The 56,812-nt window shown below is 40.3% G+C and carries 59 protein-coding genes and 1 pseudogene (1 of these 60 cut by a window edge); 49 read left to right on the top strand and 11 right to left on the bottom strand.

The window, feature by feature from the left end:
• The 8 genes from M1R56_RS04445 to pyrE all read left to right on the top strand — a co-directional run.
• On the top strand, positions 1–706 hold a 706-nt coding region (locus M1R56_RS04445), incomplete at its 5' end, for an SIALI-17 repeat-containing surface protein (RefSeq protein WP_248034750.1).
• A 489-nt stretch (positions 707–1,195) separates the two neighbouring features.
• Positions 1,196–1,897 (top strand): ABC transporter ATP-binding protein, encoded by a 702-nt coding sequence (locus M1R56_RS04450; protein ID WP_248034751.1) that lies wholly within the window; start codon positions 1,196–1,198, stop codon positions 1,895–1,897.
• Between the two features lies 1 nt (position 1,898).
• The gene (locus M1R56_RS04455) at positions 1,899–4,604 is read left to right on the top strand and encodes an ABC transporter permease (RefSeq protein ID WP_248034752.1); all 2,706 of its coding nucleotides are present in this window, start codon (positions 1,899–1,901) and stop codon (positions 4,602–4,604) included.
• A 95-nt stretch (positions 4,605–4,699) separates the two neighbouring features.
• On the top strand, positions 4,700–6,052 hold the full coding sequence (gene murD, locus M1R56_RS04460; RefSeq protein ID WP_248034753.1) for a UDP-N-acetylmuramoyl-L-alanine--D-glutamate ligase: 1,353 nt from the start codon (positions 4,700–4,702) through the stop codon (positions 6,050–6,052).
• A gap of 1 nt (position 6,053) precedes the next feature.
• Complete coding sequence (locus M1R56_RS04465; RefSeq protein WP_248034754.1) at positions 6,054–7,112, top strand: UDP-N-acetylglucosamine--N-acetylmuramyl-(pentapeptide) pyrophosphoryl-undecaprenol N-acetylglucosamine transferase; 1,059 nt, start codon at positions 6,054–6,056, stop codon at positions 7,110–7,112.
• Between the two features lie 9 nt (positions 7,113–7,121).
• Positions 7,122–8,396, top strand: coding sequence for an FtsQ-type POTRA domain-containing protein (locus tag M1R56_RS04470; RefSeq protein WP_248034755.1), 1,275 nt, complete (start codon positions 7,122–7,124; stop codon positions 8,394–8,396).
• A 240-nt stretch (positions 8,397–8,636) separates the two neighbouring features.
• The gene (pyrF, locus tag M1R56_RS04475; RefSeq protein ID WP_248034756.1) at positions 8,637–9,332 is read left to right on the top strand and encodes an orotidine-5'-phosphate decarboxylase; all 696 of its coding nucleotides are present in this window, start codon (positions 8,637–8,639) and stop codon (positions 9,330–9,332) included.
• Between the two features lie 39 nt (positions 9,333–9,371).
• Complete coding sequence (gene pyrE, locus M1R56_RS04480) at positions 9,372–10,004, top strand: orotate phosphoribosyltransferase (RefSeq protein ID WP_248034757.1); 633 nt, start codon at positions 9,372–9,374, stop codon at positions 10,002–10,004.
• Positions 10,005–10,064: 60 nt separating this feature from the next.
• Here pyrE and M1R56_RS04485 read toward each other — a convergent pair whose 3' ends face one another.
• Genes M1R56_RS04485 through M1R56_RS04500 form a run of 4 tightly spaced genes read right to left on the bottom strand, consistent with a single transcriptional unit; the run spans position 10,065 to position 13,026 of the window.
• On the bottom strand, positions 10,065–10,931 hold the full coding sequence (locus M1R56_RS04485; RefSeq protein WP_248034758.1) for a cysteine ABC transporter substrate-binding protein: 867 nt from the start codon (positions 10,929–10,931) through the stop codon (positions 10,065–10,067).
• Positions 10,932–10,949: 18 nt separating this feature from the next.
• A complete protein-coding gene (locus M1R56_RS04490; protein WP_248034759.1) occupies positions 10,950–11,708 on the bottom strand; it encodes an amino acid ABC transporter ATP-binding protein in 759 nt (252 codons plus the stop codon).
• Complete coding sequence (locus tag M1R56_RS04495) at positions 11,709–12,386, bottom strand: amino acid ABC transporter permease (protein WP_248034760.1); 678 nt, start codon at positions 12,384–12,386, stop codon at positions 11,709–11,711.
• The gene (locus M1R56_RS04500; RefSeq protein ID WP_248034761.1) at positions 12,346–13,026 is read right to left on the bottom strand and encodes an amino acid ABC transporter permease; all 681 of its coding nucleotides are present in this window, start codon (positions 13,024–13,026) and stop codon (positions 12,346–12,348) included. The genes M1R56_RS04495 and M1R56_RS04500 overlap by 41 nt, the downstream gene beginning before the upstream one ends.
• Positions 13,027–13,231: 205 nt before the next feature.
• Here M1R56_RS04500 and M1R56_RS04505 point away from each other — a divergent pair, with 205 nt between their 5' ends.
• From M1R56_RS04505 to M1R56_RS04525, 5 genes are all read left to right on the top strand, one after another.
• On the top strand, positions 13,232–13,627 hold the full coding sequence (locus tag M1R56_RS04505) for a CopY/TcrY family copper transport repressor (RefSeq protein ID WP_075232217.1): 396 nt from the start codon (positions 13,232–13,234) through the stop codon (positions 13,625–13,627).
• Positions 13,628–13,637: 10 nt separating this feature from the next.
• The gene (locus M1R56_RS04510; RefSeq protein ID WP_075232216.1) at positions 13,638–14,009 is read left to right on the top strand and encodes a cupredoxin domain-containing protein; all 372 of its coding nucleotides are present in this window, start codon (positions 13,638–13,640) and stop codon (positions 14,007–14,009) included.
• A gap of 9 nt (positions 14,010–14,018) precedes the next feature.
• Positions 14,019–16,241 (top strand): heavy metal translocating P-type ATPase, encoded by a 2,223-nt coding sequence (locus tag M1R56_RS04515; RefSeq protein WP_075232215.1) that lies wholly within the window; start codon positions 14,019–14,021, stop codon positions 16,239–16,241.
• Between the two features lie 217 nt (positions 16,242–16,458).
• The gene (spxB, locus tag M1R56_RS04520; protein ID WP_248034762.1) at positions 16,459–18,234 is read left to right on the top strand and encodes a pyruvate oxidase; all 1,776 of its coding nucleotides are present in this window, start codon (positions 16,459–16,461) and stop codon (positions 18,232–18,234) included.
• Between the two features lie 109 nt (positions 18,235–18,343).
• On the top strand, positions 18,344–18,691 hold the full coding sequence (locus M1R56_RS04525) for a VOC family protein (RefSeq protein ID WP_248034763.1): 348 nt from the start codon (positions 18,344–18,346) through the stop codon (positions 18,689–18,691).
• A 177-nt stretch (positions 18,692–18,868) separates the two neighbouring features.
• On the opposite strand, the gene M1R56_RS04530 is transcribed toward M1R56_RS04525, so the two are convergent.
• Positions 18,869–19,213 carry a lipopolysaccharide assembly protein LapA domain-containing protein gene (locus tag M1R56_RS04530; RefSeq protein WP_049503129.1) on the bottom strand — a complete coding sequence of 115 codons (345 nt, stop codon included), beginning with the start codon at positions 19,211–19,213 and terminating at the stop codon, positions 18,869–18,871.
• A gap of 322 nt (positions 19,214–19,535) precedes the next feature.
• Between M1R56_RS04530 and M1R56_RS04535 the strand changes: the two genes are divergently transcribed.
• From M1R56_RS04535 to manA, 3 genes and pseudogenes are all read left to right on the top strand, one after another.
• A complete protein-coding gene (locus M1R56_RS04535; protein ID WP_025170330.1) occupies positions 19,536–19,796 on the top strand; it encodes a SemiSWEET family transporter in 261 nt (86 codons plus the stop codon).
• Between the two features lie 234 nt (positions 19,797–20,030).
• Positions 20,031–20,186 (top strand): annotated as a pseudogene (locus M1R56_RS04540) (family 1 glycosylhydrolase); the annotation flags it as partial.
• 120 nt (positions 20,187–20,306) lie between these two features.
• Positions 20,307–21,251, top strand: a complete 945-nt coding sequence (gene manA / locus M1R56_RS04545) for a mannose-6-phosphate isomerase, class I (RefSeq protein WP_248034764.1) — start codon at positions 20,307–20,309, stop codon at positions 21,249–21,251.
• Between the two features lie 39 nt (positions 21,252–21,290).
• Here manA and M1R56_RS04550 read toward each other — a convergent pair whose 3' ends face one another.
• Positions 21,291–22,634 carry a sodium-dependent transporter gene (locus tag M1R56_RS04550; RefSeq protein WP_248034765.1) on the bottom strand — a complete coding sequence of 448 codons (1,344 nt, stop codon included), beginning with the start codon at positions 22,632–22,634 and terminating at the stop codon, positions 21,291–21,293.
• Between the two features lie 231 nt (positions 22,635–22,865).
• Here M1R56_RS04550 and M1R56_RS04555 point away from each other — a divergent pair, with 231 nt between their 5' ends.
• Positions 22,866–23,606, top strand: coding sequence for a MerR family transcriptional regulator (locus M1R56_RS04555; RefSeq protein ID WP_153225293.1), 741 nt, complete (start codon positions 22,866–22,868; stop codon positions 23,604–23,606).
• Positions 23,607–23,713: 107 nt separating this feature from the next.
• Here M1R56_RS04555 and M1R56_RS04560 read toward each other — a convergent pair whose 3' ends face one another.
• From M1R56_RS04560 to M1R56_RS04575, 4 genes are read right to left on the bottom strand one after another with little or no spacing between them, the layout of a single operon-like run.
• Positions 23,714–24,169, bottom strand: a complete 456-nt coding sequence (locus M1R56_RS04560; protein ID WP_153225292.1) for an 8-oxo-dGTP diphosphatase — start codon at positions 24,167–24,169, stop codon at positions 23,714–23,716.
• A 10-nt stretch (positions 24,170–24,179) separates the two neighbouring features.
• Positions 24,180–24,701 (bottom strand): DUF1697 domain-containing protein, encoded by a 522-nt coding sequence (locus M1R56_RS04565; protein WP_248034766.1) that lies wholly within the window; start codon positions 24,699–24,701, stop codon positions 24,180–24,182.
• A gap of 50 nt (positions 24,702–24,751) precedes the next feature.
• Positions 24,752–25,918: an NAD(P)/FAD-dependent oxidoreductase gene (locus M1R56_RS04570; protein WP_248034767.1), complete on the bottom strand. Its 1,167-nt coding sequence runs from the start codon at positions 25,916–25,918 to the stop codon at positions 24,752–24,754.
• Between the two features lie 56 nt (positions 25,919–25,974).
• Positions 25,975–26,820, bottom strand: a complete 846-nt coding sequence (locus M1R56_RS04575) for a DegV family protein (RefSeq protein ID WP_248034768.1) — start codon at positions 26,818–26,820, stop codon at positions 25,975–25,977.
• A 124-nt stretch (positions 26,821–26,944) separates the two neighbouring features.
• Here M1R56_RS04575 and M1R56_RS04580 point away from each other — a divergent pair, with 124 nt between their 5' ends.
• The 23 genes from M1R56_RS04580 to M1R56_RS04690 all read left to right on the top strand — a co-directional run bounded on the left by M1R56_RS04580 (position 26,945) and on the right by M1R56_RS04690 (position 42,925).
• Positions 26,945–27,502, top strand: coding sequence for a TetR/AcrR family transcriptional regulator (locus M1R56_RS04580; RefSeq protein ID WP_000840874.1), 558 nt, complete (start codon positions 26,945–26,947; stop codon positions 27,500–27,502).
• Positions 27,503–27,520: 18 nt separating this feature from the next.
• Positions 27,521–27,988: a deaminase gene (locus M1R56_RS04585; protein ID WP_000136981.1), complete on the top strand. Its 468-nt coding sequence runs from the start codon at positions 27,521–27,523 to the stop codon at positions 27,986–27,988.
• An 87-nt stretch (positions 27,989–28,075) separates the two neighbouring features.
• Positions 28,076–28,705 carry a uracil phosphoribosyltransferase gene (gene upp, locus M1R56_RS04590; RefSeq protein ID WP_000517029.1) on the top strand — a complete coding sequence of 210 codons (630 nt, stop codon included), beginning with the start codon at positions 28,076–28,078 and terminating at the stop codon, positions 28,703–28,705.
• A 24-nt stretch (positions 28,706–28,729) separates the two neighbouring features.
• Positions 28,730–29,083, top strand: coding sequence for a DNA topoisomerase I (locus tag M1R56_RS04595; protein ID WP_075232209.1), 354 nt, complete (start codon positions 28,730–28,732; stop codon positions 29,081–29,083).
• 129 nt (positions 29,084–29,212) lie between these two features.
• Positions 29,213–29,803 carry an ATP-dependent Clp protease proteolytic subunit ClpP gene (gene clpP / locus M1R56_RS04600; protein ID WP_075232208.1) on the top strand — a complete coding sequence of 197 codons (591 nt, stop codon included), beginning with the start codon at positions 29,213–29,215 and terminating at the stop codon, positions 29,801–29,803.
• Positions 29,804–29,878: 75 nt separating this feature from the next.
• Positions 29,879–30,148, top strand: a complete 270-nt coding sequence (locus M1R56_RS04605) for a YlbG family protein (protein WP_049549362.1) — start codon at positions 29,879–29,881, stop codon at positions 30,146–30,148.
• 86 nt (positions 30,149–30,234) lie between these two features.
• The gene (locus tag M1R56_RS04610) at positions 30,235–31,392 is read left to right on the top strand and encodes an ABC transporter substrate-binding protein (protein ID WP_075232207.1); all 1,158 of its coding nucleotides are present in this window, start codon (positions 30,235–30,237) and stop codon (positions 31,390–31,392) included.
• 115 nt (positions 31,393–31,507) lie between these two features.
• Entirely contained in the window at positions 31,508–32,377 is an 870-nt protein-coding gene (locus M1R56_RS04615; protein WP_075232206.1) for a branched-chain amino acid ABC transporter permease, read from the top strand.
• A 3-nt stretch (positions 32,378–32,380) separates the two neighbouring features.
• Positions 32,381–33,337 carry a branched-chain amino acid ABC transporter permease gene (locus M1R56_RS04620; protein ID WP_075232205.1) on the top strand — a complete coding sequence of 319 codons (957 nt, stop codon included), beginning with the start codon at positions 32,381–32,383 and terminating at the stop codon, positions 33,335–33,337.
• Positions 33,337–34,101: an ABC transporter ATP-binding protein gene (locus M1R56_RS04625; RefSeq protein ID WP_075232204.1), complete on the top strand. Its 765-nt coding sequence runs from the start codon at positions 33,337–33,339 to the stop codon at positions 34,099–34,101. The genes M1R56_RS04620 and M1R56_RS04625 overlap by 1 nt, the downstream gene beginning before the upstream one ends.
• Positions 34,101–34,811, top strand: coding sequence for an ABC transporter ATP-binding protein (locus M1R56_RS04630; RefSeq protein WP_075232203.1), 711 nt, complete (start codon positions 34,101–34,103; stop codon positions 34,809–34,811). The genes M1R56_RS04625 and M1R56_RS04630 overlap by 1 nt, the downstream gene beginning before the upstream one ends.
• A gap of 301 nt (positions 34,812–35,112) precedes the next feature.
• The gene (locus tag M1R56_RS04635; protein ID WP_248034769.1) at positions 35,113–35,769 is read left to right on the top strand and encodes a CBS domain-containing protein; all 657 of its coding nucleotides are present in this window, start codon (positions 35,113–35,115) and stop codon (positions 35,767–35,769) included.
• 128 nt (positions 35,770–35,897) lie between these two features.
• Positions 35,898–36,188, top strand: coding sequence for a 30S ribosomal protein S6 (gene rpsF / locus M1R56_RS04640; RefSeq protein ID WP_001151784.1), 291 nt, complete (start codon positions 35,898–35,900; stop codon positions 36,186–36,188).
• Positions 36,189–36,199: 11 nt separating this feature from the next.
• The gene (gene ssbA, locus M1R56_RS04645) at positions 36,200–36,670 is read left to right on the top strand and encodes a single-stranded DNA-binding protein SsbA (protein WP_000609604.1); all 471 of its coding nucleotides are present in this window, start codon (positions 36,200–36,202) and stop codon (positions 36,668–36,670) included.
• A 32-nt stretch (positions 36,671–36,702) separates the two neighbouring features.
• Entirely contained in the window at positions 36,703–36,942 is a 240-nt protein-coding gene (gene rpsR / locus M1R56_RS04650; protein ID WP_000068664.1) for a 30S ribosomal protein S18, read from the top strand.
• Between the two features lie 334 nt (positions 36,943–37,276).
• On the top strand, positions 37,277–37,780 hold the full coding sequence (locus M1R56_RS04655; protein WP_248034770.1) for a GNAT family N-acetyltransferase: 504 nt from the start codon (positions 37,277–37,279) through the stop codon (positions 37,778–37,780).
• Between the two features lie 80 nt (positions 37,781–37,860).
• Positions 37,861–39,261: a bifunctional Cof-type HAD-IIB family hydrolase/peptidylprolyl isomerase gene (locus tag M1R56_RS04660; protein WP_248034771.1), complete on the top strand. Its 1,401-nt coding sequence runs from the start codon at positions 37,861–37,863 to the stop codon at positions 39,259–39,261.
• Between the two features lies 1 nt (position 39,262).
• A complete protein-coding gene (locus M1R56_RS04665) occupies positions 39,263–39,625 on the top strand; it encodes a S1 RNA-binding domain-containing protein (RefSeq protein ID WP_000689622.1) in 363 nt (120 codons plus the stop codon).
• Between the two features lie 49 nt (positions 39,626–39,674).
• The gene (locus M1R56_RS04670) at positions 39,675–40,421 is read left to right on the top strand and encodes a tRNA1(Val) (adenine(37)-N6)-methyltransferase (protein WP_248034772.1); all 747 of its coding nucleotides are present in this window, start codon (positions 39,675–39,677) and stop codon (positions 40,419–40,421) included.
• Positions 40,411–40,695 carry a GIY-YIG nuclease family protein gene (locus M1R56_RS04675; RefSeq protein ID WP_248034773.1) on the top strand — a complete coding sequence of 95 codons (285 nt, stop codon included), beginning with the start codon at positions 40,411–40,413 and terminating at the stop codon, positions 40,693–40,695. The genes M1R56_RS04670 and M1R56_RS04675 overlap by 11 nt, the downstream gene beginning before the upstream one ends.
• A gap of 84 nt (positions 40,696–40,779) precedes the next feature.
• Positions 40,780–41,715 (top strand): manganese-dependent inorganic pyrophosphatase, encoded by a 936-nt coding sequence (locus M1R56_RS04680; protein ID WP_248034774.1) that lies wholly within the window; start codon positions 40,780–40,782, stop codon positions 41,713–41,715.
• A gap of 63 nt (positions 41,716–41,778) precedes the next feature.
• Positions 41,779–42,291 (top strand): YiiX/YebB-like N1pC/P60 family cysteine hydrolase, encoded by a 513-nt coding sequence (locus M1R56_RS04685; protein ID WP_248034775.1) that lies wholly within the window; start codon positions 41,779–41,781, stop codon positions 42,289–42,291.
• Positions 42,275–42,925 (top strand): DUF1803 domain-containing protein, encoded by a 651-nt coding sequence (locus M1R56_RS04690; protein ID WP_248034776.1) that lies wholly within the window; start codon positions 42,275–42,277, stop codon positions 42,923–42,925. The genes M1R56_RS04685 and M1R56_RS04690 overlap by 17 nt, the downstream gene beginning before the upstream one ends.
• Before the next feature lie 33 nt (positions 42,926–42,958).
• On the opposite strand, the gene M1R56_RS04695 is transcribed toward M1R56_RS04690, so the two are convergent.
• Positions 42,959–44,404 carry a UDP-N-acetylmuramoyl-L-alanyl-D-glutamate--L-lysine ligase gene (locus M1R56_RS04695; RefSeq protein ID WP_248034777.1) on the bottom strand — a complete coding sequence of 482 codons (1,446 nt, stop codon included), beginning with the start codon at positions 44,402–44,404 and terminating at the stop codon, positions 42,959–42,961.
• Between the two features lie 105 nt (positions 44,405–44,509).
• Here M1R56_RS04695 and M1R56_RS04700 point away from each other — a divergent pair, with 105 nt between their 5' ends.
• The 9 genes from M1R56_RS04700 to M1R56_RS04740 all read left to right on the top strand — a co-directional run.
• Positions 44,510–46,132, top strand: a complete 1,623-nt coding sequence (locus tag M1R56_RS04700) for a polysaccharide biosynthesis protein (protein ID WP_248034778.1) — start codon at positions 44,510–44,512, stop codon at positions 46,130–46,132.
• A gap of 200 nt (positions 46,133–46,332) precedes the next feature.
• The gene (locus tag M1R56_RS04705; protein WP_248034779.1) at positions 46,333–48,291 is read left to right on the top strand and encodes a peptide ABC transporter substrate-binding protein; all 1,959 of its coding nucleotides are present in this window, start codon (positions 46,333–46,335) and stop codon (positions 48,289–48,291) included.
• 145 nt (positions 48,292–48,436) lie between these two features.
• A complete protein-coding gene (locus M1R56_RS04710; protein ID WP_004252395.1) occupies positions 48,437–49,531 on the top strand; it encodes a cystathionine gamma-synthase in 1,095 nt (364 codons plus the stop codon).
• Positions 49,532–49,535: 4 nt separating this feature from the next.
• Positions 49,536–50,702 carry a MalY/PatB family protein gene (locus M1R56_RS04715; RefSeq protein WP_248034780.1) on the top strand — a complete coding sequence of 389 codons (1,167 nt, stop codon included), beginning with the start codon at positions 49,536–49,538 and terminating at the stop codon, positions 50,700–50,702.
• Positions 50,703–50,793: 91 nt separating this feature from the next.
• Positions 50,794–53,880: a DEAD/DEAH box helicase gene (locus M1R56_RS04720; RefSeq protein WP_248034781.1), complete on the top strand. Its 3,087-nt coding sequence runs from the start codon at positions 50,794–50,796 to the stop codon at positions 53,878–53,880.
• A gap of 58 nt (positions 53,881–53,938) precedes the next feature.
• The gene (locus M1R56_RS04725; protein ID WP_075232189.1) at positions 53,939–54,535 is read left to right on the top strand and encodes a cystathionine gamma-synthase; all 597 of its coding nucleotides are present in this window, start codon (positions 53,939–53,941) and stop codon (positions 54,533–54,535) included.
• A gap of 11 nt (positions 54,536–54,546) precedes the next feature.
• Positions 54,547–55,881 carry a UDP-N-acetylmuramate--L-alanine ligase gene (gene murC / locus M1R56_RS04730; RefSeq protein ID WP_075232188.1) on the top strand — a complete coding sequence of 445 codons (1,335 nt, stop codon included), beginning with the start codon at positions 54,547–54,549 and terminating at the stop codon, positions 55,879–55,881.
• Between the two features lie 8 nt (positions 55,882–55,889).
• Positions 55,890–56,405: a GNAT family N-acetyltransferase gene (locus tag M1R56_RS04735; protein WP_075232187.1), complete on the top strand. Its 516-nt coding sequence runs from the start codon at positions 55,890–55,892 to the stop codon at positions 56,403–56,405.
• Positions 56,402–56,812, top strand: partial view of a GNAT family N-acetyltransferase gene (locus M1R56_RS04740; RefSeq protein WP_075232186.1) — the 5' portion only. Its footprint extends 84 nt past the window's final position; only the first 411 of its 495 coding nucleotides appear in the window; its start codon is at positions 56,402–56,404; its stop codon lies beyond the right edge, outside the window. The genes M1R56_RS04735 and M1R56_RS04740 overlap by 4 nt, the downstream gene beginning before the upstream one ends.

The raw sequence follows: 56,812 nt of genomic DNA on the forward strand, positions 1-56,812 counted from the left end.
TGATGAAGCAGCACCAGTAGTAGAAGTCCCAGAATTCAAGGGTGGCGTTAACGCAGTCGAAGCAGCTGTTCATGAAGCTCCAGAATACACTGAAGCTATTGGCACAGCAGGCGATGAAGCAGCACCAGTAGTGGAAATCCCAGAATACACAGGCAGTGTGAATGGAGCAGAAGCAGCTGTTCATGAAGTTCCAGAATACACTGAAGCTATTGGTACAGCAGGTGATGAAGCAGCACCAGTAGTAGAAGTCCCAGAATTCAAGGGTGGCGTTAACGCAGTCGAAGCAGCTGTTCATGAAGTTCCAGAATACACAGGAGCTATTGGTACAGTAGGCGATGAAGCAGCACCAGTAGTGGAAATCCCAGAATACACAGGTGGTGTGAATGGAGCAGAAGCAACTGTTCATGAAGTACCTGAGTTCACTGGTGGCGTTCCTGGTGGAAAAGGGACTATTCATCAAGTTCCAGAATTCACAGGTGGTGTCAATGGAGCAGAAGGAGCAATCCATGAGGTTCCAGAATACAAAGATGAGCAGTCTCTTGTAGCTCTTACTATGTCACAAGATAAGACTTACCAAGCACCTGCAAGTCATCAATACAAACTCCCAGAGACAGGCACTAAAGAAAATGCTGGCCTTGCAGCCGTAGGTCTTGTAGGAGCATTACTTGGTCTCTTTGCAATGGGAAAGAAAAAAGAAGACGAATAAGGTGATGTAAAATCATCCAAGTCATAGAGAGTGGGACAGAAATCGGTAATTCGTTAGAATTCGATTTCGTCGTCCCACCTCCGCACAGTTGAGTAGGGCTGTAAAAGCTGATGAAATCAGCGTAGTAGAGCCCACTCAACCACTGCGTCTTGCTCGACAATCCAAAGACAATTGAGAGGCTAGGACTTTTGTCCCAGCCTCGATTATAAAAAGCGGACAAAACTAGTTTTCTGATGAACAGAATCTGGTCTTGTTCGCTTTTTTGGCTCATGAATCAATTGCAAAAGAAGATAAGAGATGATTTTCTACAAAAAGCAAACAGCAAACTAGAGGAATTGCCTTAGAAACAAGGTAAGTAAGCCAATAAGACTTGTTTTCAGCGATTTTAAGGAGTCTTAAAATCACTCTAATGTATACAGGGATAAGCTTTCTTTCTCTCCTCAAAAGAGTTATAATAAAGATGAAAATAGGAGAAGAGGAGGAGATAGGATGGCTTATATTGAAATGAAAAATAGCTATAAGAGGTATCATACTGGTGATACAGAAATCGTAGCTAATCGAGATGTCAACTTCGAGATTGAAAAGGGAGAACTAGTCATTATCCTTGGGGCATCTGGTGCAGGGAAGTCAACCGTTTTAAATATTCTAGGTGGTATGGATACAAACGATGAAGGGCAAGTCTGGGTTGATGGGACTAATATTTCTGACTATACATCCCATCAGAGAACCAACTATCGTAGAGATGACGTTGGCTTTGTCTTTCAATTTTACAACTTGGTTTCTAACTTGACTGCTAAAGAAAATGTCGAGCTAGCTTCAGAAATTGTTGCCGATGCCTTGGATCCAGAACAGGTTCTCAAGGATGTAGGTTTAGGCCACCGTCTCAATAACTTTCCAGCCCAGTTGTCAGGTGGTGAGCAACAACGGGTCTCTATTGCACGAGCCGTTGCTAAAAATCCTAAAATTCTCCTTTGTGATGAACCAACGGGAGCTTTGGACTACCAGACTGGTAAGCAGGTTCTAAAGATTCTGCAAGATATGTCACGAAAGAAGGGTACCACTGTTATCATCGTGACCCATAATGCTTCGCTAGCTCCTATAGCTGATCGCGTGATTCAGATGCATGATGCCAGTGTCAAGAGTGTTGTCCTCAATCCTCAACCACAGGATATTGATGATTTGGAGTATTGAGATGAAAAGAAAGACATATTGGAAAGACCTGCTCCAGTCTTTCACAGGTTCAAAGGGACGGTTTTTATCCATCCTAACTCTGATGATGTTGGGTTCTTTAGCCGTGGTTGGTCTCAAAGTAGCCAGTCCCAATATGGAGCGAACAGCATGGGATTATATTCAAAAAGCCAATCTGGCTGATATTACTGTCATAGCAGATTATGGTCTAGATCAGGCAGACCAGGCAGAATTGCAAAATCTTACGGGAGCAGCCGTAGAGTTTGGTTATATGACGGATTTGACTCTAGAAGGTAGCCAAGATGCCATACGAATCTTTTCAAATACTGATAAGATTTCAAAATTTCAAGTAACGGAAGGTCGTTTGCCTGAAAAAGAAGATGAATTAGCCTTGGCGGACTTTTGGAAAGATCGCTATCAGATTGGTCAAGTCATTCATTTGAGTCAAAAGAAGGGCAGCAATTCTCAGTTGAAGCGAGATAGTTATACCATTACAGGCTTTGTCCACTCACCAGATATTTTTTCAAAATCAGATATGGGGAGTTCAGTCAGTGGTAATGGAAATCTAGCAGCTTACGCTGTCGTAACTGAAGAAAATTTTAAGAGCTCTGTATACACGATTGCCCGCTTGCGTTTTGCTAGTCTAACAGATGTCAATCCTTTCTCTAGTGATTACGAAAAAAAGCTAGAGGAAGAAGAGGAGACTTTAAAGGAACTAGTTGCTGATAATGGACAAGCGCGGCTAGAGAAAATGAAGAAGGATGCCCAAGAGTCCCTTGATGAGGGCAAGAAACAACTAGACGAGGCAGAGACCAACTTGACAGCTGGCAAGAAACGCCTACAAGAAATCGAAACGCGTCTACAAGCTCAAGAAAATCAAGTGAGCCAACTACCAGAACCACAAAAAAGTCAAGCATCTAGTCAGTTAGAAGAAGCAAAAAAGCAACTGAAGCAGGAACAGGAAAAGCTGAGCCAAGCCGAAACAGATCTTACTAACGAAAAGGCTAAATGGCAGACCAGTCAGGATGAAGTCAATGCTCTGACAGAGCCAAGCTATCATGTCTACAATCGAAAGAGTTCTCCAACTGGTCAAGGTTATCTCATGTATAGTAACTCGGCCATGAGTATTCGTGCCGTAGGGAATATTTTTCCAGTTGTTCTCTATGCCGTAGCAGCCATGGTTACCTTTACCACCATGACACGATTTGTAGACGAGGAAAGGACCAATGCTGGTATCTTTAAGGCTTTAGGCTACCATAGTAAGGATATCATTGCTAAGTTTGTGATTTACGGTCTAGTTGCTGGTACTCTTGGCACCCTTTTGGGAATTCTGATTGGTCATTATGTCTTAGCACCCACAATCTCGCATATCATCACTGAACGAATGATCGTTGGTGAGAGTCAGCAGTATTTCTATTGGACCTATAGTTGCTTAGCTCTGGGTCTAAGCTTAGTAGCTAGCGTTTTACCTGCCTACCTTGTATCTCGCAGAGAGTTGCATGAAGAAGCAGCGCAATTATTACTACCCAAGCCACCAGTCAAGGGCTCAAAGATTCTCTTGGAGCGCATCACCTTTATCTGGTCTCATTTGAGCTTTACCCAAAAAGTTACAGCTCGCAACATTTTCCGTTACAAACAACGCATGCTGATGACTATTTTTGGGGTCGCAGGTTCAGTAGCCCTCCTCTTTGCAGGGCTTGGTATCCAATCTTCTGTGGTAGGAGTTGCTGACAGGCAGTTTAAGGATTTGCAACAATACCAGATGGTTCTCTCTGTCAATTCTCGAGCTTCAGATTCTGATAAGGCAAAGCTAGAAGAAAAATTGCAGAGTGATGAAGTTGAAAACTATCGTTTAATTTCTTCCAAACAGGTTGAGGAAAAGTATGCTGGCAAGGCAGGTGTTCAAACCGTGACCATCATGGTAACGGATCAAGATGATCTGGCTCCCTTTGTCCTCCTAGAAAGAAATGGGGAAAAACTGAGCTTATCTAACGGACTTGTTCTAACTGAAAAATTAGCCCAGTTGGCAGGAGTTTCCCTTGGTGACAACTTTACAATAGATGGGAAAACCTTTAAGGTTGGAGCCATTACCGAGCACTACGTAGGCCATTTTGTTTATATGAATCAGGCGACCTATGAGGAGATATATGGTCAAACTCCTAAGATGAATACCTATCTAGTCCAACTCAAGGATAAAAGTGAAGGCAATACTGAAAGAGTCGCAGGAGAATTTATGGACCAGGCGGCTGTCAGTGGCCTCGTTCAAAACGCCTCCACCATTCAGCTCTTTGAAAGTTTTGCTAATTCTCTGAATCACACCATGGCGATTTTGGTGCTGGTATCGGTGCTACTAGCCATCGTGATTCTCTATAATTTGACCAATATCAATGTTGCTGAACGGATTCGGGAACTCTCAACCATCAAGGTTCTTGGTTTTCATAACAAAGAAGTGACCCTTTACATATATCGGGAAACCATCCTATTGTCACTAATTGGAATGATTGTAGGATTGGTATCAGGCTTTTATCTCCATCAATTTCTCATTCAGATGATCGCACCCGGTACCTTCCGTTTTCAACCCAAGGTCGGCTGGGAAGTTTATCTCATCCCAGTTCTAGCTGTCAGTGTCATTTTGACCATCCTAGGAGTTTTTGTCAATCATTATCTCCGAAAGGTGGATATGTTAGAAGCCCTCAAGTCTGTAGAATAATTGGTAGAGGACAAAAACAAATAAGAAAGCCCTTTGTGGCTTTTTTATTTTCATAAAAATGGTAAAATAGTAAGAGTAGAAATGGAGTTCTAGATATGAAACGAATTGATCAATTTGAAAATAAGAAAGTATTAGTCCTCGGTTTGGCTAAATCAGGTGAGTCTGCAGCTCGTCTTTTGGACAAGCTAGGTGCCATTGTGACAGTGAATGATGGCAAGCCTTTTGAGGAAAATCCAGCAGCTCAGAGCCTTTTAGAAGAGGGTATCAAGGTTGTCACTGGTGGACATCCTTTGGAATTGTTGGATGAAGATTTTGCACTTATGGTAAAGAATCCAGGGATTCCTTATAGCAATCCGATGATTGAAAAAGCTCTAGAAAAAGGCATTCCAGTCTTGACTGAGGTTGAGTTGGCTTATTTGGTTTCAGAGGCACCGATTGTTGGTATTACTGGTTCAAATGGTAAGACAACGACCACAACCATGATTGGTGAAGTTCTGACTGTTGCAGGCCAAAATGGACTTTTATCAGGGAACATCGGTTATCCTGCAAGCCAGGTAGCTCAGACTGCGACAGATAAGGCCACCCTTGTCATGGAACTTTCTTCTTTCCAATTAATGGGAATCCAGGAATTCCATCCTGAAATTGCTGTTATCACCAACCTGATGCCAACACATATTGACTATCACGGTTCTTTTGAAGCCTATGTGGCAGCTAAGTGGAATATTCAAAGCAATATGACAGCGGCTGATTACTTAGTATTGAACTTCAACCAGGAATTAGCTAAAGAGCTTGCTACAAAGACAAACGCGACTGTAGTACCATTCTCAACCCTTGAAAAGGTTGACGGTGCTTATCTTGAAGATGGTCTTCTCTACTTCCGTGGTGAAAAAGTCATGGCAGCTGATGAAATCGGAGTTCCTGGTAGCCACAATGTGGAAAATGCTCTTGCAACCATTGCTGTAGCTAAACTTCGTGGTGTGGACAATGAAATCATCAAGGAAACCTTGTCAGCCTTTGGTGGTGTGAAGCACCGTCTCCAATTCGTAGACCAAATCAATGGCGTTAAATTTTATAACGATAGTAAGTCAACCAATATCTTGGCAACTCAAAAAGCCTTGTCTGGATTTGACAACAGCAAGGTTATCTTGATTGCGGGTGGTTTAGACCGTGGCAATGAGTTTGACGAATTGGTTCCAGACATCACTGGACTGAAGAAAATGGTCATCCTCGGCCAGTCTGCAGAGCGTGTGAAACGTGCAGCGGATAAGGCTGGTGTTGCTTATGTCGATGCGACAGATATTGCTGATGCAACTCGGAAAGCTTACGAATTTGCAGAAGAGGGTGATGTAGTTCTCCTCAGTCCTGCTAACGCAAGTTGGGATATGTATGCCAACTTTGAAGTGCGTGGAAATCTGTTCATCAACACTGTAGCGGAGTTAAAAGAGTAATATGAAAAAGATAGTATTTACAGGTGGGGGAACGGTTGGACACGTCACCCTCAACCTTTTGTTAATGCCCAAGTTCATCGAAGATGGCTGGGAAGTCCACTATATTGGTGACAAAAATGGAATTGAGCACCATGAAATCCTCAAGTCAGGTCTAGATGTCACTTTCCATTCTATTGCAACAGGAAAACTACGTCGTTATTTCTCATGGCAAAATATGGTTGACGTCTTTAAGGTTGCGTTTGGAATCCTTCAATCGCTCTTTATCATGCTACGTGTTCGTCCACAGGCCCTCTTTTCTAAGGGAGGATTTGTATCTGTTCCGCCTGTTATCGCGGCACGAGTCTGCAGAGTACCAGTCTTTATCCATGAGTCTGACCTCTCCATGGGCTTGGCCAATAAAATCGCCTATAAGTTTGCGACCAAGATGTACTCTACTTTTGAACAAGCGTCTAGTCTCACTAAGGTAGAGCACGTTGGAGCTGTGACCAAGGTTTCTGGCCTAATTATGGAAGAACCTGAAGAAATGGTAGATATCCGAACTTACTTCGATAGTAAGTTACCAACCCTTCTCTTTGTAGGTGGTTCTGCTGGAGCGCGTGTCTTTAACCAATTAGTTACAGACCATAAGGAAGAGCTGACTAGTCGTTATAATATCATCAACCTAACAGGGGATGCTAGCTTAAATGAACTAAGTTCAAACCTCTACCGTGTTGACTATGTGACGGAACTCTATCAACCACTCATGAATCAGGCTGATGTGGTCATCACTCGTGGTGGTGCCAATACGATTTTTGAACTGTTGGCCATGGCTAAATTGCATATCATTGTCCCTCTAGGGCGTGAAGCTAGCCGTGGAGATCAGATTGAAAATGCAGCTTACTTTGTGAAAAAAGGCTATGCAGAGGAGTTGCAAGAGAGCGATTTGACCTTGTCTACTTTAGAAGAAAAAGTAAGCAAGCTTTTGAACCACAAAGAAGACTACCAGATCACGATGAAGAATTCTCATGAATTAAAATCTGTGGCGGATTTTTATGCGCTACTAAAAAAAGATCTATCATAAGGAAAATCGATGTCAAAGGATAAGAAACAAGAGCCAACTCAAGGCAAGGAATTGTCAGAGTGGCAAAAACGAAATCAAGAATATCTTCAAAAAAAAGCTGAAGAAGAGGCCCAACTAGCCAAAGAAAAGGCCCAAGCAGATACCAATAAAAAAGAAGTTGCAAAAACTCTGGAAGAAGAAACCACCTTATCAGAGTGGCAGAAGCAGAACCGTGAATATCTGCGCAAAAAGGCTGAAGAAGAGACAAAGGAAGAACAAGAGTCAGACTTATCTGAAGATACTGAGGCAGAAGAGACCTCAGATTCTAATCCTGAAGAGCAGAAGGAGAGTGCAGAAGACCAGTCCTCTCCTGAGAATGAGGAGGAAACTACTGAGACAGAACAAGTAGAAGAAGAGGACGAAACATCTGAAGAAACAAAAGTAGAAGAAAAGAGATCTAAGTCTAAGAAAAAGATTGCTAATCCTTCTATTCCAAGTGTTCATATCTGGCGTGCTGTTACGATTCTAATCCCAAGTTTGCTTGTCTTGATCTTTTCCATCTATCTTTTGACGCCATACTCAACTCTGAAAAACATACAGGTTACTGGTACGGTAGAGACCAATGCAGACCAAATCAAAGAGGCTTCAGGGATTCGTGATAGTGACTATACCTTTAGTCTACTTCTCAATAAAGACAAACATGCTGAGATGATTAAGTCCAATCACTGGATTGAATCTGCTAGCATTCACTATCAATTTCCGACCAATTTCACCATCCAGGTCAAGGAATACGGGATTGTAGCCTATTATGTTTCTGGAGAGGACCATTATCCGATTCTTTCTAGTGGGACGGTGGAAACTAGTCCAGTTAGCCTAGTCAGTCTTCCAGAAACCTATCTATCTGTTCTCTTCAACGATGAACAGCAAGTCAAAACCTTGATTGAACAACTGGCTGAAATCAGCCCAGAGATTAAGCAAGCGATCAAAACGATTGAATTGGCTCCAACTAGTGTAACTAGTGATATGCTTAAGATTACCATGTATGATACGGATGAAGTTTTGGTTCCTCTATCAGAACTAGGTAAAAAATTGCCTTACTACAGTAAGATTAAACCTCAATTGACAGTACCAAGTGGTATTGATATGGAAGTTGGGATCTATAGTTATAGTTTGGCGGATAAGGCACTTGAGGACGAAAGAATCAAGGCCAAAGAAGAGGAGAAGAAAAAGCAGGAGGAAGAAAAGAAAAAACAAGAGGAACAGGGTAATCAAAATCAAACAACTCAACAATCACAGAGTCGTTAAGCTTGAGATGATTCTGTTGACTTGATGATGAGTCCTGTTTTCTACAAGTTCAATTACTGTTTTTTACTTGACAAGTACAGCTTTAAATAATAGAATAGTAAAAAACCTTTAAAGCGGTCCAGAGAGGCAGCTAAGGTTAGACGGTGAAAGGGTGAATTCTACCTATTTTTCGTGGAACCTTGCTGTAGGCAGGTTCCTTTTTTCATGCTCTCTTGCTGACAAAGGTAAAAGGAGAAAAGTATGCGCGAATCTCGTCCAGTTATTGCTCTTGATTTTCCAAGTTTTGAGGCAGTCAAGAAATTTTTAGCTCTTTTTCCAGCTGAAGGGAGCCTCTATTTAAAGGTAGGTATGGAGCTCTATTATGCTACAGGTCCGGAGATTGTTTCTTATTTGAAAGGCTTGGGACATAGCGTCTTTCTAGATCTCAAACTCCATGATATACCTAATACAGTCAAGTCAGCCATGAAGGTTTTGTCTAATCTGGGCGTTGACATGACCAACGTTCACGCAGCAGGTGGTGTTGAAATGATGAAGGCTGCGCGTGAAGGTCTTGGAAAAGAAGCCAAATTGATTGCTGTTACCCAGTTGACTTCAACTTCTGAAGAACAAATGAGAGACTTTCAAAATATTCAAACCAGTCTTCAAGAATCAGTCATTCATTATGCCAAGAAAACTGCTGAAGCCGGTTTAGATGGTGTGGTTTGTTCGGCTCAGGAAGTGAAACTCATCAAAGAAGTGACAAGCAAAGATTTTATCTGCCTGACACCAGGTATTCGTCCAGCAGGGGCTGCAGTTGGAGACCAAAAACGAATTATGACACCTGCAGATGCTTATCAGATTGGTAGTGACTATATCGTTGTCGGCCGCCCAATCACTCAAGCCACTGATCCAGTAGCAGCTTATCATGCTATCAAGGATGAGTGGAACCAAGACTGAAATTAAAGAAATAGATTATAAAAACAAAAGGAGTAGACCATGACACTTGCTAAAGATATTGCTAGCCATCTATTGAAAATTCAAGCCGTTTACCTCAAGCCAGAAGAACCCTTTACTTGGGCATCAGGTATCAAGTCACCGATTTATACGGACAACCGTGTGACACTTGCTTATCCAGAAACTCGTAGCTTGATTGAAAATGGTTTTGTGGAGGCCATCAAGGAAGAATTCCCAGAAGTAGAAGTGATTGCAGGAACAGCGACTGCAGGTATTCCTCACGGTGCTATCATCGCTGACAAGATGAATCTGCCATTTGCTTATATCCGCAGCAAACCAAAAGACCACGGTGCAGGAAACCAAATCGAAGGCCGTGTAGCTCAGGGTCAAAAAATGGTAGTTGTCGAAGACCTTATTTCAACTGGTGGTTCAGTTCTTGAAGCTGTTGCAGCAGCCAAACGTGAAGGAGCTGATGTTCTTGGAGTTGTGGCTATCTTCAGCTATCAATTGCCAAAAGCAGATAAGAACTTTGCGGATGCTGGTGTTAAACTAGTAACCCTTTCAAACTACAGCGAACTGATTCATTTGGCTCAAGAAGAAGGCTACATCACACCAGAAGGACTTGACCTCCTAAAACGTTTTAAAGAAGACCAAGAAAATTGGCAAAAAGCTTAAGGTATATAAAAATCAGGTAGTCACTAGGATTACCTGATTTCTTTTTATTCTCGGAAAGTATTAGTCAACTTTTCCACCTTCAACAACCAGGTCATCTGCTTTAGCAGCGTCACCGTAAGTTGGGTGGAGTGTTTTTTCATAGGCTTTGTGGAAGAAGTTTTCCTTACCTAATTTTTCGATTTCTTGGTTGATGTAGTCGAGTAGTTCTTGGTTACCTTTTTGAACTGCTGGTGCAATGGTATCTGGGTTACCAAGAGAAGTAATTCCTACTTCATATCCTTTATTTTCAAGGGCCCAAGCTAGAACTTCAGTATTGTCAGTAGAGAAGGCATCTCCGCGTCCATCAAGAAGGGCTTGATAGGCATCGCTATATTGGTCATATTTTTGAAGTTTTACTTCTGGGTGATTTTTCTCAAAGTAAGTTTCAGCAGTCGTTCCTTTTGTAACGATCAAGGTTTTGCCTTCAAGTTGCTTAACATCTGTAATTAGACCAGTCTTAGGTGACACAACACCGAGAGAAACTTTCATGTAAGGAAGGGCAAAGTCAACTTGTTTTTTACGTTCGTCAGTAACTGTGAAGTTGGCAAGGGTGATATCAACCTTGTTTGAAATCAAGTATTCAGCACGGTTGGCAGCATCCACTGATACATATTTCGGTTTCACACCAAGGTCTTGTGCTAATTGGTTACCAAGTTCGATATCGTAACCTTGGTAAGAACCATCGTTGTCAACATAACCAAATGGTTTTTTGTCTCCAAATACCGCGATTCGAAGTTCCCCACTTTTCTTAATTTCATCGATTGTGCGAGCCTTGGCAGTGGTTTTAACAGACGATGAACCAGCATTTCCGCCTGAACTACAAGCTGTGACAAAGATAAGAGCAAATGCTAGCGCAAAAACAGTTAGAATTGGTTTAAGTAGTTTCATAATAATCTCCTTTATTGATTATAGATATGAGCCAAACTGGCTAAAGTCAAAGACGTTTAAAAATTCTTGTGCTCGTTTCGTTTGTGGATTTGTGAAGAATTCTTGAGCAGTTCCTTCTTCAGCAATCTTCCCTTGGTCAAGGAAGATGATGCGATCCGCAATTGCTTGGGCAAACTGCATTTCATGGGTTACCAGTATCATGGTACGCCCTTCTTGTGCCAAGTCATTGATAAGCTCTAGGACCTCACGCACCATTTCTGGATCCAGTGAAGCAGTTACTTCATCAAAGAGGATAATTTCTGGATGCATGAGAAGTGCACGAACGATGGCTACCCGTTGCTTTTGTCCACCAGATAACTGGCGAGCGAAGCTATGTTTTTTGTCTAGAAGTCCGACACGTTCTAGTAGTTGTAGAGCTTCTTCCGTTACTTCTTTCTTGTCTCTTCCCTGAGCTTTGATAGGTCCTAGAATGAGGTTTTGTAGGACGTCTAGATGGGGAAAGAGTTCATAACTTTGAAATACCATGCCAATCTTTTGGCGAACTAGGTGAAAATCTTTCTGATTGCCAATAATGGACTGGCCATCCAGCAGGATATCTCCTCCTTGAATACTTTCTAAACCATTGAGGCAACGAAGAAGGGTGCTTTTCCCACAACCAGATGGTCCTAGGATGACGACAACTTCTCCCTTTTTGATATCTAGAGAAAGTCCTTGGAGGATAGGATTGTCTCCGAAGGATTTTTTTAGTTCCTTGATTTCTAAAATAGTTTCAGACATTTAGTTCCTCCAATGTTTTTCTAGATGAGTAGATAGTTTGGAAATAGGGAAACAAACTGCGAAATACAAGACTAGGATGGTTCCATATATCCAAAAGGAAGCGGTTGGGATGGTTAAGCGATTGCTATCAATGATTTGTTGTCCAACCTTGGTAACTTCAACAACTCCAATCAAAACAACCAAGGAAGTGGTTTTGATCATCCGAGTGACAAGATTGATGGCTTGTGGAAGTAATCTTCTCAAGACTTGCGGGATGATGATATGGTAGTAGAGTTGCACTTTAGTTAAACCAAGCGCTTGTCCGCTCTCAAACTGATGCTTAGGGAGGGAAGTGATGGCTCCACGGACCAAGTCCCCCATCTCAGCTGTTCCCCAAAGAGTGAAAACGATAATAGCAGAAGTCTCACCTGAGATATTGATATTAAAGTTTCGAGCCAAACCAAAGTAAACGATGAAGAGAAGCACCAGCTGGGGCATAATCCGGATAAATTCTAGATAAAAACGTGTCAAGAAGCGAATCACTCTAGAATGAGAGGTCATGATAATTCCCATCACCGTTCCGAAAATCATGGATAAGAAGACAGACAGGATAGAAATTCCAATTGTGACTCCCAATCCCTGTAAAATTCTCAGGAGATTATTTCCCTGAAAGAGTACTTGCATTCCCGAATCCTGCATGACGGAGCCTCCTTTCTATCCAGCTAAAGACTAGTGATATGGGTAGGAGCATGATAAGGTAAGCAACCACCAACATAGCCAGCGCAATGTCTGTCTCATAATAGAGGCCAATCAAATCCTTAGCAACGTACATAAGGTCAGCAAGGGCAACTGCCGAAAAGACAGAAGTTTCCTTGATGAGGAAAATAACATTGGCACTAAAGGATGGTAGAGCAACCGCAGTCGCTTGTGGCAGAACCACGTAGCGAAAGACCTGGAATGGTGTAAGCCCAATGGCTAAACCAATTTCATGCTGGGTTTGACTGACTGCTTCTAGCCCGCTTCGGAAAGATTCCGCCATGTAGGAACCACCTAAAAAAATCAGTCCCAGTGTTGCACAGACTTCTGAAGATAGGACAATCCCGATACGTGGAAGACCGAAGTAGAGAAAGAAAAGTTGTATCAAAAGGGGTGTGTTTCGTGACAATTCTATATAGGCTGTTGCCAACTGGGAGAAAACAGGAAGGCGGTAATGCCGGATGACGCTGACGATGAGCCCCAGCAAAAAAGAACCTAGAATTCCCCAAACTGCAATATGCAAGGTCAGAAAGAATGCCTCTTGATAAAGTGGTAGATATTGTTCAACAATAGACCAATCCAAACTAAAACCTCCCATCTAGAAATGATAAAAACATTGTAGCATTAAAAGGGAGCTTTGGATAATATGTATTTTCTATCACAATGATAGACAAAATCTATTGGAAAGAGAAATTTTTAAAATTTTTAGGAAATTTAATTGACAAATGTAGATTTTAAGAGTATACTGATAATTGTAATTGACAAATGTAGATTTTGGAGGTGTGCTGATGCAGATTTCGGATGCAGAATGGCAGGTCATGAAGATTATCTGGATGCAGGGAGAACAGACTAGTACTGATCTCATAAAAGTATTAGAGAAAAGGTTTAGCTGGTCTAAATCCACGATCCAGACACTCTTAGCCCGTCTGGTAGAGAAAGAATGTTTGACTCGGGAAAAACAGGGCAAGTCCTTTGTCTATTCGTCCCTTTTAACGCTAGATGATAGTAAGGGCTTAATGGTTCAGGATATCAAAGACAAGCTTTGTTCTCGAAGAATAAAGCTCTTGCTAGCTGATTTGATTGAAGAATGTGACTTTACCCTAGCTGACTTGGAAGGCTTGGAAGAAGTAATTTCAAAGAAAAAAGCAAGTGCTGTAACAGAAGTAAGATGTAATTGTATGTAAAGGAGACGCTATGTTAAATCTATTTGTATCTATTATTGTTCTAGGATTGATTGCTTTTATCCTCTTTTGGTTTTTCAAAAAACCTCAAGAAGACGGTAAGAGAGCTCAACAAAAGAATGGCTATCAAGAAATTCGAGTGGAAGTCATGGGGGGATATACTCCAGGAACTATTATTCTAAAAAAATCGCAACCTGCTCGCATTATTTTCGATCGAAAAGATCCTTCACCTTGCTTGGACCAAATCGTTTTTCCAGACTTTGGAGTGCATGCAAATCTGCCTATGGGAGACCAATATGTGGTTGAAATCACTCCTGAAGAAGCAGGTGAGTATGGTTTCTCTTGTGGCATGAATATGATGCACGGTAAGATGATTGTAGAATAGGAGAATGATATGACTGAAATTGTAAAAGCAAGTCTTGAAAATGGTGTTCAAAAAATCCGTATCACGGCAGACAAAGGCTACCATCCAGCCCACATTCAACTGCAAAAAGGGATTCCTGCTGAGATTACCTTTCACCGTGTGACACCATCAAACTGCTATAAGGAGATTCTCTTCGAAGAAGAAGGAATCCTAGAACCAATCGCTCAAGACGAGGAAAAAGTCATTCGCTTTACGCCTCAAGACTTGGGCGAGCATGAATTTTCATGCGGCATGAAGATGCAAAAGGGGACCTACACCGTTGTTGAAAAAACTAAAAAGTCTCTCAGTCTTTTACAGCGTTTTTGGATTACTAGTATCTTTACTGTGCCTCTTGTGATTCTCATGATTGGGATGTCTACAGGAGGAATTAGTCACCAAGTCATGCGTTGGGGCACCTTTTTAGCCACAACACCCATTATGCTGGTAGCTGGAGTTCCATATATCAGAAGCGCCTGGGCTAGTTTTAAAAAGCACAATTCCAACATGGATACCTTGGTTGCTCTGGGAACCCTAGTGGCCTATTTCTATAGCTTAGTAGCCCTCTTCACTGGTCTGCCCGTTTACTTTGAAAGTGCTGCATTTATCCTCTTCTTCATTCTTTTGGGAGCAGTTTTTGAGGAAAAAATGCGAAAAAATACTTCGCAGGCAGTCGAAAAATTATTAGACCTACAAGCAAAGACAGCAGAGGTTTTGCGTGATGATGTTTATGTTCAAATCCCTCTAGAACAAGTCAAAGTTGGGGATCTCATTCGCGTTCGACCAGGTGAAAAAATTGCCGTTGATGGGACTGTGTTAGAAGGTGAAACGAGTATTGATGAATCAATGGTGACTGGGGAAAGTATTCCAGTCGATAAATCAGTTGGAGATGCTGTTATTGGGTCAACTATCAATAATAGTGGTACGATCATCTTTAGAGCTGAAAAAGTTGGTTCTGAGACTATGCTGGCTCAGATTGTGGACTTTGTGAAGAAAGCTCAAACGAGTCGTGCTCCTATTCAAGATTTGACCGACAAGATTTCAGGGATTTTTGTACCAGCAGTTGTCATTTTAGGACTTCTTACTTTTTGGGTCTGGTTTGTTTTACTTGGAGATAGCTTTGTGACGTCACTTCTCTACGGAGTTGCTGTTTTGATAATTGCCTGTCCTTGTGCACTAGGACTCGCGACACCGACAGCACTCATGGTTGGAACAGGACGAAGTGCCAAGATGGGGATTCTTCTCAAAAATGGTACAGTTTTACAGGAAATCCAAAAGGTCCAAACGGTTGTTTTTGATAAGACAGGAACCTTGACCGAAGGGAAGCCAGTAGTGACAGATGTTATTGGTGATGAAAGAGAAGTGCTAAGTTTGGCTGCTTCACTGGAAGATGTATCTCAACACCCGCTAGCTCAAGCTATTGTTAATCGTGCATCTGAACTAGGAATTAGCCTTTACCCAGTGGAAAACTTCCAAGCCTTGCATGGAAAAGGTGTGACTGGGATTATTAATGGTAAACAAGTCTTGCTTGGGAATGCTAAGCTCTTAGCTGACCTTGCTATTCCACATGATTATCAAGAACGATTTGATTTGCTTGAGAAAGAAGCAAAAACAGTTGTCTTCCTATCCGTAGATGGTCAGTTAAAAGGCTTAATTGCCTTGCAGGATGTCCCTAAGGAAAATGCTCGAGAAGCTATTGCTAAATTGAAAAAACGTGGTCTTAGAACGGTTATGCTTACTGGAGATAATGCTGGAGTAGCCCATGCGATTGCAGAGCAAATTGGAATCGAAGAAGTGATCGCAAATGTCTTGCCAGAGGAAAAGGCACATGAAATTCACAAGCTTCAAAAGAATGGCAAATTGGCCTTTGTTGGAGATGGTATCAATGATGCGCCGGCCCTCAGTGTAGCGGATGTCGGAATTGCCATGGGCTCTGGGACAGATATTGCCATTGAATCAGCAGATCTTGTCCTTACAACCAACAATTTACTAGGATTGGCACGTGCTTTTGATATGAGTAAGAAGACCTTTAATCGTATTCTACTCAATCTTTTCTGGGCTTCTATCTATAACCTCATTGGTATTCCGATTGCAGCAGGAGTGTTTTCTGGTCTTGGTTTGGTACTCAATCCAGAACTTGCAGGATTGGCCATGGCCTTTAGTTCAGTATCTGTTTTAATCAGCTCTCTGATGCTTAATTTTACTAAAGTCGATTAAAAAGGCGGTTTTAACCGCTTTTTTGCTATTCTAAAACAGATTTTCAAAACGTTTTCAATCTGTACTGTAATAGAGAATGAAAGTTTCTGAGCACATTCTTATGAAACTATAAGTAAATGTGATAAATTAGGAGTGTAAATTTACTGAATCGTTTTCAAAAAACATATAAAAGCGCTTTTATTATTCATCAAATTAACTTTTAAGGAGAGTTATCATTATGACTCAAGGGAAAATTACTGCATCAGCAGCAATGCTTAACGTATTGAAAACATGGGGCGTAGACACTATCTACGGTATCCCATCAGGAACACTCAGCTCACTTATGGACGCTTTGGCTGAAGACAAAGATATCCGTTTCTTGCAAGTTCGCCACGAAGAAACAGGTGCTCTTGCAGCGGTTATGCAGGCTAAATTTGGCGGTTCTATCGGTGTTGCAGTTGGTTCAGGTGGTCCAGGTGCGACTCACTTGATCAACGGTGTTTACGATGCAGCTATGGATAACACTCCATTCCTAGCGATCCTTGGATCACGTCCAGTTAATGAACTCAACATGGATGCCTTCCAAGAATTGAACCAAAACCCAATGTACAACGGTATCGCTGTTTACAACAAACGTGTAGCTTACGCAGAGCAATTGCCAAAAGTTATTGACGAAGCTTGCCGTGCTGCAGTTTCTAAAAAAGGTCCAGCTGTTGTTGAAATCCCAGTAAACTTCGGTTTCCAAGAAATCGACGAAAACTCATACTACGGTTCAGGTTCATACGAGCGTTCATTCATCGCTCCTGCTTTGAACGAAGTTGAAATCAACAAAGCTGTTGAAATCTTGAACAATGCTGAACGTCCAGTTATCTATGCTGGTTACGGTGGTGTGAAAGCTGGTGAAGTGATCACTGAATTGTCACGTAAAATCAAAGCACCAATCATCACAACTGGTAAAAACTTTGAAGCCTTTGAATGGAACTATGAAGGTTTGACAGGTTCTGCTTACCGTGTTGGTTGGAAACCAGCCAACGAAGTGGTCTTTGAAGCAGACACAGTTCTTTTCCTTGGTTCAAACTTCCCATTTGCTGAAGTTTACGAAGCATTCAAGAATACTGAAAAATTCATCCAAGTCGATATCGACCCTTACAAACTTGGTAAACGTCATGCCCTTGACGCTTCAATCCTCGGTGACGCAGGTCAAGCAGCTAAAGCTATCCTTGACAAAGTGAATCCAGTTGAATCAACTCCATGGTGGCGTGCAAACGTTAAGAACAACCAAAACTGGCGTGATTACATGAACAAACTCGAAGGTAAAACTGAGGGTGAATTGCAATTGTATCAAGTTTACAATGCTATCAACAAATACGCTGATCAAGACGCTATCTACTCAATCGACGTAGGTGACACTACCCAAACATCTACTCGTCACCTCCACATGACACCTAAGAACATGTGGCGTACATCTCCACTCTTTGCGACAATGGGTATTGCCCTTCCTGGTGGTATCGCTGCTAAGAAAGACAATCCAGATCGCCAAGTATGGAACATCATGGGTGACGGTGCATTCAACATGTGCTACCCAGACGTGATCACAAACGTTCAATACGACCTTCCAGTTATCAACGTTGTCTTCTCAAATGGTAAATATGCCTTCATCAAGGACAAATACGAAGACACAAACAAACACTTGTTTGGTTGTGACTTCCCTAATGCTGACTATGCGAAAATCGCTGAAGCGCAAGGTGCTGTAGGGTTCACTGTGAACCGTATCGAAGATATCGATGCAGTTGTTGCAGAAGCTGTTAAACTCAACAAAGAAGGTAAAACTGTTGTTATCGATGCTCACATCACTCCACACCGTCCACTTCCAGTAGAAGTACTTGAATTGGATCCAAAACTTCACTCAGAAGAAGCAATCAAAGCCTTCAAGGAAAAATACGAAGCAGAAGAACTCGTACCATTCCGCCTCTTCTTGGAAGAAGAAGGATTGCAATCACGCGCAATTAAATAATTCCTCTTGTGGAAAATCAAAAGTAAACATTGTAGATTTTATGCTTTGATTTTCTTAGAGAGAAACTTAAAAGATCGGAGCAATCCGGTCTTTTTATGGAGGATAGTAAATGAATTTAAATCAATTAGATATCATCGTTTCAAATGTTCCCCAAGTTTGTGCTAGCTTGGAGCATATCTTGGATAAGAAGGCAGACTATGTTGATGATGGTTTTGCTCAGTTCACGATTGGCAGTCACTGTCTCATGTTATCCCAAAACCATTTGATACCTTTGGAAAATTTTCAGTCAGGAATCATTCTACATATTGAAGTTGAGGATTTGGAACAGAATCAAAAGCGTTTGAAAGAATTAGGGATTGAGATTTTACATGGGCCAGTTGTAACTGATTGGGGAACTGAATCCCTGCTAGTAAGTGGCCCTGCTGGTCTAGTGATTGATTTTTATCGTATGAAATAGGACGCTTAGTCATTTGAAGTTAACCATAATGATTCTTAAAAAAGAATGTGCGCATATGAACTATTGAAAGATCGGAGCAATCCGGTTTTTTTTCTGTTATGCGATTTTCAGTCCGTCTCGTTCCATTAGGTGCGAGACAAAAAACCACCCGCTGACGGGTGGTTATGATTTCTACACTTATTGTTTGGCTTCCTGTTTTAATTGTTGCACCTGTTCCTTGTACTGGAGAAGCTCCTTGTCTTTTTTATGGATAGTCGTTTCTGCTTCAGCAATGCGGCTTTTCAGCTCTTGAGTCTTGCCATGGTGATAGCTAAAACCAATAGCACTACCAACAATGATCCCGATTACTAGACAAGTAAAAATCACCAAAATCAAGGGAGCAGATAGTTGTGTAAAGACAAGACTGACAGTTACTGTTTGACGATTGAGCAGACCAAAGGAGATCACAATGACTAATAAGATCAAACCGCCAATTAGATAAGCCTTATCTTTCAGTGACAATTCATTAAATTTTTTTAGCATAAGTTCCTTTTCTCCTGACTATGTTGATAGAAAATTACACACCATTTAGGTATTAACAAAATTCATTTTACTAGAAAATTTCGATACTGTCAATAATTTCTAACAGCTTATTTACCATCAATCGATTCATTGAAAAGGAGTATTCATTTTCTAATATTTGATTGACTAAACAGATCGGAGCAATCCAGTCTTTTTTCTGTTCCCTCTTTCTTCTCACAAGATTGTGATAGTTTACATCTTTATAACAAAAGCTTCAAAGTCTTGATTGTTTTGAAAGAAGATTATAAAATAAGATTCAGTAAAAATGAAATAGGTTTTGAAAATAACTGAAAAACAAATGAAAATGTTAGGTTGGGTAGCGACCTTTATGTCTGTTATGATGTATATGTCTTACTTCCCACAAATCATGGACAATCTGGCTGGTCAAAAAGGAAATTTCATTGAGCCCTTGGTTGCAGCGATCAACTGTAGTCTATGGGTCTACTACGGTCTTTTCAAAAAAGAAAGAGATATCCCCCTTGCAGCAGCGAATGCACCAGGTATTATTTTTGGCCTAGTAACCGCTATCACAGCTTTGATTTAAAAGGAACAGAGGAGACTAGTTTTCAGTCTTCTTTTTTTGTTTCCGGGGAGGCTATTTGCTTTTTCGAGAGGATAATTTTTTAAAAAACAATCTGATCAACTTAAATAGTAGAATAGTATCAGTATGTCACAGTATTTTATAAGAAAAGGTTTCAGAATGAGCTATAATATAAGTAAATGAACAAGCAAATAAGAAAGTTGAGTAGACTTATGACCGAAAAACTGACTTTTCCGGATGGTTTCGGCTGGAACAGGCGAAATGAACAAGCGCTATGGCTTTATCTATGTAGATCGAGATAATGCTGGTCATGGAAGCCTCAAACGTAGCAAGAAGAAATCCTTCTACTGGTACAAGGATGTCATTGCTAGCAATGGTGCAATCATTGAGTAGATCACATTTATTCACTATTTTTATAAAATCTTCTCCCTACTTTATAAGATGTGAAAAAGAGTTCAATTAGATGGAGCTTTTTGCTATAATGAGGGGAGAAAAATCAGACAGGAGATCGACATGTCAGAACCATTATTTTTACAATCAGTTATGCAAGAAAAAATCTGGGGTGGTACCAAGCTACGTGATGAGTTTGGATACGACATCCCAAGTGAAAAAATCGGAGAATATTGGGCCATCTCAGCCCATCCAAATGGTGTCTCTAAAGTTGCCAATGGTTGCTACGAGGGAACAGATCTTGCTACTTTGTATGCAGAACACCGTGAATTGTTTGGCAATCGTCCAGAACCTGTATTTCCACTGTTGACTAAGATTCTGGATGCTAACGACTGGCTCAGTGTTCAAGTTCATCCAGACGATGCTTACGGACTCGAGCATGAAGGCGAACTTGGAAAAACAGAATGCTGGTACATCATCGCTGCGGATGAAGGTTCAGAGATTATCTATGGTCACAATGCCAAGTCAAAAGAAGAACTCCGCCAGCAAATCGAGGACAAGAATTGGGATGCTTTGTTGACAAAAGTACCAGTTAAAGCTGGAGATTTCTTCTATGTGCCAAGTGGCACCATGCATGCTATTGGAGCAGGAATCTTGATCCTTGAAACGCAACAGTCTAGTGATACAACCTACCGTGTCTATGACTTTGACCGCAAGGATGATAATGGTAACTTGCGCGAGCTTCACCTTGAAAAATCCATCGATGTTCTAAATATTGGTGAGCCTGCTAATAGCCGTCCTGTAACCGTCAAAGCAGACGATTTGCGTTCAACTCTCCTTGTATCCAATGAATTCTTCGCAGTCTACAAGTGGGAAATCACTGGAAAAGTTGACTTTGAAAAAACAGCTGACTATAGCTTGTTTAGTGTCTTAGCTGGTCAAGGGAAACTAACTGTAGACGGTAAGGAATATCCAATTCAAAAAGGTAGCCACTTTATCTTACCAAGTGATGTTGAAACTTGGACACTTGAAGGACAAGATTTGGAATTGATTGTTAGCCATCCGTAAAAAGAAAGGACCTGAGTTCATTACTCAAGTCCTTTTTGATTACATAAATTGGGCGATAAAAACCACAACGATGATAATAGGAATGATGAAACGAAGGAGGAAGAGCCAGACTTGGAAAAGTCCTTGTTTCCACGGTGTTTCATCAAGCTGGAGTTCCTCCATAGCCAATGCTTTTTTGAAGACATAGCCTGTAAAGAGAGACAAGCAGAGTGCACCAAATGGCATGAGGAGATTAGAAACCAAGAAGTCCATGGCATCAAAGAAGGTCTTCCCAAAGATTTGAACGTCTGCCATGACTCCGTAGGATAGGGCTGAAGGGATACCAAATACAAAAGTTAAAACACCTAAAATCATACTCCACTTGGCACGCTTACGATTGTCTTGGTTGGTGATGTTGCCTACATTGATTTCCAGCATCACGACAGAAGAAGTGACTGTCGCAAAGAGAAAGAGCAATAGGAAAAGGATGTAGAAAATACTTCCAAAAGGCATCTTATCAAAGAGTTGTGGCAAGACAATAAAGAGGAGACTTGGACCACCTTCAGACTGGATGTTAAAGGCTGACATAGCTGGGAAAATAGCTAATCCTGCCATGATGGATACAGAGATGTTCATGGCAACGATGGACATACCTGATTGGACTAGATTGGTTTTCTTATCCAAGTAAGAAGCATAGGTCAACATGGCTGTAACCCCGAGGGATAAAGCAAAGAAAGATTGTCCCAGAGCATAGAGGAGTCCAGCACTTGTCAGTTTTGAAAAGTCAGGTTTGAGGAAGTAAACTACACCTTCCATGGCATTTGGCAAGCTGAGAGAGCGCCCGATGATAATGACAAAGATGATAAAGAGCAGAGGCATCATAACTTTCGATGCTCTTTCAATCCCTTTTTGAACTCCCTTAGATACGATAAAGATGTTGAGGAAGATGAAGAGAGCTTGGGAACCGAGAGCAATCCATGGATTTGAAATAATATCTATGAAGAGTTGGGCATAATCACTGCTAATCCCCCAAATTTGGAAAGCTTTAGCAATAGCGATACCTAGATAAACTAAAACCCATCCACCAATAACACTGTAAAAGGATAAGAGGATGAAAAGGGCAAAGGCTCCGATCCAACCGATAAAATTGTAGTTCTTGTTATCGCCCAATTTTCCAAATGTTTTGATTGCTGACACGCCAGCGCTCCGACCAAGGGCGAATTCAGCAAGCAAAAGTGGGAAACCAATCAATAGTGTCGAGATGAGAAAGACCAGTAAAAATCCTCCTCCACCATTAGCAGCGGTCATATAAGGGAATTTCCAAACGGCCCCAAGACCAATAGCAGAACCAGCAGATGCAAGGATAAAGCCCAGTTTTGAGCCCCATTGCGATTTTTCAGACATCGTTAAACTCCGATCTATTGTTTAAAATAAGAAAAGGCTACTTGAGTTGTCAAATAGCCTTCTCTCAATGGCTCTTTATGAGCTTTTTATTTGATTGATAGACTTGATTATCCTATCATGATTTTTCAAGTCTGTCAAGAAAGCGATTTTCATGTTTTTATAAAAAATATGATAAAATACTTGACTCTCCTCAAAGGGGAGGGTATATACTATTTATGTGAGGAGGAAATCATGTACCATATCAAAGAAGCTGCGCAGCTTTCAGGCGTCTCTATCAAGACCCTTTACCATTATGATAAGATAGGACTCTTGGTTCCGTTAAAGTCAGAAAATGGCTATCGAACCTACAGTCAAGAAGATTTAGAACGACTTCAGGTTATCCTTTATTACAAGTATCTAGGCTTTTCTTTAGAAAAAATAGCAGAGCTATTGAAGGAAGAAAAGACGGACTTGTTACCACATTTGACTAGGCAGTTGGACTATCTAACTCGAGAAAGGCAACATCTGGATACCTTGATTTCCACCTTGCAAAAAACCATTCAAGAACAAAAAGGAGAAAGAAAAATGACTATTGAGGAAAAATTCACTGGATTTAGCTATCAAGACCATCAAAAATACCAGCAAGAGGCGGTAGATAAGTATGGTCAAGAAGTCATGGACCAGGCTCTCGAGCGCCAAAAAGGTCACGAAGACGAAGCTACGGCTGCCTTCAACCAAGTCTTTCAAGCCTTGGCACAAAATCTTCAAGCTGATCTACCTGCAACAGCATCTGAAAATCAAGAGGAAGCAGGCAAACTCTTGCAAGCCATCCGTACTTATGGATTTGACTGCTCTATCGAGGTCTTTGGTCATATCGGAAAAGGCTATGTCTATAATCCAGAGTTTAAGGAAAACATTGATAAGTTTGGACAGGGAACAGCCCAGTACACATCAGATGTCATTGCTCACTATGTAAGCAAACAAACTCGATAAAACTCAAAGACCAAGCTAAGGCTGACAAAACCAGTAACAGATTTTAGCAGGAAGACACAGACTTAGATAAGATAAAAATCGGCGGAGTGTTCTCTGCCGATTTACTGTTATTTGAGTTGGTAAGACCAGTCTTCTCCATCCTTATAGTAAAAGAATTCACTGAGGTCCTCTTCGAGAAAAACACGAAGCATGTCAGACATATCCTCAGTAGCTAATTTTAGATGAGATAGATTTTCAAAATCCTCCCACCAGACATTTCCTTCGTCTGAAGATTGGAGCTCACCAGTAAAGTGTTCTGTTTTGTAAAAGTGGACAACATAACGATAGTCCTCGTCATCATACCAATCTTTGATACCACAGAGTTGAGGCTTAGAAATGGTCAGACCAGTTTCTTCCTTCACTTCGCGAATGACAGCATCGACAAAGGATTCGCCACGTTCAACATGACCACCAGGAAAAGTAATGCCAGGCCAGTCAGGGCTAATTCGGTCTTGAACTAGGACCTTGCCCCCATTTTTAATCATACACATGTTGACAAATTCGACTGATTCTCTTCTGCTCATATTATTTTTCCTATTTTGTTAGTAATTTTTCTACCACGTTTAACTTTCGCATGGTCAGATCAACGCCGAACAGTTTTTCAAGATAGTTGGTATTAAGCTTTTTTCGTTTTGCAGTTCTAGGGAGATAGAGGTAAAGACAATGGTTGCCGATACAAATTTCTTCTTCACCATAGTCACTATCCAATTTTTCAAATGGTAGACTTTGGATAGCATTCTGGAAAAGAATTATATGTATACGGTCATAAAGATAATGTTCTCCAAACGGATTTTCTTGGACAATTTTTGTAAAATCACTCTTATTTTTAATGACCATTTTCAAGTCGGCTCCGATTTTTTCTTTTATTAGAGTATGGACTTGTTCTCGTATTTCTTCTATGGCTAAGTCGCTTTCAAGAATAATATTTCCACTTTGAATATAAGTTCGAACGTGTTGGAAACCAGCCTCTGCCAAGATATCTACCAGATAAGACATTTTAGGGATAGCATTTTGTCCATTCGGTGTAACACCTCTCAGTAAAATAATATGTTCCAAAATAGCTCCTTTCTTATCCAATATCTTTAGATACAATATCATTTATAGTTCTAGTTTGAGCCTGCCACCCAGCCAGTACAGAGGGCAGAAGTAATGTTAAAGCCCCCCGTATGGGCATTGATATCTAGTACTTCGCCAGCAAAGTGGAGTCCAGGTACTATCTTACTTTCCAGTGTTTTGGGATTGATTTCCTTGAGACTAACGCCACCTTTAGTTACAAAGGATTTGGCCAATGACATTTTGCCAGTTACAGGAATTTTAAGAGCCTTGATGGACTGGACAAGTTGGTCGCGTTCCTTTTCAGTTAGCTGTTTGACTTTTTCAGGATATCCTTGGACAAAAAATTCTGCCAAGCGTTCAGGGAGCAAGGTTTTTAAGGCATTTTTCAAGGATTTTTCACGGTTCTCTTCTAAAAAGTCGACTAATTCTCTCTCAGAAAGTTGTGATAAGACATCTAGAGAGAGAGTTTCCCCACCCTTGACAAAGCTAGACATGCGTAGTGCAGCAGGACCTGACAAACCAAAGTGGGTAAAGAGCAGGTCATGGGTGATGACGTGCTTACCATAGCTTAGGGTCACATCGTCTAGGGAAATTCCCTGCAAGGCCTTATGCGGGAAATCAGTCAACAATGGGCTTTCAGCAGCTTCGAGTTCGGTAATAGTGTGTTTGAAATGGCGGGCGATTTCGTGACCAAAACCAGTAGAGCCAGTAGAAGGATAGGATTTTCCACCAGTTGTGACAATGAGTTTATCACAAGTAAAGGCTTGGTCTGCTGACTTGAGGACAAACTGGTCGTCAATCTTTTTAACAGAAACAATCTCTGTTTGAGTGGCAACTTGCCCACCTAGCTCAGTGATTTTCTTTTCCAAAGCTTCGATAATGGTCCGAGATTTGTCGCTGGCTGGAAAGACGCGGCCATGGTCTTCGACCTTGAGTTTTACGCCATTTTCAGTAAAAAAGTTGATGATATCATGGTTATCAAACTGGGAAAAGACACTGTATAGAAAGCGACCATTCCCAGGGATGCCAGCTAATAGGTCATCTAGAGTTCCATTGTTGGTCACGTTACAGCGACCACCACCAGTACCAGCTAATTTTTTTCCGAGTTTTCGATTCTTTTCAGTGAGAAGTGTTTTCTGCCCATAAAAGCTACTGGAAATGGTAGCCATCATACCAGCAGGGCCTCCCCCGATTACAATAGTGTCAAAATGTTTCATAAAAGTATTGTACCATAAAAAAACAAGAGATGATAAGTCATCTCCTGTTTGATTTATTAGTCAATTTCATATCCCATGAGGAGTCCACCTTCTTCTGCATAAAAACTGCAGAGCCCAGAGGTTGGGATAATCTTAATTTCAGCCTGTGGGAATTTTTCACGTAAGAGTTCTGAGAGTTGTTGGCAGAATTTATCATTACTGCGGTGAGCCATGACGATACGCCCACCAGCGTAACCAGCCTTGATTAACTCTTCATAAGCAGCTTGGAGGGACTTCTTAGCACCACGGGCTTTTTGGAGGAGTTCCAAGGTTCCAGTTTCACTTGCTTCCCCGACCATACGAATATTAAGGAGCCCAACAACTGTACCGATTAGCTTACTCAAGCGACCATTCTTAACGAGGTTATCAACCTTAGCGAGGACGAATAGTAACTTAGTTTTTTCTTGGTAGGCAGTAATAGCTTTAACCACTTCTTCAAAAGAAAGTCCTTGGTCAATCAAATCATTGATTTTCTCTACGATTAGATCAACTTCCCCACCAGCAGATAAACTATCAATGACATGAATCTGAGTATCAGGATGTTCTTCGAGATAGAGATTCTTAGCTAATTGAGCGCTGTTTTGACTACCAGAAAGAGTTCCGGTAATGGTCACTACAAAAATATGGTTTGCACCTTCGAATGCTCGCAAGTAATCATCAGGGCTAGGACAAGCTGATTTTGAAGCTTCAGAAGTTGCATACATGGTTTCCATCATTTTGTCAATATCAAGACTAGCATCGTCAATAAAGACTTGATCAGCTACTTGAATGGTTAAGGGAACACTGATGAATTCAGTATCAATTGCTGGATTTGCCAGTTGACGATAATCACAACCAGAGTCAGCTACAATCTTCCAAGTCATAGAAATTCTCCATCTTTATCACTTATACATTGACAAAGGTTCTGTCTTTTTTTACAATTATATCATGAAAAATCTTAAAACAAAAGTCTCGTCACTCTGTTGTCACAAGTAGAAAGGAAGTGTTATGGCCGAACGAAGAATTTCTGAAAATTCACTTGAAAATCTCAGAAAATCAAACAAAGAATCCAATTTACTGACCAGAGAAGCTATCGAAACAGCTCTTTTGCAACTTTTGGAGAAAAAGGAGTTGACAAAGATTAGCATTTCCGAATTGGTAAAACGAGCTGGTGTTTCTCGTGCCGCCTTTTATCGAAACTATGACTCCAAAGAAGAGATTTTAGAAAGCGTCTTTAAACGCAGTGTCCATAATATCATGGAGCAGCTCAGTCATTATGATGTCAAAACAGATCTCTATCTGGTTTGGGTTCATCTCTTTCGTGAAGCCAGAAAAGAAGCCAAGGTTATTCAGCTTGCCTTGGACTACCACTTGGAAAAAATCTTTGTGCAAGCCATGCAAGAGTTTTTAGAAAAATACTATGGAAAATCAAAAGGAGTCAGCTCTTACCTGCATTCTTTTTGGAGTTCTGCCATCGTATCAGTTTTGCTTAAATGGATCAAGGATGGAATGAAGGTTCCTGCTGAAAAAATCGCAGATTTACGCCTACCATTTTTCAAAAAATAGATCAGAAGGAGAGAAGTTATGACAGAAAAAAGACTGGCTTGGGATGAGTATTTTGCTGCTCAAGCCTTATTGATTGCCAATCGTTCAACCTGTAAACGCGCCAAGGTAGGAGCTGTTTTAGTCAAGGATAATAAGGTTATTTCAACAGGTTATAATGGCTCTGTATCAGGAACGGAGCATTGTATTGACCATGACTGTTTGGTGATTGAGGGCCACTGTGTCCGCACTCTTCATGCTGAGGTTAATGCTATTTTACAAGGAGCCGAACGTGGCGTTCCAAAAGGATTTACAGCTTACGTTACTCATTTTCCTTGTCTCAACTGCACCAAGCAATTGCTTCAGGTAGGATGTGAGCGTGTCGTTTATATTAACCAGTACCGTATGGACGACTACGCCCAGTATCTCTATCGTGAAAAAGGGACCGAGTTGACCCATTTACCACTTGAGACAGTACAAGCAGCTCTTCAAGAAGCTAACTTGATTTAAAAATTAAAAAAAAAGATGGTTTAGAAGGATTTTTAAACCATTTTTTGATATAATAAGAAGAATAAATTGAAAGAAGGAATTCAGAAAATGGGAAAACTTGAAGTCATTAATCATCCACTCATTCAACACAAATTGTCAATCTTGCGTCGTACAGACACTTCTACAAAAGCTTTTCGTGAGTTAGTAGATGAAATTGCTATGTTGATGGGATATGAAGTACTTCGTGATCTTCCGCTTGAAGACGTTGAAATCGAAACACCTATCACAAAAACAGTTCAAAAACAATTGGCTGGTAAAAAATTGGCAATTGTTCCAATCTTGCGTGCAGGTATTGGGATGGTCGATGGGCTATTGAGCTTGGTTCCAGCAGCCAAAGTTGGACATATTGGTATGTACCGTGACGAAGAAACTCTTCAACCAGTAGAATACTTGGTAAAATTACCTGAAGATATCGACCAACGTCAAATTTTTGTGGTTGACCCTATGCTTGCAACAGGTGGTTCTGCAATCTTGGCTGTTGATTCCCTCAAAAAACGTGGAGCATCAAACATCAAATTTGTCTGCCTTGTATCTGCTCCAGAAGGTGTAAAAGCTCTTCAAGAAGCTCACCCAGATGTAGAAATCTTTACAGCAGCTTTGGATGAACGTTTGAACGAACATGGCTATATCGTTCCAGGTCTTGGTGACGCAGGAGACCGCTTGTTCGGTACTAAATAAGAATAAAGAATAGAGAAATTTGACATGGGAATCGATTGGGAAGAGATTTTAGGTGTAGAAGAGAATATCGCCGAGTCTTACGATGATTTAGTTAATGAAGCCATGGATGATTATCTAGATGAATCAGATGAATGGCAACGTAGTAATAATGGCCATTATGTCGTTGGTGTTTGGAATGGGAAGAAAGTTCGTTTTAAACATAAATGGTGTAATCATGAATTTTCTGAACAAGAAATAGATGATTTATTAAGTGGCAAAGAAATCCGCTTTCGATGTACTGTGACTAAAAATGAGCAGGATGTTATTGGGAAATTGGAGCATTTAGAATACAAGGGAACTAAGTATGTAGGTTTTTCTCCTTCTAATTGGAAAAAGTAATTTTCATCACTTAATTTAAAAGTATATATGAAAATATATCAAAAATTTGACCTTTTTTGACCAAGGTATTATAATAGTCATAACTTCAGTCATGTGACTAACAAAAATAAAAGTTAAAAGGAGAAATCAATGATTCCTGTAGTAATTGAACAAACAAGTCGTGGGGAACGTTCCTACGATATCTACTCTCGTCTTTTGAAAGACCGCATCATCATGCTGACAGGTCCAGTTGAAGACAATATGGCAAACTCAGTTATTGCTCAGTTGCTCTTCTTGGATGCTCAAGACAGCACTAAAGATATCTACCTCTATGTTAATACACCAGGTGGATCAGTTTCAGCTGGTTTGGCAATTGTAGATACTATGAATTTCATCAAAGCAGACGTACAAACGATTGTTATGGGTATGGCTGCCTCAATGGGAACTATTATCGCATCAAGTGGTGCTAAGGGCAAACGCTTCATGCTTCCAAATGCAGAGTACATGATTCACCAACCGATGGGTGGTACTGGTGGTGGTACGCAACAGACAGATATGGCTATTGCGGCTGAGCACTTGCTTAAAACTCGTAAGTCTTTGGAGCAAATTCTTGCAGATAATTCTGGTAAATCAGTTGAGCAAATCCATGCAGATGCTGAACGTGATTACTGGATGAGCGCTCAAGAAACACTTGAATATGGTTTCATTGATGAAATCATGGCTAATAATTCTTTGAATTAATCTTTTGAAGCAAACTCGACTGAGTTTGCTTTTTTTGATATAATAGTAAGAAGATTGTTAGAAGGAAGTTGTAATATGTTTCAAAAAGAGAATCGGTCTGGTCTGATTATCTACCTATACTATAATCGTGATGCAAAAAAACTCGATAATTATGGTGATATTTGTTACCACTCTAAAAAACACCGTTATCTGCAACTTTATGTTCCAACAGAAGAAGTGGAAGAACTGGTTAGCCGTTTAGGAAAAGAGAAATTTGTCAAAAAAGTGAGACAATGTCATATCCAAGAATTGGAAACTCCCTTTGTTGGTAGTCTCTACAGAAATAACGAAAACGTTATCATGTAAAATTTTAGATAAATGTGTTGACAATTTTCTGATAATTCGGTATATTCTTAACATGCTATTTATTTAAGAAATAAGGAGACAAAAAGATGAAGAAAAAATTTGCCCTATCGTTTGTGGCGCTTGCAAGTGTAGCACTTCTTGCAGCCTGCGGAGAAGTGAAGTCTGGAGCGTCAAACGCTGCTGGTAACGAAATCGACAAAGAACTAAAAATCGGTTTTAATTTTGAAAAAACTGGTGAAGTAGCAGCCTACGGTAGCGCTGAACAAAAAGGTGCTCAATTGGCCGTTGATGAAATCAACGCAGCTGGTGGTATCGATGGAAAACAAATCGAAGTTGTAGACAAAGATAACAAATCTGAGACAGCTGAAGCGGCTACCGTTACAACAAACCTTGTTACCCAATCAAAAGTGAACGCTCTTGTAGGACCTGCAACTTCAGGTGCCACTGCCGCAGCGGTTGCCAATGCTGGTAAAGCAGGTGTACCATTGGTAACCCCATCAGCAACTCAAGATGATTTGACAAAAGGTCAAGATTACCTTTTCCGTGCAACCTTCATCGATAGCTTCCAAGGACAAATCATTGCTAAATACACAACTGATAACTTGAAAGCGAAGAAAGTCGTTCTATACTACGATAACTCATCTGACTATGCTAAAGGGATTGCTGAAGCCTTCAAGAAATCTTATAAAGGTGAAATTGTAGCGACAGAAACGTTCCAATCTAAGGATACAGATTTCCAAGCCGCACTTACAAAAATCAAAGATAAAGACTTCGATGCCATTGTCCTTCCAGGGTACTACACTGAAACTGGTAAAATTGTAAACCAAGCACGTGGTATGGGAATCAAACAACCAATCATCGGTGGTGATGGATTTAGTGATGCTAAATTCGTTGAACAAGCAACACCTGCTGCAGCTACAGACATCTACTACGTAACTGGATTCTCTACTGAAGGTGAAATGACTGATAAAGCCAAGAAATTCGTAGAAGCTTATAAAGCGAAATACAACGAAGAACCTTCAATGTTTGCAGCCTTGGCATATGATTCAGTTTACATGATTTCGGAAGCATCTAAAGGTGCTAAGAACTCTGTCGAATTGAAAGACAACCTTGCGAAGTTGAAAGACTTGGAAGGTGTTACTGGTACAATGTCTATTGACAAAGACCATAATCCGGTTAAATCTGCACTTATGATTGGCTTAAAAGATGGTAAAGTTGAGTCAGTTGAGTCGGTTAAACCTTAATCTAGTAGATATCGTAAATGGGGAATGAGCTTCTACTCACTCCCTGTTTCGGTGTTTATGAAAGGATTATTTTTTTATAAAATTCTAAAAATATAAATTAGAAAGAGTGAACCATATGCTTCAACAACTTGTAAATGGTTTAATCTTGGGTAGTGTCTATGCGCTGCTAGCCCTAGGTTATACTATGGTTTATGGAATTATCAAGCTGATTAACTTTGCCCACGGTGATATCTATATGATAGGTGCTTTCATGGGTTATTTTTTGATTAATTCCTTGCAATTAAATTTCTTTGTTGCCTTGATTTTATCAATGGCAGGCACAGCAATTCTTGGTGTTATCATTGAGTTTCTAGCTTACCGCCCATTACGTCATTCAACTCGTATCTCTGTATTGATTACAGCGATTGGGGTTTCCTTCTTACTTGAGTATGGGATGGTTTATCTAGTCGGAGCCAACACACGTGCCTTTCCTCAAGCAATCCAAACAGTGCGTTATGACTTAGGTCCAATCAGTCTGACCAATATTCAATTGTTGATTTTGACTGTCTCACTTGTTTTGATGGTTCTTCTGCAACTCATTGTACAAAAAACAAAAATGGGGAAAGCCATGCGTGCTGTATCTGTAGATAGTGATGCTGCTCAGTTGATGGGAATCAATGTAAACCGTACTATCAGCTTTACATTCGCTTTGGGTTCAGCCCTAGCTGGTGCAGCGGGTGTCTTGATTGCACTTTACTATAACTCTCTTGAACCATTGATGGGGATGACTCCAGGTATTAAATCATTCGTGGCTGCCGTTCTAGGTGGTATCGGAATCATCCCTGGTGCGGCTCTGGGTGGCTTTGTTATTGGTCTTTTAGAAACATTTGCTACCGCCTTCGGAATGTCAGATTTCCGTGATGCTATCGTGTATGGAATCTTGCTCTTAATCTTGATTGTACGTCCAGCTGGTATCCTCGGTAAGAATGTGAAAGAGAAGGTGTAAACAATGAAAGAAAATTTAAAAGTTAATATTTTATGGTTGCTCCTTTTATTAGCAGGCTATGGCTTAATCAGCGTACTTGTTTCAGCTGGAGTGCTCAATCTCTTTTATATTCAAATTTTAGAGCAAATTGGGATTAACATCATACTTGCAGTTGGTCTTAACCTTATCGTAGGTTTTTCTGGACAATTTTCTCTAGGGCACGCAGGATTTATGGCTATTGGTGCCTATGCGGCTGCAATTATTGGTTCTAAATCTCCAACCTATGGAGCCTTCTTTGGAGCTATGCTTCTTGGAGCACTTATCTCAGGATTAGTGGCTTTAGTCGTTGGGATTCCAACTCTTCGTTTGAAAGGGGACTATCTTGCAGTAGCAACCCTAGGTGTTGCTGAGATTATTCGAATCTGTATTGTTAATGGTGGTGAACTAACTAATGGTGCAGCTGGTATTCTAGGTATTCCAAACTTTACTAACTGGCAAATGGTATATTTCTTTGCTGTGATTACAACAATTGCAACACTTAATTTCCTTCGTAGTCCAATCGGTCGTCTAACTTTATCCGTTCGTGAAGATGAAATCGCTGCTGAATCAGTTGGGGTAAATACAACCAAAATCAAAATTATTGCTTTTGTATTCGGAGCGATGACTGCAAGTATTGCAGGTTCGCTTCAAGCAGGATTTATCGGTTCTGTTGTGCCTAAAGATTATAGTTTTATCAACTCTATCAACGTCTTGATTATTGTTGTATTTGGCGGTTTGGGATCCATTACAGGAGCGATTGTTGCTGCCATTGTTCTTGGTATTTTAAACATGCTTCTACAGGATGTAGCAAGTATTCGTATGATCATCTACGCCCTAGCCTTGGTACTTGTAATGATTTTCAGACCAGGTGGTCTTCTTGGAACATGGGAATTAAGTCTATCTAGTTTCTTTAAAAAAACTAAGAAGGAGGAACAAAACTAATGGCATTACTTGAAGTAAAACAGTTAACCAAGCATTTTGGTGGTCTAACGGCTGTTGGAGATGTAACTCTTGAATTGAATGAAGGTGAACTTGTTGGCTTGATTGGACCGAACGGAGCTGGTAAAACAACTCTCTTCAACCTCTTGACAGGTGTGTATGAACCAAGCGAAGGAACAGTAACCTTGGATGGTCACTTGTTAAATGGCAAGCAGCCCTATAAAATTGCTGCTCTTGGTTTAGGACGTACTTTCCAAAATATTCGTCTCTTTAAAGACTTAACTGTATTAGACAATGTTCTGATTGCATTTAGTAATCATCATAAACAACATGTTTTTGCAAGTTTCTTGCGCTTACCAGCTTTTTATAAGAATGAAAAAGAATTGAAAGCTAAAGCCTTAGAATTACTAAAAATCTTTGATTTGGATGGAGATGCTGAAACTCTCGCTAAAAATTTAGCCTATGGTCAACAACGTCGCTTAGAGATTGTGCGTGCCCTTGCTACAGAACCTAAAATCCTTTTCTTGGATGAGCCTGCAGCGGGTATGAATCCACAAGAAACTGCAGAATTGACTGAGTTGATTCGTCGCATCAAGGATGAATTCAAGATTACTATTATGCTGATTGAACATGATATGAACTTGGTTATGGAAGTTACGGAGCGTATCTATGTTCTTGAGTACGGTCGTTTGATTGCTCACGGGACACCAGATGAAATCAAGAGTAATAAACGTGTTATCGAAGCTTATCTTGGAGGTGAAGCCTAATGTCTATGTTAAAAGTTGAAAACCTCTCAGTACACTATGGTATGATTCAAGCTGTACGTGATGTGAGCTTTGAAGTAAATGAAGGAGAAGTTGTTTCCCTTATCGGTGCAAACGGTGCTGGTAAAACAACCATCCTTCGTACCTTATCAGGCCTTGTTCGTCCAAGTTCTGGTCGGATTGAATTTTTAGGACAAGAAATCCAAAAGATGCCCGCACAAAAAATTGTGGCATCAGGACTTTCTCAAGTACCAGAAGGACGTCACGTCTTCCCTGGTTTGACAGTTATGGAAAACTTGGAAATGGGAGCCTTCCTTAAGAAAAATCGTGAAGAAAATCAAGCAAATCTGAAAAAAGTATTTTCACGTTTCCCGCGTTTGGAAGAACGTAAAAACCAAGATGCAGCTACCCTATCAGGTGGTGAACAGCAGATGCTTGCTATGGGACGTGCGCTTATGTCAACGCCTAAGCTTCTTCTCTTAGATGAACCATCAATGGGGCTTGCTCCAATTTTTATCCAAGAAATTTTTGATATCATCCAAGATATTCAAAAACAAGGTACGACCGTTCTTTTGATCGAGCAAAATGCCAATAAAGCACTTGCCATCGCAGATCGAGGCTATGTTCTTGAAACAGGAAAAATTGTCCTATCAGGAACAGGAAAAGAACTCACCGCATCAGATGAAGTCAGAAAAGCATATCTAGGTGGCTAAACTAGTCTGGGAGACTAGTTTAGGTTGCGGATAAAAATTGCGCCAGCAATCCACATTTAGTCCGAGGGACCTTTTTAGTCGGCAGATAGAGATTGCTTGGCAATCATCAAATCCAGTGGATTGTTTTAGTCTGCGGGAAAGATTGTCGAATAAATTGCATAATCATAAGATTGAGGGCCCTAATATAGGGCTCTTTTTATAGTATTTCAGAGTTTTCAGAATCTTGAAAAAGAGATGAAAGCGTTTGAATGATTTTCTTAAAAAGTGTATAATAAAGCTATAAACATAAAGGAGAGTTCCTATGGCAGTTAAAGATTTTATGACACGTAAGGTGGTATATATTAGCCCAGATACGACTGTAGCACATGCAGCAGACTTGATGCGCGAGCAAGGTTTGCATCGTCTTCCTGTTATTGAAAATGATAAATTAGTTGGTCTAGTAACAGAAGGAACAATTGCTGAAGCCAGTCCATCAAAAGCAACGAGTCTTTCAATCTATGAGATGAATTACTTGCTAAACAAAACAAAAGTAAAAGATGTCATGATTCGGGATGTAATCACTGTTTCAGGCTATGCAAGTTTGGAAGATGCAACCTACCTTATGCTAAAGAATAAAATTGGAATTTTGCCAGTTATTGATAATGAACAAGTCTATGGTGTCATTACTGACCGTGATGTATTCAGAGCATTTCTTGAAATTTCTGGTTATGGCGAAGAGGGAATCCGTGTTCGTTTTATCACAGAAAATGAAGTTGGGGTACTTGGTAAGATTGTTTCTTTAATCGTTGAGGAAAATCTTAATATCTCTCATACTGTTAATATTCCACGTAAAGATGGTAAGATTGTTATCGAAGTTCAAATTGAGGGAACGGTTGATCTAGCTACCTTTAAACAGAAATTTGAATCTGAGAATATTCAGGTTGAAGAAATTACACAAACTTCTGCAAAAAAACTGTAAAAAATAAAATAGAAGCAGTTTTTACTTGCGAAAAAAAATTTTTTCTAGTATAATAGTTTATTGTGAGCAAACCTCACTTACCCCTTGCAAAGTCTTGGGGTCATTAGACCAAAAGGAGGAACATATCAATGGCTAAATACGAAATTCTTTATATCATTCGTCCAAACATTGAAGAAGAAGCGAAAAACGCTTTGGTAGCACGTTTTGACTCTATCTTGACTGACAACGGTGCAACTGTTGTTGAATCAAAAACATGGGAAAAACGTCGTCTTGCATACGAAATCAAAGATTTCCGCGAAGGACTTTACCACATCGTTAACGTTGAAGCAAATGATGATGCAGCTCTTAAAGAGTTTGACCGTCTTTCAAAAATCAACGCTGACATTCTTCGTCACATGATCGTCAAAACTGACGCGTAAGAAGGTAGATTATGATTAACAATGTTGTACTTGTAGGGCGTATGACTCGTGACGCTGAGTTGCGTTATACCCCATCAAATGTAGCAGTTGCGACTTTTACTCTTGCAGTAAACCGTACATTTAAGAGTCAAAATGGCGAACGTGAGGCTGATTTTATCAATGTCGTTATGTGGCGCCAACAGGCTGAGAATCTAGCTAATTGGGCTAAAAAAGGCTCACTTATCGGGGTGACAGGCCGTATTCAGACTCGTAGTTACGATAACCAGCAAGGACAACGTGTCTACGTGACGGAAGTCGTGGCTGAGAATTTCCAAATGTTGGAAAGCCGTAGTGTGCGTGAAGGACATACTGGTGGAGCTTATTCAGCACCAAGTTCAAACTATTCAGCACCTACTCAATCAGTACCTGACTTTTCACGTGATGAAAATCCATTCGGAACAACAAATCCTTTGGATATTTCAGATGATGATTTACCATTCTAATGGACAATTAATACTATAAAGGAGAAAAAAACATGGCTCAACAACGTCGTGGCGGATTCAAACGCCGTAAAAAAGTTGATTACATCGCAGCAAACAAAATTGAATATGTTGATTACAAAGATACTGAGCTTCTTAGCCGTTTCGTTTCAGAACGTGGGAAAATCCTTCCTCGTCGTGTAACAGGAACTTCAGCTAAAAACCAACGTAAAGTAACAACAGCTATCAAACGCGCTCGCGTAATGGCTTTGATGCCTTTCGTAAACGAAGATTAAAAAAGAGGTCCGGGTGGACCTCTTTTTCAGACCCGTTTGGATCTTTTTTTCAGGTCCAGTGGACCTCTTTTTCATGAGCATGAAAACAAGAAAGCGAATTAAGACCCCGACGGGTCTTTTTTTCACGAGCATAGAAATGTGAAAGCGAGTTGAGGTCCGGGAGACCTCTTTTTCAGACCCGTTTGGGTCTTTTTTTCAGGTTCAGTGGCCCTCTTTTTTATGAGCTCGGAAATAAGAAAGCGAATTAAGACCCGGTTGGGTCTTTTTTCACGAGATAGTCTGACCTTGGCATGCTATAATGGTAATAGAAAGAGTAAAGGTGGGTAAGTCAAAGATGAATTGTACGATTAGAAATATGATTAAGTCTGATATTGAATCCTTATCTCATGGATTTATGAATCAAGGTTGGCCTGGAAGAGAGGAAATTTTGGCTAGATATTTTCTGGAACAGGAAAGTGGGGAGAGAGAAGTCTTAGTTGCAGAGATTGATGGTGCTGTAGCGGGCTACATTGCCATTTTGCCCTCTGCTAAACATGGTCCTTTTGCAGAAGTCTATCCAGAATTATCAGATTTTAATGTGTTTGAGCCTTTTCGAAATCAAGGGATTGGGAATCAACTGCTAGAAGAAGCAGAAAAACGAGTCAAGTTTGTTTCGAATAAGGTCACTCTTGGTGTAGGTTTGCACTTAGGCTATGGCCCTGACCAGAGATTGTATATCAGACGGGGCTACATTCCAGATGGGACAGGTGTCTGGTATCGAAATCAACCCTTGGAAATGAATGCAACTAGCCAAAATAATGATGATTTGGTTTTGTATCTAGTAAAGGAATTCGGATAAGAGACAAGGATTTTATTGGGGATGTGGGATTTCTCTACTTTATGGTATAATGGAAAGAGTGAATTGAAGGAGGTAATGAGATGGATGCGAAATTAAGATATAAGGCAAAAAAGATAAAGATTATTTTTTTTGATATTGATGATACTTTGCGAAACTCAAAGACTGGTTTTATCCCAACCTCAATTCCAACAGTATTTCAACAATTACGTGAAAAAGGTATTTTGACTGGGATTGCGACTGGTCGTGGGATTTTCGGTGTCGTGCCAGAAATTCGCGAACTTAAACCTGACTTTTTTGTTACTCTGAATGGTGCCTATATTGAGGATAAAAAAGGCAATGTGATTGATAGTAACAAAATCTCTAAAGATAAGGTTGAAACCTATATTGCTTGGACCAAGGAAGTTGGGATTGACTATGGTTTAGTTGCTAGTCATACTGCTAAACTCTCTACTAGAACCGAGTTGATTAGTGAGGCCATTGATCCAATTTATCCCGAGTTAGATGTAGATCCTGATTTTTATGAAAAAGAAGACATCTATCAGATGTGGACTTTTGAGGAGCGGGGAGATGATTTGATCTTGCCTGATACTTTGGCATCGACTTTACGTATGGTACGTTGGCATGAACATTCGTCAGATGTGGTACCAATTTCAGGTTCAAAAGCAGCTGGTGTAGCAAAAGTTGTAGAACATTTAGGTCTTAAACCTGAGAATGTCATGGTCTTTGGGGATGGACTGAACGATTTGGAGCTTTTTGATTATGCAGGTGTCAGCATTGCCATGGAAATATCTCATGAAAAAATCAAAGAAAAAGCAGATTATATTACAAAAACATTAGAAGAGGATGGCATTTTTGATGCCTTAGAAGGATTTGGTATGGTAGAAAAAGAATTACATTTGCCACAAGTAGACATTGAAACAGTAGATGGTCCGATTGCGACTATTAAGACAAATCATGGAGACTTGCGTATCAAGCTCTTCCCTGAACAGGCTCCCAAAACAGTTGCCAACTTTATTGCTCTGTCTAAAGACGGTTACTATGATGGTGTGATTTTCCACCGCATTATTAAAGACTTTATGATTCAAGGTGGAGATCCAACTGGTACTGGTATGGGTGGCGAATCTATCTATGGTGAGTCATTTGAAGACGAATTTTCAGAAGAACTTTACAATATCCGTGGAGCCCTTTCTATGGCCAATGCTGGACCAAATACTAACGGTAGCCAGTTCTTTATCGTGCAAAATCAACACTTGCCATACTCTAAGAAAGAAATTGCTCGTGGTGGTTGGCCAGAGCCAATTGCGGAGATTTATGCAGAACAAGGTGGAACTCCTCACCTTGATCGTCGTCACACAGTTTTTGGACAGCTTGCAGATGAAGCTTCTTATGAAGTTCTGGATGCTATCGCAGGAGTTGAGACAGGTGCAATGGACAAGCCAGTTGAAGATGTCGTCATCGAAACGATTGAAATCGAGGACTAAGATGAAAATAGGTGATAAGCTAACAGGGCGAATTACAGGGATTCAGTCTTATGGAGCCTTTGTGGAGTTAGAGACTGGTATCACAGGCTTGATTCATATTTCTGAAATTCGTACAGGATTTATTGAGAATATCTATGATGTACTGAAAATCGGTGAAGAAGTTCAAGTCCAGGTTGTCGATTTGGACGAATATACAGGGAAAGCAAGTCTTTCTATTCGGACTTTGGAAGAAGAGAAACATCAATTACCGAGACGGAGACGTTTTTCAAGTGACCGTGTCAAATACGGATTTGCTCCTTTGGCTCGCATGATGCCTATCTGGACCAAGGAAGCTATCTCTAATCTAAATAAGAAAAAGTCTTAATTGATTTTTTCTCTCTTGAAATGTTAATATAGTTTGTTATAATAGAAGTATGGTAGAAGAATTATTAAAATCAGGAGAGAGAATCAACCAGCTCTTTTCTACAGATATTAAGATTATTCAAAATAGAGAGGTTTTCAGCTATTCGGTGGATAGTGTCCTTTTGTCACGCTTTCCTCGCTTTCCTAAAAATGGCTTGATAGTGGATTTTTGTGCGGGTAATGGAGCTGTTGGCCTTTTTGCCAGCAGCCGGACCAAGGCTAAAATCCTGTCTGTCGAAATCCAGGAAAGATTGGCGGATATGGCTGAAAGATCTGTTCGTTTAAATGGCTTAGAAGAACAGATGCAGGTCATTTGTGATGATTTGAAAAATATGTCTGCTTACATTCAGGGGAGTAAGGTTGATTTGATTTTATGCAACCCTCCCTATTTTAAGGTGGACCCAAATTCTAATCTGAACGAGAGTGAGCACTATTTGTTGGCTCGGCACGAAATTACGACCAATCTTAAGGAAATCTGCCGTAGTGCTCAAAGTATTCTCAAATCCAATGGGCGTTTAGCCATGGTCCATCGTCCTGATCGATTGTTAGATATTTTAGAAACGCTTCAACAACACAATTTGGCTCCAAAGCGTCTGCAATTTGTTTACCCTAAACGGGAGAAGGAAGCCAATATGCTTTTGATCGAGGCTATCAAGGACGGCTCCACTAGTGGTTTTAAGGTTCTGCCACCACTCATTGTTCATAATGATGATGGTTCCTATACTCCAGAAATTCAAGAGATTTACTATGGATCATAAGGCTTACATGTATGTGGTAGAATGTTGTGATGGTACCTACTATACTGGCTATACAACGGATGTTAAAAAAAGAATCGCCGTTCACAATAGTGGTAAGGGAGCCAAGTACACACGAGCTCGGTTGCCAGTAAAACTTATCTATGTAGAAGGTTTCGATAGTAAAGAAGAAGCCATGTCAGCCGAAGCGCTTCTAAAACGTAAGAAGAGGCCGCAGAAGGAAAGATTTTTATCTGAAAACCAAGAAAAAAATTTAATCAGTTATTTTGAAGAGTAGAGGGGAGTTCTTTGACTCCTCTTACTTTTGTCAAAAATTGAAAAAAATGCTACAATAAAGAGAATAAAGAAACGAGGTATTATCATGTCTAAGATTCTAGTATTTGGTCACCAAAATCCAGATTCGGATGCTATCGGTTCATCTGTAGCCTTTGCTTATCTTGCAAAAGAAGCTTATGGTTTGGATACAGAAGCGGTGGCTCTTGGTGCTCCAAATGAAGAAACAGCTTTTGTATTGAACTATTTTGGTGTTGAAGCACCACGTGTTATCACTTCAGCTAAGGCAGAAGGTGCAGACCAAGTTATCTTGACTGACCACAATGAATTCCAACAATCAGTATCAGATATTGCTGAAGTAGAAGTATACGGTGTGGTGGATCACCACCGTGTAGCTAACTTTGAAACTGCAAGTCCACTTTACATGCGCTTGGAGCCAGTTGGATCAGCATCTTCTATCGTATACCGTATGTTCAAAGAACACGGTGTAGCTGTTCCAAAAGAAATTGCAGGTTTGATGCTATCAGGTTTGATTTCAGATACCCTTCTTTTGAAATCTCCAACAACTCATCCATCTGATAAAGTGATTGCGCCTGAATTGGCTGAATTGGCTGGAGTTAACTTGGAAGAATACGGTCTTGCAATGCTCAAAGCTGGTACTAACTTGGCAAGCAAATCAGCAGAAGAATTGATCGACATCGATGCCAAAACTTTTGAACTCAACGGAAATAATGTCCGTGTGGCTCAAGTGAATACAGTTGATATCGCTGAAGTATTGGAACGCCAAGCTGAAATCGAAGCAGCCATCCAAGCCGCAAATGCAGCAAATGGATACTCTGACTTTGTCTTGATGATTACAGACATCGTCAACTCAAACTCAGAAATTTTGGCTCTTGGTGCCAACATGGACAAGGTAGAAGCAGCTTTCAACTTCAAACTTGAAAACAACCACGCCTTCCTTCCAGGCGCTGTTTCACGTAAGAAACAAGTGGTGCCTCAATTGACAGAAAGCTTTAATGCTTAATGATTGATGGGGAAAACCATTATTAAAAAGGAGTTTCGACTCCTTTTTTGCTAGGAGGAGATCATGTTAGAAAATGGTGATTTAATCTTTGTGAAAGATGAATCGGATATAGGACAAGCCATCCAGGAATCTACTGGTAACTACAGCCATGTGGCCATCTTTTTGGACGGACAGGTCTATCATGCAATTACGGAAGGCGGTGTCCTTGCCCAGTCCCCTGAAGATTTCTTTGAAGCTGAGAAAGTATATGACCTCTATCTCTATCCAAAAATGGATCAAAAAGAAGTCAAAAAGCTGGCAGAGAGCCTTTTAGGGACTCCCTACAATTTCTCTTTTTATCCCGACGGAGATGGTTATTACTGTTCCCAGTTTGTAGCAGACATTCTACCTATTTTTGAGACCATTCCTATGAAGTTTGGGGATGATACACAGGAAATCAGTGATTTCTGGAGTGAATATTATAGAGAACTAGGACTCCCTGTACCTCTGAATCAGCCTGGCACTAACCCGAGTCAATTAGCAACATCACCACTTTTAGTTTGTAAAGAAAGGAATCTTCATGATTCAGATTTTTAATCCATCTCGCTTGACGCGTCAACCATTCTTTAGAGATTTGGTAAACTATCTTGATAAGCATGATGATGTTATCCTCCGCGAAATCAAGGCTCAGTTTCCAGAGGTTCCAGTTGACAAGTATTTGGAGGAATATATTAAAGCGGGTTTGATTTTGAGAGAAAATAAACGCTATTATCTCAATCTCCCATTTCTAGAATCTACAGATTCTCTTGAACTAGACCAAGAAGTCTTTGTGAGAGATGATAGTCCCATCTATCAAGAAATCCTGGGGAAACATTTTCAGACGGAATTACGGAATCAAACCAATGCAGCTATCCTAGAAGAGTATACGGATTTTGCTAGGGAAAAGATGACCTTGTCTAATTATTTTTACAAGGTAAAACATCAGTATCCACTGACCGATGATCAGCAGGCACTCTATGCTATTTTAGGAGATGTCAATCCTGAGTATGCTCTCAAGTATATGACAACCTTTTTGCTTAAATTTCTCAAAAAAGACGAGCTTATGCAGAAGCGTCGAGATATCTTTGTCGATAGTTTAGTTTTATTGGGCTACATCATTCAAAATGAAGATGGGAAATACGAGTTAGCTGTAGAATTTGATAAAGAACGCTTTATCTTTATAAAAAAATAAAGGCTAGGGATTTTCCTAGCCTTCTTTAAGTTATTATAGATAACGTTCTGCAACAGCTGCATCTCCAGGGTAGTCTTCCTTTATCCCGTTGATGATTTGGTAGCAGTCAGCTCCCTTACCAGCGATAATCACTGCATCCAGTTCTTGACTTGTAACAGACATAGCAGCCTTGATAGCTTGCTCGCGATCGACAATCTTTTCTACAGGATGATGGATATAACTACTGATTTCATCTGCAATAGCCATCGGATCTTCGTAGTTTGGATCATCAGCTGTTAGAAAGACTTGAATTTCAGGATGTTGATTGAGGAGAAGTCCAAAGTCCTTGCGACGGCTTTCTCCCTTGTTTCCAGTTGAGCCCAGCACTAAAGCAATCTTTCCAGTTTGATGTGTTTCAACAACTGAGATTAGTTTTTTAAGACTGTCACCATTGTGAGCATAGTCGATGAAAACTTTTGCGCCATTTTTCTGAGTGAGAACTTCCATACGTCCAGGGACGCGAGTAGTCGCAATCCCTTTTTTGATATCTTCAAGACTAGCACCTAGACGAAGGCAAGCAAGTCCGGCAGCGACTGCATTTTCTTGGTTGAAATGTCCAATCAACTGGATATCATAATCGCCAGCTAATTTACCAGTAGCTGAGAAGCTAAAGGCTTTGGAGTTTTCGATTTGGTTACTTGACTGGCTACCATAGAAGTCATGTTCTTGATTTTCTACTTGTTCCTTCAAGACTGAAAAATGGTCCATATCGCTATTAATGACAACTGCTCGGCTATTTTTCATCAAGAGACGTTTGTGGTAGAAGTAGTCTTCAAAGGTTGGATGCTCAATAGGACCAATATGGTCAGGAGTAATGTTGAGGAAGACACCGACATCAAAGGTCAGTCCGTAGACTCGTTTAACCAAGTAGGCTTGACTGGATACTTCCATGATAAGGTGAGTTCTTCCATTATCAACAGCCTGGGCCATCATGTCAAAGAGGTCGATACTCTCAGGAGTAGTCAGGGCAGATTTAAAGAAAGTCTTGCCGTCCAAGGTTGTATTCATGGTTGATAACATAGCTGGACGATGTTGTTGACTTAAGATGTTGTATGCGAAGTAAGCTGCTGTAGTTTTTCCTTTAGTGCCAGTGAAAGCAAGGATTTTAAGTTTCTCCTGAGGGTTGCCATAAAACTCCATGGCAATCAAACTCATAGCTTTCTTAATATCGCTAACGACAATAACGGGAATACCGACTTCATAGTCCTGTTCCGCTACATACCAACCAAGTCCTTGTTCAATTGCCGAAAGTAGAAATTCTTTTTTGAAGGCTGCTCCTTTGACAAAAAAGAGACTATTTTCTCGAGCTTTTCGGCTATCGTAGCAGATGCTATCAAAAACGACATCACTGTGATAATAATGGTAATGTCCTTGGTCGATGATCTCACGGAAGAGATCATCTTTCTTTAAAATATCTAATACGTTTTCAATCTTTATCATACTTTCTATTGTAAACCGAAAGTCTGAATTTTACAAGTAACAAGGAAAAGTTTATAATGGAAGATAAGGAACTTTTCCTAGTGATTAAAAATGAATGAGGAAGTTATGTCTAACGAAAACAATCATCAGCAGGCCCAGATGTTACGAGGGACTGCCTGGCTAACGGCTAGTAACTTTATCAGTCGCCTGCTCGGGGCTATCTACATCATCCCTTGGTATATCTGGATGGGGACTTATGCAGCTAAGGCTAATGGCCTCTTCACCATGGGCTACAATATCTACGCCTGGTTCTTGTTGATTTCAACAGCAGGTATCCCGGTAGCGGTCGCTAAGCAGGTCGCTAAATACAATACCATGCATGAGGAAGAGCATAGTTTTGCCCTGATTCGGAGCTTCTTAGGCTTTATGACTGTGCTAGGACTTGCCTTTGCCTTGATTTTATACCTCTTTGCACCTTGGTTGGCGGACCTTTCTGGAGTCGGTAAGGACTTGATCCCCATTATGCAAAGTCTAGCGTGGGCTGTCTTGATATTCCCATCTATGAGTGTTATCCGTGGATTTTTCCAAGGGATGAATAATCTTAAGCCCTATGCCATGAGCCAAATTGCTGAGCAGGTTATCCGTGTCATCTGGATGCTCTTAGCGACCTTTATTATCATGAAGCTAGGTTCAAAAGATTATCTATCAGCAGTCACCCAGTCTACCTTTGCGGCCTTTGTGGGAATGGTAGCCAGCTTTGCTGTCTTACTTTATTTCCTTTTTAAAGAAGGGATGCTTCAAAAAGTTTTTGAAACGCGAGATAAGATTGATAGCAAACACCTGTTAATGGATACGATTAAGGAAGCAATTCCGTTTATCTTGACTGGTTCGGCTATTCAGCTTTTCCAAATCTTGGACCAAATGACCTTTATCAATAGTATGAAGTGGTTTACCAACTACAGTAATGAAGACTTGGTTGTCATGTTTTCTTATTTCTCCGCCAATCCTAATAAAATCACCATGATTTTGATTTCGGTTGGAGTTTCGATTGGTAGCGTTGGGCTACCTCTCTTGACAGAGAACTATGTCAAGGGTGATTTGCCAGCGGCTTCTCGTCTCGTTCAAGATAGTATCACCATGCTCTTCTTATTCTTACTTCCAGCAACTGTTGGAGTAGTCATGGTTGGTGAACCTCTCTATACAGTCTTTTACGGTAAGCCAGATAGTTTGGCTATGGGCTTGTTTGTCTTTGCAGTCTTGCAGTCAACAATCCTAGGTTTGTACATGGTCTTGTCACCAATGCTTCAGGCTATGTTCCGTAACCGTAAAGCAGTCTTGTATTTTGTTTATGGCTCAATTGCTAAGATTGTTTTACAATTACCATTGATAGCGATTTTCCATAGTTATGGTCCTTTAATTTCAACGACAATTGGTCTCATCATTCCAAATGTCTTGATGTACCGAGATATCTGTGAGGTGACAGGTGCACGTCGAAAGATTATTCTGAAGAGAACAATCTTAGTTACTATTTTGACTCTAGTTATGTTTATTCTAGTAGGATTCTTACAATGGATGATTGGCTTTGTCTTCCAACCATCAGGTCGTTTCTGGAGTTTCCTTTACGTTCTTCTAATCGGAACAATCGGTGGTGGTCTCTACGGAGTCATGTGTCTCTATACTCGTCTCTTGGATAAGGTTATTGGACAGGCAAAAGCGGACCATTTGCGAGAACGCTTGAAAATATCATAATAGTTTATAAATAAAATGAACAATTTGAACTTTCAACTCTAAAAAAGTTTAAATTGTTCATTTTTTATTTAAAAAATAGGATAAAATATAAAATTAGTAGAAAAAAATCTATAATTTGGTAAAAAATAGATAAAATTGCTTGACTAAAAAAAACAATAGCTGTATAATGATACAAATATTTAAATTTGGAGGTTCTGGAAATGAAAAAGTCTAAGGCAAAATATCTGACGCTGGCAGGCCTTGCCCTAAGTGCCGCTCTACTATTGGCGGCTTGTAGCAACTCAGCTAGTTCAACTAAAACATACAACTATGTCTATCCTAGCGATCCGTCTAGTTTGAACTATCTTGCAGAAAACCGTGCAACAACCAATGACATCGTTACCAATTTGGTAGATGGGTTGATGGAAAATGACCAATACGGTAACTACGTTCCATCCTTAGCAGAGGATTGGAGTGTTTCTCAGGACGGTTTGACATACACTTATAAACTTCGTAAAGATGCTAAGTGGTATACCTCTGAAGGTGAAGAATATGCTCCAGTAACTGCCCAAGATTTTGTAACTGGTTTGAAATATGCTGCTGATAAAAAATCCGAAGCTTTGTACCTGGTTCAAGATTCTGTAGCAGGTTTGGATGACTATATCAACGGGAAAACAACTGACTTTTCAACTGTCGGTGTTAAGGCGATTGACGACCAAACAGTTCAGTACACTTTGACACGACCAGAATCTTATTGGAATTCTAAAACAACATCAACCATTCTCTTCCCTGTCAATGCAGATTTCCTGAAATCAAAAGGGGATGATTTTGGTAAGGTGGATCCTTCTAGTATTTTGTACAATGGACCTTTTTTGATGAAATCCTTTGTTTCAAAATCTGTTATCGAATTCAAGAAAAATCCCAACTACTGGGATGAAAAAAATGTCTTTGTAGATGATGTGAAATTGGCCTATTATGATGGTAGTGACCAAGATGCACTAGCTCGTAACTTTGTAGAAGGAGTCTACAGCTACGCACGTCTCTATCCAAATAGCTCAAGCTTTGAAGGAATTAAAGAGAAGAACAAAGATAACATCATTTATAGTATGCAAACCGCAACTTCTTATTACTTGAACTTCAACTTGGACAGAAAATCTTATAACTTCACGTCTAAATCCTCAGATATCGAAAAGAAATCAACTCAAGAAGCAGTTCTGAATAAAAACTTCCGTCAAGCCTTCAACTATGCTTATAACCGTACAGCCTATGGAGCTCAATCTCAAGGGGAAGACGGAGCAACGAAGATTATTCGTAACCTGGTTGTACCTCCTACATTTGTAAGTATCAACGGGAAAGACTTTGGAGATGTTGTTTCAGAAAAGATGGTCAACTATGGCCAAGAATGGCAAGGAATCAACTTTGCAGATGCGCAAGACCCATACTACAATCCTGACAAGGCTAAGGCTAAGTTTGCAGAAGCTAAGAAAGAATTGGAAGCTAAGGGTGTGCAGTTCCCAATCCACTTGGATGTATCAGTTGACCAATCAGCTAAAAAAGGTGTACTTGAAGCAAGTTCTTTGAAACAATCCATCGAATCTGTCTTAGGGGCTGAGAATGTGGTTATCGATATCCAACAATTATCAACAGACGACTTTGATAACTCTAGCTACCTCGCTCAAACCGCAGCTCAAAAAGACTTTGACATCTATAATAGTGGTTGGAGTGCTGACTACTTGGATCCATCAAGTTATCTTGATATCTTAAATGTCAATAACGGTGGTATGTTGCAAAACATTGGTCTAGAACCAGGTGAGGTCAATGACAAGGCTAAGGCAGTTGGACTCGATACTTACACTCAAATGTTAGAAGAAGCGAACAAGGAGCAAGAACCAGCGAAGCGTTATGAAAAATATGCTGAAGTTCAAGCTTGGCTCGTTGATAGCGCCCTTGCAATTCCAAACGTTTCCCTTGGTGGAACACCGACCTTGAGAAAGACAGTTCCATTCTCATCACCATTCTCACAAGCTGGAAATAAGGGGGTGGAATCATACAAGTACCTCAAGTTGCAAGATAAGACTGTAACGGCTGATGAGTATGAAAAAGCTAGACAAAAATGGCTGAAAGAAAAAGAAGAATCTAATAAAAAAGCCCAAGAAGAATTAGCTAAACACATTAAATAATCAGTCTATTCAACAGGAAAAACGATAGTTTCTTAAGAAGCTATCGTTTTTATATAGTTTGAAACTATAACTAGCTCTTGAAAACAAGAAAACGAAGGATACAAAATAAGTGGTACAATAGTTACTATAGATTTGGAGGTAAAGTATGAGCAAATCATTTCACATCAACACAATTTTAGCACAAGCAGGTATCAAGTCAGATAAAGCGACAGGTGCTTTGGTTACACCTATTCACTTTTCAACGACTTATCAGCATCCAGAATTTGGTCAATCAACTGGATTTGACTATACCCGTACCAAAAACCCAACTCGGAGCAAGGCAGAGGAAGTTTTGGCAGCTATTGAATCAGCCAAGTATGCTCTGGCGACTAGTTCAGGTATGTCTGCGATTGTGTTAGCCTTTAGCGTTTTTCCAGTAGGAAGCAAGGTTTTGGCTGTCCGTGACCTTTACGGTGGTTCTTTCCGCTGGTTCAATCAAGTGGAGCAAGAAGGACGTTTCCACTTTACCTATGCCAATACAGAAGAAGAGTTGATTGCTGAGCTAGAAAAGGATGTGGATGTACTCTATATCGAAACACCAACCAACCCTTTAATGTTGGAATTTGATATTGAAAAATTATCAAAATTAGCTCATGCTAAGGGTGCTAAAGTTGTCGTCGACAATACCTTCTATAGCCCGATTTACCAACGTCCAATTGAAGATGGAGCAGATATTGTCCTTCATTCAGCAACAAAATATCTTGCAGGTCATAATGATGTTCTAGCTGGTGTAGTTGTGACAGATAATGCTGATTTGTACGAAAAACTCTTTTACAATCTCAACACGACAGGGGCTGTTTTGTCACCATTTGATAGTTATCAATTGATTCGTGGTCTTAAAACATTGTCACTTCGTATGGAGCGATCAACAGCTAATGCTCAAGAAATCGTAGCCTTTTTGGAACAATCACCTGCAGTCAAAGAAGTCTTGTATACAGGTCGTGGGGGAATGATTTCCTTTAAAGTGGCGGATGAAAAACGAATCCCTCATATCTTAAACACTTTGAAAGTATTCTCTTTTGCTGAAAGCCTGGGTGGTGTTGAAAGTCTGATTACCTACCCAACCACTCAAACCCATGCAGACATTCCGGCAGAGGTTCGTCATTCTTATGGATTAACAGATGACCTTTTACGCTTGTCTATTGGTATTGAGGATGCAAGGGACTTGATTGAAGATTTGCGTCAAGCTTTGGAAGGATAAGACTATGGGAAAATATGATTTTACGACTTTGCCCAATCGTTTTGGACACCATACCTATAAATGGAAAGAAGCAGAGACTGACCGTCAAGTATTGCCAGCCTGGATTGCTGATATGGACTTTGAAGTCTTACCTGAGATTCGACAGACAGTCCATGATTATGCGGAACAATTAGTCTATGGCTATACCTATGCTAGTGATGGATTGATCGAAGCAGTTCAATACTGGGAAGAAAGCCAGCATGGTTATACTTTTGATAAGGATGCTCTAGTCTTTATCGAGGGAGTGGTACCAGCCATTTCAACGGCCATTCAAGCCTTTACCAAAGAAGGTGAAGCAGTTCTCATTAACACACCGGTTTATCCTCCTTTTGCTCGAAGTATTAAGCTCAATAATCGTAGACTAATCACCAACTCTCTAGTGGAAAAGGATGGTCTCTTTGAAATTGACTTTGACCAACTTGAAAAGGATTTGGTAGAAGAGGATGTCAAACTTTATATTCTTTGCAACCCTCACAATCCTAGTGGACGGGTTTGGGAAAAAGAAGTCTTGGAGAAGATTGGTCACTTGTGTCAAAAACATGGGGTCTTGCTGGTATCTGATGAGATTCACCAAGATTTAGCTCTATTTGGAAACAAGCACCAGTCATTCAATACGGTAAATGAAGATTTTAAAGAATTTTCACTAATTTTAAGCAGTGCTACCAAGACCTTTAACATTGCCGGAACGAAAAATTCTTACGCCATTATAGAGAATCCAAAGTTGAGACTTGCTTTCCAAAAACGTCAACTAGCTAATAATCAACACGAAATTTCAGGTTTGGGCTATTTAGCAACAGAAACTGCCTATCGCCATGGAGAGGATTGGTTGACAGAACTCAAAGAACTGATTGAGAAGCATATCAATTATGTAGTGGATTTGTTTGGTAAAGAAACTAAAATCAAGGTCATGAAACCTCAAGGAACTTATCTTATTTGGCTTGATTTTTCAGCCTATGGTTTGTCAGATGAAGGCTTGCAAGGTCTTTTGAGAGACGAAGCCAAGGTTATTCTGAACAGAGGTTTGGACTTTGGTGAAGAAGGAGCCCTCCACGCTCGCCTAAATGTAGCTATGCCGACATCTGTCTTGGAAGAAGTTTGCCAACGAATCATATCAACTTTCGCTAAACTTTAAGAAGCTAGCCTTCTAGGGGAAAAGTACCCTAGAAGGCTATTTTCATAGGAAGAAATATGGTATAATTAAGAGATAAAGAAAAGGGGAAAATATGGCTAAATTGATTCCAGGAAAGCTTCGAATGGAGGGGGCTCAACTCTACGAAACTGGTAAGATCCAAATCATCAAAGAGGAAAATCATCGCCTATATGCTCGTGTAGGGGAGGCTGAAATTCGTTACAGTCTTGATGATGAACTGGTTTTTTGTACTTGTGATTTTTTCCAAAAAAGAGGGTTCTGTGTCCATTTGGCAGCGCTAGAACATTACCTGAAAAATGATCATTTGGGTCAAGAACTTTTACAGAATCTAGAAAATGGGCAGGAAAAGAAGGAGGAAGTCGAAACCCAAGTGACCTTTGGGGGACGTTTCCTAGAGAGCATACAAGCTACTAACTCGCCTAAAATCTATCAGCTAGCCGCCCAGGGCCAAGTTGAAGCTGGAACCAATCGTATTATTTGGACTTTGAGGGTTGGTCTGATCCAGACCCAGAAGTTTTATGTAATCCGAGATATTCCTCTCTTCCTGAAGGTTCTAGAAAATAGTAAACCTTACATGATTGGTAAGCTATATGAAGCTTCCTTGAAGCTTAGTCAGTTTGATGAGACTAGCCAGTTTGTCTTAAATTTTCTTCAGGGAATTCTAGAAGATGAGTCTGAAAATGCCCTCTTTTTCCAGAATCAAGGTCGTCACCTCTATTTTCCTCTATCCTTTTTTGAACAGGGTGTCACTCTTTTGATGGATTTAGATGAATTTCAATTTGACCATCAAATTTCGAGCTATCATCACCTCCTCTTCCAAGACTTGGATGGCCAAGCAGGATTATTTACCTTTGATATCAAAGAAAATCCAGACTACTATGAGATGGAAATCTCTGAGCGGGGACGAGTCAATCTTTTCTATAGAGGGCGGGTTTTATTTACCAAAGGAATGTTTTATCTCTTGTCGAGAGAGCAGGCAGGATTGCTGGAGAAATTAAGAAAACTACCTCTAGATAATAAGGGAAGAAAAGTTCTCCAGTTTGATACTAGTGATCGCGATAGATTAGCTTCTTCTTTGTCTCAATTTAGGAATATTGGAGAAGTTCAGACTCCTCAAGGACTGCAGATTAAATCTTTTCGTCCCTCTTTTTACATGGATAGAGAAGAAGATGGTTCGATTCGTTTGGAGATGCAGTTTCAATACGATACCTGCTTGGTAAGTAATCGTAGGGAACTGGAAAACCTTTCCTTTGCTAGCGATATTCAACTGGAGAAACGTATTTTTCAACTAGCTCTATCTGCAGGATTTGAAGCTGACTTTCGTTCTTGGCGTCAAAACCTCAAGGCTGAAGCAGTCTATGCTTTCTTTCATGAAACGCTGCCAGCTTTTGAAGCACTTGGAAAACTTAGGATTTCGGATAGTCTCCAAGATCTCTATCAAGTTCAAAGTCCTCAGATAGAGATTTCATCTAAAGGCCATTTATTAGAGATTCAATTTGATTTTAAAGATATTGCCCAAGAAGAGATTGATCTTGCTATGAAAGCCCTAGTTGCCAATCAAGACTTTTATATTAGCTCATCTAATCAGGTCTACTTCTTTGATGACCAAACCAAGCAGATTCGTCAGAATTTGAAAGAACTGGGAATAGAAGACTTGAAAGATGGGGCATTTCGAGCTCGTAAGTCCCTGGCTTATACCTTATCGCACTTATTTAAGGATCAAAAGCAGATTTCATTTACGGAAGAATTCCGTCATTTGGCTTATGATTTGACACATCCAGAAGAATTTCCGATGCAGAAATTGAATATTCAAGCAGAATTAAGGGATTATCAGAAAAGGGGAATTCAGTGGCTTCAAATGCTCCATCATTATGGCTTTGGCGGTATTTTAGCAGATGATATGGGGCTTGGGAAAACCTTGCAAACCATTGCCTTTTTAAGTAGTCAAGTTCAAGCAGATACCAGCGTCCTAATCCTTGCTCCGTCTGGCTTAATCTATAACTGGGCTGACGAATTTCAAAAGTTTGCTCCAGATTTAGATGTTGTAGTTGTGCATGGTTTGAAACCTCATCGAGAGTCCATTTTGGCTGAAGACCATCAGATTTATGTCACAAGTTATGCGACTTTCCGTCAGGACAGTGAGATTTATCAAGACCTATCTTTTGATTTTCTCTTTTTAGACGAAGCTCAGGTCATGAAAAATGCACAGACCAAGATAGCTCAAAGTTTGCGACGATTTGTGGTCCCATCTGTTTTTGCCCTCTCAGGAACTCCAATTGAAAACCACTTAGGAGAGCTTTGGTCGATTTTTCAGATTGTCTTACCAGGTCTCTTGCCAACTAAAAAAGACTTTATGAAACTACCCGCTGAGAGAGTAGCTCAATTTATCAAGCCTTTTGTCATGCGACGGAAGAAAGAAGATGTATTGACTGAACTACCTGATTTGATTGAAGTAGTCTACAAAAATGAACTGGAGGATCAACAAAAAGCTATCTATCTTGCTCAGCTACAACAGATGCAGGAGCGTCTGGGACAGGTAAGCGATTCGGAATTTCAACGAAATCGCGTCGAAATTTTGACTGGTCTCATGCGTCTGCGTCAGATTTGTGATACACCTGCGCTCTTTATGGAGGACTACCAAGGAGAGAGCGGGAAGCTGGATAGTTTACGAGATTTGCTGGTTCAGATTGCTGAAGGTGGACATCGTGTACTTATCTTCTCTCAATTTAGAGGCATGCTAGATCGTATTGAGCAAGAGCTACCTGACTTAGGTCTGACATCCTTTAAAATTACTGGTTCAACGCCTTCTCAAGAACGTCAGGAAATGACCAAATCCTTTAATCAAGGTGAGCGCGATGTATTCTTAATTTCTCTAAAAGCAGGTGGTGTTGGTCTCAATCTTACTGGTGCTGATACAGTTATTTTGGTAGACTTGTGGTGGAACCCTGCGGTTGAATCACAGGCTATTGGTCGTGCCCATCGTATGGGACAAGAGCAGGCTGTTGAAGTTTATCGTCTTGTGACTCGAGGGACAATCGAAGAAAAGATTCAAGAATTACAAGAGAAAAAGAAAAATCTTGTTTCTGAAATCTTGGATGGAACAGAGTCTCGTGGCAGTCTGAGTCTAGCTGAAATACGAGAAATTTTAGGGATTTCATGAGCCTATACTTGAAAAATCAAGACATTACGCTATAATGGAGTATTGAAAGGAAATAAATATGACACAAAAACGATTTCCAATAGTGGCAGATGATGAAGTCATGTTGACAGAAATGCCAGTTATGAATCTCTACGATGAGTCTGATTTCATCAGTAATATAAAAGGTGATTACCAAGACAAAAACTACTTGGAATGGTCTCCGATTACTGAAGAAAAAAAGCAAGAGGAAGCCAAACCTCTTGTAAAACCGATTGAGAAAAAAGAAAAATCCTATGCTGAATTAGCGCGTGAAGAAGCTCGCGCGGATTTGAAAAAGAAGCGCTCGGCTCGATATTTGACTCAGGATGTGAGTCATACGAGACGTCAAACGAAACCAAGCCAGGTGCGTCCAGCAAATCAACCGACAGCACCTTTTCAAAAAGAAAATCCAGGAGAATTTGCGAAATATAGTCAGAAGTTAGGTCAATCTCACTATATTTTGGCAGAAACAGTTTCTCAAGTGGAACATCCAATTTCAGACGGTGAAACAAGTCGTTCCAAGAAAAACAATTATGACTTTTTAAAGAAAAGTCAAATTTATAACAAAAAAAGTAAACAAAAAGAACAAGAACGTCAAGTTGCCCAAGAGCTTAACTTGACTAGAATGAGCGAATAAAGGGGAAGAAAATGGCAAAAACCTATCATTTTATCGGAATCAAAGGATCAGGTATGAGTGCCTTGGCTTTGATGTTGCATCAAATGGGGCACAAGGTGCAAGGTTCTGATGTTGAAAAGTACTACTTTACCCAACGTGGACTAGAGCAAGCAGGGATTACAATCTTACCTTTTGATGAGAAGAACTTACAAGGGGATATGGAGATTATCGCTGGGAATGCCTTCCGTCCAGATAATAACGTTGAAATTGCCTATGCAGATCAACAGGGCTTGAGCTATAAACGTTATCATGAGTTTCTCGGTAGCTTTATGCGTGATTTCATCAGTATGGGAGTTGCTGGAGCCCACGGTAAGACTTCAACAACTGGGATGCTTTCTCACGTTTTGTCCCATATTACAGATACTAGCTTCTTGATTGGTGACGGTACTGGTCGTGGTTCTGAAAATGCCAAGTATTTTGTCTTTGAATCAGACGAGTATGAGCGCCATTTCATGCCATATCACCCAGAATATTCTATTATTACGAACATTGACTTTGACCACCCAGACTATTTCACAAGCTTAGAAGATGTCTTCAACGCCTTCAATGATTATGCCAAACAAATTACCAAAGGCTTGTTCGTTTACGGTGAAGACGCTGAGTTGCGTAAGATTACGGCTAATGCTCCGATTTACTACTATGGTTTTGAAGCAGAAGGTAATGACTTCGTAGCAAGTGACTTGCTTCGTTCTACTACAGGTTCAACCTTTACCGTTCATTTCCGTGGTCAAGAGCTAGGTCAATTCCATATTCCAACCTTTGGCCGTCACAATATCATGAATGCAACTGCGGTTATTGGATTGCTTTACATAGCAGGATTTGACTTGGATTTGGTGCGTGAACACTTGAAGACTTTTGGAGGAGTGAAACGTCGTTTTACAGAAAAGATTGTTAATGATACAGTGATTATCGATGACTTTGCTCACCATCCAACAGAAATTATTGCAACACTAGATGCTGCGCGTCAGAAATATCCAAGCAAGGAAATCGTGGCAATTTTCCAACCACATACCTTTACTCGTACAATTGCCTTGTTGGATGATTTTGCACAAGCATTAAACCAGGCTGATGCCGTTTACCTAGCACAAATCTATGGATCTGCTCGTGAGGTGGACCATGGAGATGTCAAGGTTGAAGATCTTGCAAGTAAGATTAATAAGAAAAATCAAGTAATCACAGTTGAAAATGTTTCTCCACTCCTAGACCATGACAATGCTGTCTATGTCTTTATGGGAGCTGGTGACATCCAAACTTATGAATACTCATTTGAGCGTCTCTTGTCAAACTTGACTAGCAATGTTCAATAAGGAACACCATGGAATTTTCAATCACTATTCGGGAGGTTCAGCCATCAGATTTAGAGTCAATCTGGCTGATAGGAGAAAGCAACTCTGACTCCCAAGATGAAATTAGTATAGAAGTGATAAAAGAGCGTATCCGCAAGCATGCGGGTACGTTTCTGCTAGCCAGCCTTAATGAAGAAATCATTGGTTATATCATTGGTGACGAACTCACTAAGTTCATCCAAAGTGATTCTAGGAAGCAGCTTGAAGCAGCAATTCCTGACACGAGTGACTTTATCACTATTTTAGATCTTGCCGTCCATCCTGATTATCAAGGACAAGGATTTGGAACCTTGTTGTTGGGAGCTATGAAGGAGTATGCTTTTCAGAAAAATAGACCAGGCCTCTATTTGCTGTCCAGGGATGAATTACTGGCTTACTTTGAGATGAATGGATTTCTTGACTATGGTCTAGCAGATATGCCAACTAGTAGTGAAACTTATTTTCATATGTTTTGGGCAAATCCCTATTTTCAGGAGGAAAGATGATTATTAGACAAGCAAGGCTTACAGACCTTGATCGTATCCTAGAGATTGAGTTGGAAAATTTCTCTGCTGAGGAGGCTATTCCTCGATCTGTTTTTGAAGCTCATCTCAAGGAAATTAAGACCAGTTTCTTAGTGGCTGAAAAGGAGGGACGAATCCTTGGTTACGTTGAAGGACCGGTAATGCCTCATCGACATTTACAAGACCAGTCCTTTACAGAAGACATTAAAGATTATAGCCATCAAAAAGGTGGCTATATCTCTGTGACTTGTCTATCCATTGCTAAGAAAGCTCAAGATTTAGGTGTCGGACGAAAATTATTGACCGCCTTAAAAGAGCTCGCTCTTGAGCATGAGCGTGAGGGAATCAATCTAACCTGCCATGACTATCTCATTGGGTATTATGAAAAA

The sequence above is a fragment of the Streptococcus sp. oral taxon 431 genome, assembly GCF_023115445.1.
Lineage (GTDB): Bacteria > Bacillota > Bacilli > Lactobacillales > Streptococcaceae > Streptococcus.

Excerpts from the sequence above, each read along its gene's own strand:
- M1R56_RS04620 (WP_075232205.1), top strand. The coding sequence starts at position 32,381 with ATGAAAGAAAATTTAAAAGTTAATATTTTATGGTTGCTCCTTTTATTA.
- M1R56_RS04725 (WP_075232189.1), top strand. The coding sequence starts at position 53,939 with ATGACACAAAAACGATTTCCAATAGTGGCAGATGATGAAGTCATGTTG.
- M1R56_RS04555 (WP_153225293.1), top strand. The coding sequence starts at position 22,866 with ATGTACCATATCAAAGAAGCTGCGCAGCTTTCAGGCGTCTCTATCAAG.
- M1R56_RS04485 (WP_248034758.1), bottom strand. The coding sequence starts at position 10,931 with ATGAAACTACTTAAACCAATTCTAACTGTTTTTGCGCTAGCATTTGCT.
- M1R56_RS04510 (WP_075232216.1), top strand. The coding sequence starts at position 13,638 with ATGTTAAATCTATTTGTATCTATTATTGTTCTAGGATTGATTGCTTTT.
- M1R56_RS04605 (WP_049549362.1), top strand. The coding sequence starts at position 29,879 with ATGTTTCAAAAAGAGAATCGGTCTGGTCTGATTATCTACCTATACTAT.
- rpsF (WP_001151784.1), top strand. The coding sequence starts at position 35,898 with ATGGCTAAATACGAAATTCTTTATATCATTCGTCCAAACATTGAAGAA.
- M1R56_RS04630 (WP_075232203.1), top strand. The coding sequence starts at position 34,101 with ATGTCTATGTTAAAAGTTGAAAACCTCTCAGTACACTATGGTATGATT.
- clpP (WP_075232208.1), top strand. The coding sequence starts at position 29,213 with ATGATTCCTGTAGTAATTGAACAAACAAGTCGTGGGGAACGTTCCTAC.
- M1R56_RS04670 (WP_248034772.1), top strand. The coding sequence starts at position 39,675 with ATGGTAGAAGAATTATTAAAATCAGGAGAGAGAATCAACCAGCTCTTT.
- M1R56_RS04690 (WP_248034776.1), top strand. The coding sequence starts at position 42,275 with ATGATTCAGATTTTTAATCCATCTCGCTTGACGCGTCAACCATTCTTT.
- M1R56_RS04490 (WP_248034759.1), bottom strand. The coding sequence starts at position 11,708 with ATGTCTGAAACTATTTTAGAAATCAAGGAACTAAAAAAATCCTTCGGA.
- M1R56_RS04525 (WP_248034763.1), top strand. The coding sequence starts at position 18,344 with ATGAATTTAAATCAATTAGATATCATCGTTTCAAATGTTCCCCAAGTT.
- M1R56_RS04455 (WP_248034752.1), top strand. The coding sequence starts at position 1,899 with ATGAAAAGAAAGACATATTGGAAAGACCTGCTCCAGTCTTTCACAGGT.
- M1R56_RS04505 (WP_075232217.1), top strand. The coding sequence starts at position 13,232 with ATGCAGATTTCGGATGCAGAATGGCAGGTCATGAAGATTATCTGGATG.
- M1R56_RS04550 (WP_248034765.1), bottom strand. The coding sequence starts at position 22,634 with ATGTCTGAAAAATCGCAATGGGGCTCAAAACTGGGCTTTATCCTTGCA.
- M1R56_RS04710 (WP_004252395.1), top strand. The coding sequence starts at position 48,437 with ATGAGCAAATCATTTCACATCAACACAATTTTAGCACAAGCAGGTATC.
- M1R56_RS04465 (WP_248034754.1), top strand. The coding sequence starts at position 6,054 with ATGAAAAAGATAGTATTTACAGGTGGGGGAACGGTTGGACACGTCACC.
- M1R56_RS04680 (WP_248034774.1), top strand. The coding sequence starts at position 40,780 with ATGTCTAAGATTCTAGTATTTGGTCACCAAAATCCAGATTCGGATGCT.
- pyrF (WP_248034756.1), top strand. The coding sequence starts at position 8,637 with ATGCGCGAATCTCGTCCAGTTATTGCTCTTGATTTTCCAAGTTTTGAG.
- murD (WP_248034753.1), top strand. The coding sequence starts at position 4,700 with ATGAAACGAATTGATCAATTTGAAAATAAGAAAGTATTAGTCCTCGGT.
- M1R56_RS04470 (WP_248034755.1), top strand. The coding sequence starts at position 7,122 with ATGTCAAAGGATAAGAAACAAGAGCCAACTCAAGGCAAGGAATTGTCA.
- spxB (WP_248034762.1), top strand. The coding sequence starts at position 16,459 with ATGACTCAAGGGAAAATTACTGCATCAGCAGCAATGCTTAACGTATTG.
- M1R56_RS04530 (WP_049503129.1), bottom strand. The coding sequence starts at position 19,213 with ATGCTAAAAAAATTTAATGAATTGTCACTGAAAGATAAGGCTTATCTA.
- M1R56_RS04720 (WP_248034781.1), top strand. The coding sequence starts at position 50,794 with ATGGCTAAATTGATTCCAGGAAAGCTTCGAATGGAGGGGGCTCAACTC.
- M1R56_RS04495 (WP_248034760.1), bottom strand. The coding sequence starts at position 12,386 with ATGCAGGATTCGGGAATGCAAGTACTCTTTCAGGGAAATAATCTCCTG.
- pyrE (WP_248034757.1), top strand. The coding sequence starts at position 9,372 with ATGACACTTGCTAAAGATATTGCTAGCCATCTATTGAAAATTCAAGCC.
- M1R56_RS04695 (WP_248034777.1), bottom strand. The coding sequence starts at position 44,404 with ATGATAAAGATTGAAAACGTATTAGATATTTTAAAGAAAGATGATCTC.
- M1R56_RS04560 (WP_153225292.1), bottom strand. The coding sequence starts at position 24,169 with ATGAGCAGAAGAGAATCAGTCGAATTTGTCAACATGTGTATGATTAAA.
- ssbA (WP_000609604.1), top strand. The coding sequence starts at position 36,200 with ATGATTAACAATGTTGTACTTGTAGGGCGTATGACTCGTGACGCTGAG.
- M1R56_RS04705 (WP_248034779.1), top strand. The coding sequence starts at position 46,333 with ATGAAAAAGTCTAAGGCAAAATATCTGACGCTGGCAGGCCTTGCCCTA.
- M1R56_RS04655 (WP_248034770.1), top strand. The coding sequence starts at position 37,277 with ATGAATTGTACGATTAGAAATATGATTAAGTCTGATATTGAATCCTTA.
- M1R56_RS04595 (WP_075232209.1), top strand. The coding sequence starts at position 28,730 with ATGGGAATCGATTGGGAAGAGATTTTAGGTGTAGAAGAGAATATCGCC.
- M1R56_RS04610 (WP_075232207.1), top strand. The coding sequence starts at position 30,235 with ATGAAGAAAAAATTTGCCCTATCGTTTGTGGCGCTTGCAAGTGTAGCA.
- M1R56_RS04735 (WP_075232187.1), top strand. The coding sequence starts at position 55,890 with ATGGAATTTTCAATCACTATTCGGGAGGTTCAGCCATCAGATTTAGAG.
- M1R56_RS04685 (WP_248034775.1), top strand. The coding sequence starts at position 41,779 with ATGTTAGAAAATGGTGATTTAATCTTTGTGAAAGATGAATCGGATATA.
- M1R56_RS04660 (WP_248034771.1), top strand. The coding sequence starts at position 37,861 with ATGGATGCGAAATTAAGATATAAGGCAAAAAAGATAAAGATTATTTTT.
- murC (WP_075232188.1), top strand. The coding sequence starts at position 54,547 with ATGGCAAAAACCTATCATTTTATCGGAATCAAAGGATCAGGTATGAGT.
- M1R56_RS04665 (WP_000689622.1), top strand. The coding sequence starts at position 39,263 with ATGAAAATAGGTGATAAGCTAACAGGGCGAATTACAGGGATTCAGTCT.
- M1R56_RS04675 (WP_248034773.1), top strand. The coding sequence starts at position 40,411 with ATGGATCATAAGGCTTACATGTATGTGGTAGAATGTTGTGATGGTACC.
- M1R56_RS04515 (WP_075232215.1), top strand. The coding sequence starts at position 14,019 with ATGACTGAAATTGTAAAAGCAAGTCTTGAAAATGGTGTTCAAAAAATC.
- M1R56_RS04700 (WP_248034778.1), top strand. The coding sequence starts at position 44,510 with ATGTCTAACGAAAACAATCATCAGCAGGCCCAGATGTTACGAGGGACT.
- M1R56_RS04615 (WP_075232206.1), top strand. The coding sequence starts at position 31,508 with ATGCTTCAACAACTTGTAAATGGTTTAATCTTGGGTAGTGTCTATGCG.
- M1R56_RS04715 (WP_248034780.1), top strand. The coding sequence starts at position 49,536 with ATGGGAAAATATGATTTTACGACTTTGCCCAATCGTTTTGGACACCAT.
- M1R56_RS04570 (WP_248034767.1), bottom strand. The coding sequence starts at position 25,918 with ATGAAACATTTTGACACTATTGTAATCGGGGGAGGCCCTGCTGGTATG.
- M1R56_RS04580 (WP_000840874.1), top strand. The coding sequence starts at position 26,945 with ATGGCCGAACGAAGAATTTCTGAAAATTCACTTGAAAATCTCAGAAAA.
- M1R56_RS04585 (WP_000136981.1), top strand. The coding sequence starts at position 27,521 with ATGACAGAAAAAAGACTGGCTTGGGATGAGTATTTTGCTGCTCAAGCC.
- M1R56_RS04575 (WP_248034768.1), bottom strand. The coding sequence starts at position 26,820 with ATGACTTGGAAGATTGTAGCTGACTCTGGTTGTGATTATCGTCAACTG.
- manA (WP_248034764.1), top strand. The coding sequence starts at position 20,307 with ATGTCAGAACCATTATTTTTACAATCAGTTATGCAAGAAAAAATCTGG.
- M1R56_RS04450 (WP_248034751.1), top strand. The coding sequence starts at position 1,196 with ATGGCTTATATTGAAATGAAAAATAGCTATAAGAGGTATCATACTGGT.
- M1R56_RS04625 (WP_075232204.1), top strand. The coding sequence starts at position 33,337 with ATGGCATTACTTGAAGTAAAACAGTTAACCAAGCATTTTGGTGGTCTA.
- rpsR (WP_000068664.1), top strand. The coding sequence starts at position 36,703 with ATGGCTCAACAACGTCGTGGCGGATTCAAACGCCGTAAAAAAGTTGAT.
- upp (WP_000517029.1), top strand. The coding sequence starts at position 28,076 with ATGGGAAAACTTGAAGTCATTAATCATCCACTCATTCAACACAAATTG.
- M1R56_RS04635 (WP_248034769.1), top strand. The coding sequence starts at position 35,113 with ATGGCAGTTAAAGATTTTATGACACGTAAGGTGGTATATATTAGCCCA.